52 protein-coding genes and 1 pseudogene (1 of these 53 running past the window's edge) are annotated in these 56,177 nt (G+C 72.5%); 21 read left to right on the top strand and 32 right to left on the bottom strand.

Annotated features, from left to right (window positions below; all coding sequences use genetic code 11):
• Positions 1-11, top strand: partial view of a hypothetical protein gene (locus AB0E77_RS24160; protein ID WP_361573870.1) — the final stretch only. The gene continues 1,039 nt to the left of window position 1, outside the view; the window shows 11 of its 1,050 coding nt (coding positions 1,040-1,050); its start codon lies off the left edge, out of view; it ends in the stop codon at positions 9-11.
• 260 nt (positions 12-271) lie between these two features.
• Here AB0E77_RS24160 and AB0E77_RS24155 read toward each other — a convergent pair whose 3' ends face one another.
• From AB0E77_RS24155 to AB0E77_RS24145, 3 genes are all read right to left on the bottom strand, one after another.
• Entirely contained in the window at positions 272-1,183 is a 912-nt protein-coding gene (locus AB0E77_RS24155; protein WP_361573868.1) for an SDR family oxidoreductase, read from the bottom strand.
• A 146-nt stretch (positions 1,184-1,329) separates the two neighbouring features.
• Positions 1,330-1,551 (bottom strand): helix-turn-helix transcriptional regulator, encoded by a 222-nt coding sequence (locus tag AB0E77_RS24150; protein ID WP_361573866.1) that lies wholly within the window; start codon positions 1,549-1,551, stop codon positions 1,330-1,332.
• Entirely contained in the window at positions 1,551-2,042 is a 492-nt protein-coding gene (locus AB0E77_RS24145) for a DUF2975 domain-containing protein (protein ID WP_361573864.1), read from the bottom strand. The genes AB0E77_RS24150 and AB0E77_RS24145 overlap by 1 nt, the downstream gene beginning before the upstream one ends.
• 109 nt (positions 2,043-2,151) lie before the next feature.
• On the opposite strand from AB0E77_RS24145, the gene AB0E77_RS24140 reads away from it, so the two are divergent.
• From AB0E77_RS24140 to AB0E77_RS24125, 4 genes are all read left to right on the top strand, one after another.
• Entirely contained in the window at positions 2,152-2,553 is a 402-nt protein-coding gene (locus AB0E77_RS24140) for a DUF6153 family protein (RefSeq protein ID WP_361573862.1), read from the top strand.
• A 120-nt stretch (positions 2,554-2,673) separates the two neighbouring features.
• Positions 2,674-3,309, top strand: coding sequence for a DUF305 domain-containing protein (locus AB0E77_RS24135; RefSeq protein ID WP_361573861.1), 636 nt, complete (start codon positions 2,674-2,676; stop codon positions 3,307-3,309).
• A 184-nt stretch (positions 3,310-3,493) separates the two neighbouring features.
• A complete protein-coding gene (locus AB0E77_RS24130; protein ID WP_361573859.1) occupies positions 3,494-4,006 on the top strand; it encodes a DUF4396 domain-containing protein in 513 nt (170 codons plus the stop codon).
• Between the two features lie 140 nt (positions 4,007-4,146).
• Entirely contained in the window at positions 4,147-5,370 is a 1,224-nt protein-coding gene (locus AB0E77_RS24125) for a cation:proton antiporter (protein ID WP_361573857.1), read from the top strand.
• Positions 5,371-5,391: 21 nt separating this feature from the next.
• Here the strand turns inward: AB0E77_RS24125 and AB0E77_RS24120 are convergent, their stop codons facing one another.
• The 3 genes from AB0E77_RS24120 to AB0E77_RS24110 all read right to left on the bottom strand — a co-directional run bounded on the left by AB0E77_RS24120 (position 5,392) and on the right by AB0E77_RS24110 (position 12,908).
• A complete protein-coding gene (locus tag AB0E77_RS24120) occupies positions 5,392-10,308 on the bottom strand; it encodes a DNA repair ATPase (RefSeq protein WP_361573981.1) in 4,917 nt (1,638 codons plus the stop codon).
• A 210-nt stretch (positions 10,309-10,518) separates the two neighbouring features.
• Positions 10,519-12,552, bottom strand: a complete 2,034-nt coding sequence (locus AB0E77_RS24115; RefSeq protein ID WP_361573855.1) for a flotillin family protein — start codon at positions 12,550-12,552, stop codon at positions 10,519-10,521.
• A gap of 104 nt (positions 12,553-12,656) precedes the next feature.
• Positions 12,657-12,908, bottom strand: coding sequence for a hypothetical protein (locus AB0E77_RS24110; protein WP_361573853.1), 252 nt, complete (start codon positions 12,906-12,908; stop codon positions 12,657-12,659).
• 298 nt (positions 12,909-13,206) lie between these two features.
• Here AB0E77_RS24110 and AB0E77_RS24105 point away from each other — a divergent pair, with 298 nt between their 5' ends.
• Together AB0E77_RS24105 and AB0E77_RS24100 are read left to right on the top strand one after the other, a co-directional pair.
• Positions 13,207-13,635 (top strand): hypothetical protein, encoded by a 429-nt coding sequence (locus tag AB0E77_RS24105; RefSeq protein ID WP_361573851.1) that lies wholly within the window; start codon positions 13,207-13,209, stop codon positions 13,633-13,635.
• A gap of 112 nt (positions 13,636-13,747) precedes the next feature.
• Positions 13,748-14,035, top strand: coding sequence for a heavy-metal-associated domain-containing protein (locus AB0E77_RS24100; protein ID WP_361573849.1), 288 nt, complete (start codon positions 13,748-13,750; stop codon positions 14,033-14,035).
• A 292-nt stretch (positions 14,036-14,327) separates the two neighbouring features.
• Here AB0E77_RS24100 and AB0E77_RS24095 read toward each other — a convergent pair whose 3' ends face one another.
• The 4 genes from AB0E77_RS24095 to AB0E77_RS24080 form a co-directional block, all read right to left on the bottom strand.
• Positions 14,328-15,773: a HAMP domain-containing sensor histidine kinase gene (locus AB0E77_RS24095; protein WP_361573847.1), complete on the bottom strand. Its 1,446-nt coding sequence runs from the start codon at positions 15,771-15,773 to the stop codon at positions 14,328-14,330.
• Positions 15,774-16,541, bottom strand: coding sequence for a response regulator transcription factor (locus AB0E77_RS24090; RefSeq protein WP_361573845.1), 768 nt, complete (start codon positions 16,539-16,541; stop codon positions 15,774-15,776).
• A 61-nt stretch (positions 16,542-16,602) separates the two neighbouring features.
• Complete coding sequence (locus AB0E77_RS24085; RefSeq protein WP_361573843.1) at positions 16,603-17,253, bottom strand: CE1759 family FMN reductase; 651 nt, start codon at positions 17,251-17,253, stop codon at positions 16,603-16,605.
• Positions 17,250-18,350 (bottom strand): LLM class flavin-dependent oxidoreductase, encoded by a 1,101-nt coding sequence (locus AB0E77_RS24080; RefSeq protein WP_361573841.1) that lies wholly within the window; start codon positions 18,348-18,350, stop codon positions 17,250-17,252. Before AB0E77_RS24080 ends, AB0E77_RS24085 begins: the two co-directional genes overlap by 4 nt.
• 132 nt (positions 18,351-18,482) lie before the next feature.
• Here AB0E77_RS24080 and AB0E77_RS24075 point away from each other — a divergent pair, with 132 nt between their 5' ends.
• Together AB0E77_RS24075 and AB0E77_RS24070 are read left to right on the top strand one after the other, a co-directional pair.
• Positions 18,483-18,818 carry a YnfA family protein gene (locus AB0E77_RS24075; protein WP_361573840.1) on the top strand — a complete coding sequence of 112 codons (336 nt, stop codon included), beginning with the start codon at positions 18,483-18,485 and terminating at the stop codon, positions 18,816-18,818.
• 81 nt (positions 18,819-18,899) lie between these two features.
• Complete coding sequence (locus AB0E77_RS24070) at positions 18,900-19,679, top strand: SDR family NAD(P)-dependent oxidoreductase (RefSeq protein ID WP_361573838.1); 780 nt, start codon at positions 18,900-18,902, stop codon at positions 19,677-19,679.
• A gap of 11 nt (positions 19,680-19,690) precedes the next feature.
• On the opposite strand, the gene AB0E77_RS24065 is transcribed toward AB0E77_RS24070, so the two are convergent.
• Entirely contained in the window at positions 19,691-20,884 is a 1,194-nt protein-coding gene (locus AB0E77_RS24065; RefSeq protein ID WP_361573836.1) for an RtcB family protein, read from the bottom strand.
• Between the two features lie 204 nt (positions 20,885-21,088).
• Here AB0E77_RS24065 and AB0E77_RS24060 point away from each other — a divergent pair, with 204 nt between their 5' ends.
• The 3 genes from AB0E77_RS24060 to AB0E77_RS24050 all read left to right on the top strand — a co-directional run bounded on the left by AB0E77_RS24060 (position 21,089) and on the right by AB0E77_RS24050 (position 24,335).
• Positions 21,089-21,982: a DUF3558 domain-containing protein gene (locus AB0E77_RS24060; RefSeq protein ID WP_361573834.1), complete on the top strand. Its 894-nt coding sequence runs from the start codon at positions 21,089-21,091 to the stop codon at positions 21,980-21,982.
• A gap of 117 nt (positions 21,983-22,099) precedes the next feature.
• Positions 22,100-22,957, top strand: coding sequence for a DUF3558 family protein (locus AB0E77_RS24055; RefSeq protein WP_361573832.1), 858 nt, complete (start codon positions 22,100-22,102; stop codon positions 22,955-22,957).
• Positions 22,958-23,057: 100 nt separating this feature from the next.
• Positions 23,058-24,335, top strand: coding sequence for a DUF2637 domain-containing protein (locus tag AB0E77_RS24050; RefSeq protein WP_361573830.1), 1,278 nt, complete (start codon positions 23,058-23,060; stop codon positions 24,333-24,335).
• A gap of 89 nt (positions 24,336-24,424) precedes the next feature.
• On the opposite strand, the gene lysS is transcribed toward AB0E77_RS24050, so the two are convergent.
• Complete coding sequence (lysS, locus tag AB0E77_RS24045) at positions 24,425-26,167, bottom strand: lysine--tRNA ligase (protein ID WP_361573829.1); 1,743 nt, start codon at positions 26,165-26,167, stop codon at positions 24,425-24,427.
• 163 nt (positions 26,168-26,330) lie between these two features.
• Here lysS and argS point away from each other — a divergent pair, with 163 nt between their 5' ends.
• Complete coding sequence (gene argS / locus AB0E77_RS24040; protein ID WP_361573827.1) at positions 26,331-28,088, top strand: arginine--tRNA ligase; 1,758 nt, start codon at positions 26,331-26,333, stop codon at positions 28,086-28,088.
• A 39-nt stretch (positions 28,089-28,127) separates the two neighbouring features.
• Here the strand turns inward: argS and AB0E77_RS24035 are convergent, their stop codons facing one another.
• The 5 genes and pseudogenes from AB0E77_RS24035 to AB0E77_RS24015 all read right to left on the bottom strand — a co-directional run.
• Positions 28,128-29,075, bottom strand: a complete 948-nt coding sequence (locus AB0E77_RS24035; protein WP_361573825.1) for a hypothetical protein — start codon at positions 29,073-29,075, stop codon at positions 28,128-28,130.
• A gap of 142 nt (positions 29,076-29,217) precedes the next feature.
• Positions 29,218-30,063, bottom strand: a complete 846-nt coding sequence (locus tag AB0E77_RS24030) for an arylamine N-acetyltransferase (RefSeq protein WP_361573823.1) — start codon at positions 30,061-30,063, stop codon at positions 29,218-29,220.
• A 71-nt stretch (positions 30,064-30,134) separates the two neighbouring features.
• The gene (locus tag AB0E77_RS24025; RefSeq protein WP_361573821.1) at positions 30,135-31,364 is read right to left on the bottom strand and encodes a PLP-dependent aminotransferase family protein; all 1,230 of its coding nucleotides are present in this window, start codon (positions 31,362-31,364) and stop codon (positions 30,135-30,137) included.
• A gap of 65 nt (positions 31,365-31,429) precedes the next feature.
• The gene (locus AB0E77_RS24020; protein ID WP_361573992.1) at positions 31,430-32,329 is read right to left on the bottom strand and encodes a hypothetical protein; all 900 of its coding nucleotides are present in this window, start codon (positions 32,327-32,329) and stop codon (positions 31,430-31,432) included.
• A 741-nt stretch (positions 32,330-33,070) separates the two neighbouring features.
• Positions 33,071-33,283 (bottom strand): annotated as a pseudogene (locus AB0E77_RS24015) (helix-turn-helix transcriptional regulator); the annotation flags it as partial.
• 189 nt (positions 33,284-33,472) lie between these two features.
• Here AB0E77_RS24015 and AB0E77_RS24010 point away from each other — a divergent pair.
• Complete coding sequence (locus AB0E77_RS24010) at positions 33,473-34,216, top strand: DUF4232 domain-containing protein (protein WP_361573819.1); 744 nt, start codon at positions 33,473-33,475, stop codon at positions 34,214-34,216.
• A gap of 34 nt (positions 34,217-34,250) precedes the next feature.
• Here the strand turns inward: AB0E77_RS24010 and hemB are convergent, their stop codons facing one another.
• Entirely contained in the window at positions 34,251-35,243 is a 993-nt protein-coding gene (gene hemB / locus AB0E77_RS24005) for a porphobilinogen synthase (RefSeq protein WP_361573817.1), read from the bottom strand.
• Positions 35,244-35,343: 100 nt separating this feature from the next.
• On the opposite strand from hemB, the gene AB0E77_RS24000 reads away from it, so the two are divergent.
• From AB0E77_RS24000 to AB0E77_RS23985, 4 genes are all read left to right on the top strand, one after another.
• A complete protein-coding gene (locus tag AB0E77_RS24000) occupies positions 35,344-35,802 on the top strand; it encodes a MarR family winged helix-turn-helix transcriptional regulator (RefSeq protein WP_361573815.1) in 459 nt (152 codons plus the stop codon).
• 77 nt (positions 35,803-35,879) lie between these two features.
• Positions 35,880-36,332: a hypothetical protein gene (locus tag AB0E77_RS23995; protein ID WP_361573813.1), complete on the top strand. Its 453-nt coding sequence runs from the start codon at positions 35,880-35,882 to the stop codon at positions 36,330-36,332.
• 58 nt (positions 36,333-36,390) lie between these two features.
• The gene (locus AB0E77_RS23990) at positions 36,391-37,350 is read left to right on the top strand and encodes a D-2-hydroxyacid dehydrogenase family protein (RefSeq protein WP_361573811.1); all 960 of its coding nucleotides are present in this window, start codon (positions 36,391-36,393) and stop codon (positions 37,348-37,350) included.
• A 250-nt stretch (positions 37,351-37,600) separates the two neighbouring features.
• On the top strand, positions 37,601-38,230 hold the full coding sequence (locus AB0E77_RS23985) for a DUF4232 domain-containing protein (RefSeq protein WP_361573809.1): 630 nt from the start codon (positions 37,601-37,603) through the stop codon (positions 38,228-38,230).
• A gap of 175 nt (positions 38,231-38,405) precedes the next feature.
• On the opposite strand, the gene AB0E77_RS23980 is transcribed toward AB0E77_RS23985, so the two are convergent.
• From AB0E77_RS23980 to AB0E77_RS23960, 5 genes are all read right to left on the bottom strand, one after another.
• On the bottom strand, positions 38,406-40,103 hold the full coding sequence (locus AB0E77_RS23980) for a bifunctional uroporphyrinogen-III C-methyltransferase/uroporphyrinogen-III synthase (protein ID WP_361573807.1): 1,698 nt from the start codon (positions 40,101-40,103) through the stop codon (positions 38,406-38,408).
• Positions 40,100-41,059, bottom strand: a complete 960-nt coding sequence (hemC, locus tag AB0E77_RS23975) for a hydroxymethylbilane synthase (RefSeq protein ID WP_361573805.1) — start codon at positions 41,057-41,059, stop codon at positions 40,100-40,102. Before hemC ends, AB0E77_RS23980 begins: the two co-directional genes overlap by 4 nt.
• A complete protein-coding gene (locus tag AB0E77_RS23970; RefSeq protein WP_361573803.1) occupies positions 41,056-42,780 on the bottom strand; it encodes a glutamyl-tRNA reductase in 1,725 nt (574 codons plus the stop codon). Before AB0E77_RS23970 ends, hemC begins: the two co-directional genes overlap by 4 nt.
• Positions 42,777-43,544 carry a redox-sensing transcriptional repressor Rex gene (locus AB0E77_RS23965; RefSeq protein ID WP_361573801.1) on the bottom strand — a complete coding sequence of 256 codons (768 nt, stop codon included), beginning with the start codon at positions 43,542-43,544 and terminating at the stop codon, positions 42,777-42,779. The genes AB0E77_RS23970 and AB0E77_RS23965 overlap by 4 nt, the downstream gene beginning before the upstream one ends.
• Before the next feature lie 274 nt (positions 43,545-43,818).
• Complete coding sequence (locus tag AB0E77_RS23960; RefSeq protein WP_361573799.1) at positions 43,819-44,160, bottom strand: glutaredoxin family protein; 342 nt, start codon at positions 44,158-44,160, stop codon at positions 43,819-43,821.
• A 174-nt stretch (positions 44,161-44,334) separates the two neighbouring features.
• Here AB0E77_RS23960 and AB0E77_RS23955 point away from each other — a divergent pair, with 174 nt between their 5' ends.
• The 3 genes from AB0E77_RS23955 (at position 44,335) to AB0E77_RS23945 (ending at position 47,847) form a co-directional block, all read left to right on the top strand.
• Positions 44,335-45,258, top strand: coding sequence for an HAD-IB family hydrolase (locus AB0E77_RS23955; RefSeq protein WP_361573797.1), 924 nt, complete (start codon positions 44,335-44,337; stop codon positions 45,256-45,258).
• Between the two features lie 298 nt (positions 45,259-45,556).
• Entirely contained in the window at positions 45,557-46,348 is a 792-nt protein-coding gene (locus AB0E77_RS23950; protein WP_361573795.1) for an ECF subfamily RNA polymerase sigma factor, BldN family, read from the top strand.
• A 254-nt stretch (positions 46,349-46,602) separates the two neighbouring features.
• The gene (locus AB0E77_RS23945; RefSeq protein WP_361573793.1) at positions 46,603-47,847 is read left to right on the top strand and encodes a DUF5667 domain-containing protein; all 1,245 of its coding nucleotides are present in this window, start codon (positions 46,603-46,605) and stop codon (positions 47,845-47,847) included.
• Positions 47,848-48,068: 221 nt separating this feature from the next.
• On the opposite strand, the gene AB0E77_RS23940 is transcribed toward AB0E77_RS23945, so the two are convergent.
• From AB0E77_RS23940 to AB0E77_RS23900, 9 genes are all read right to left on the bottom strand, one after another.
• On the bottom strand, positions 48,069-49,154 hold the full coding sequence (locus tag AB0E77_RS23940) for a lysophospholipid acyltransferase family protein (protein WP_361573791.1): 1,086 nt from the start codon (positions 49,152-49,154) through the stop codon (positions 48,069-48,071).
• A 14-nt stretch (positions 49,155-49,168) separates the two neighbouring features.
• Positions 49,169-50,230, bottom strand: coding sequence for an NAD-dependent epimerase/dehydratase family protein (locus AB0E77_RS23935; protein ID WP_361573789.1), 1,062 nt, complete (start codon positions 50,228-50,230; stop codon positions 49,169-49,171).
• Between the two features lie 239 nt (positions 50,231-50,469).
• A complete protein-coding gene (locus AB0E77_RS23930; RefSeq protein WP_003948845.1) occupies positions 50,470-50,568 on the bottom strand; it encodes an AURKAIP1/COX24 domain-containing protein in 99 nt (32 codons plus the stop codon).
• A gap of 109 nt (positions 50,569-50,677) precedes the next feature.
• Entirely contained in the window at positions 50,678-50,890 is a 213-nt protein-coding gene (locus AB0E77_RS23925; RefSeq protein WP_004984898.1) for a helix-turn-helix domain-containing protein, read from the bottom strand.
• 129 nt (positions 50,891-51,019) lie between these two features.
• Positions 51,020-51,835: a phosphatase gene (locus AB0E77_RS23920; protein WP_361573979.1), complete on the bottom strand. Its 816-nt coding sequence runs from the start codon at positions 51,833-51,835 to the stop codon at positions 51,020-51,022.
• 335 nt (positions 51,836-52,170) lie between these two features.
• Positions 52,171-53,343: an acetoin utilization protein AcuC gene (locus AB0E77_RS23915; RefSeq protein ID WP_361573787.1), complete on the bottom strand. Its 1,173-nt coding sequence runs from the start codon at positions 53,341-53,343 to the stop codon at positions 52,171-52,173.
• Positions 53,294-54,529 carry an MFS transporter gene (locus AB0E77_RS23910; protein ID WP_361573785.1) on the bottom strand — a complete coding sequence of 412 codons (1,236 nt, stop codon included), beginning with the start codon at positions 54,527-54,529 and terminating at the stop codon, positions 53,294-53,296. The genes AB0E77_RS23915 and AB0E77_RS23910 overlap by 50 nt, the downstream gene beginning before the upstream one ends.
• 23 nt (positions 54,530-54,552) lie before the next feature.
• Positions 54,553-55,332, bottom strand: a complete 780-nt coding sequence (locus tag AB0E77_RS23905) for a VC0807 family protein (protein ID WP_361573783.1) — start codon at positions 55,330-55,332, stop codon at positions 54,553-54,555.
• A gap of 93 nt (positions 55,333-55,425) precedes the next feature.
• Positions 55,426-56,070, bottom strand: a complete 645-nt coding sequence (locus tag AB0E77_RS23900) for an HAD family hydrolase (protein ID WP_361573781.1) — start codon at positions 56,068-56,070, stop codon at positions 55,426-55,428.
• Positions 56,071-56,177: the final 107 nt, after the last annotated feature.

Raw genomic sequence — 56,177 nt, 5'->3', positions numbered from 1 at the left:
TGGCTCTGTGAGCCGCGAGGGCACATCCAGGGCACATGAGCCCGGGAAACGGCGTTGACCCATGAGAACTACCGGAAGCAGTTTCCGCAGGTCACCGCACACTTCGCCGAGAAGTACCAGGTCAGCGCCCCGCCTCCTCCAATCGCTGCACGAGTGGCAGGACTTCTCGCACCGGCTGCATGAGGCGGGGCACCAGCCGTACTGCCTGGTGTGGCCCTGACCGGCCGCGTGCCGCGGTCCGTGCCTTCGGCTCGCGGGAGCCGAGGGCCGGTCAGTCGGTGGTGGTGATGCCGCCGGTGACGGCGATGACCTCGCCGACGGTGAAGCTGGAATCGGCGTCCGAGGCCAGGTACACGTACACCGGCGCGATCTCCTCCGGCTGTGCGACACGCGCCAGCGGTCCCTCGCTGCCCAGATGCGCGAGGCCCTCCTGGGGCATGTTCGGATCGGCGACGTTCAGCACCGTCCAGGTGGGGCCCGGGGCGACCACGTTCGCTCGGATGCCGTCCTTGGCGAGGTGCTCGGCGATGGACTTGGTGAAGTTCACCAACGCCGCCTTGGACGCCCCGTAGTCGATCATGGTGTCGCTGCCCCTGAGGGCTTCCTCCGAGGCCGTGGCGATGATCGCGTCCCCCTCCCCGAGGTGCGGACGCGCGGCCTGCACCAGGTGGAAGTAGGCGTACACGTTGACCTTGAAGGACCTGTCCCAGTCCTCGAAGGAGAGCTGCGAGAGGTCGGTCTGGCTGTTCAGGTGCGCCGCGTTGTTCACCAGGATGTTCAGGCCGCCCAGTTCCCGGACCGTCCGGTCGACCGTCTCCCGGCAGAAGGAGGCGTCGGCGAGATCACCGGGCAGGAGCAGGCACTTCTGCCCGGCGGCCTCCACCGCGTCGCGGGTCTCCTCGGCGTCCGGCTGTTCCTCGGGCAGGTACACGATGGCCACGTCCGCACCCTCGCGCGCGTACAGCAGCGCGACGGCGCGGCCGATGCCCGAGTCACCGCCGGTGATGAGCGCGACCTTGCCGCGGAGCTTGTCCGCCGGACGGTAGCGCTCGGCCTCGTAGCGGGGCCGGGGGCGCATGTCCCGCTCCAGCCCCGGGGCCTGCTGCCGCTGCTTGGGGTAGGGCGGTTCCGGCTGGGCGCCGATCTGCGGGCCGGTGCTCTCGCTTCCGCCGTTGTCCTGCATGTTCGTGAGCCTCCTGAGGACGCGCGGGCAACTCCCGGGGGCAGGTATCCCACGGAAGCCCTCTGCACACCCCGACGGGGCCACCGACCGCTCGGGGCGGGTCGTCAGGGCGGCGCCGGCGTCGAGCACAGGAGCCGGCGAGGCCGTCAGCCGCTCGCGGCGTCCTCGGCCTCCCAGCGCAGCAGGTCGCCCGGCTGGCACTTGAGCACCTCGCAGAGCGCGGCGAGCGTCGCGAAGCGCACCGCCTTCGCGCGGCCGTTCTTGAGGACCGCCAGGTTGGCCGGCGTGATCCCGACGCGGTCGGCGAGCTCGCCCACGGACATCTTCCGCCGGGCCAGCATCACGTCGATGTCCACGACGATCGCCATCAGATCACCTGGTCCAGCTCGGCCTGCATCCGCGCCGCCTCGACGTCGCGGGCGACGGCCTGGGCGAGCAGCATCCGCAGCAGCAGCACGACGAGCGCCACCCCGAGCATGGCCACGCCGATCCCGGCCATGATGACGGTGACACCCGGGTCCTCCCGCTGGCCCGGGGCATTGACGGCCGTGACCGCGAACCACACCAGGGCGGCCGCCACGATCGCGCCGATCACCCCGTCCACGTACCGGAAGGCGGCGTGGGAGAACACGGTCCCGCGACGCACCATCGTCACCAGACGCCATACGCAGAACAGGGCGCCCTGGACGGCCACCATGCCCAGGACCGTGATCACGCGCATCGAGGTCAACGGGAGCGATCCGTCCTCCGGGTCGTTCCCGCTGGCCAGCGCCCACACCATCAACGCCTGCACGAACACGGTGCCGACGAGCACCACCACGAGCACGGCGCGCAGCGCCCGCACTGCCAGATTTCCCATGACCGACCCCAGCCCTTCCATCGAGTTACGATGGGAATCTATCGAAACTCGATAGGTGAGGCAAGGGCGTCCGGCCTGCCGCCGGGTGGCGCGTCCGTACGATGGGCGCGTGATCAAGAGCAGCCGGTCCAGCGACCGCCCGGCCGGGCGGCTGTTCGTGCTGCTCGTGATGGCCGTGCTGGCCGGAGTGCTCGGCATGCACGGCCTGGCCCCCGGCGTGACGCCGACGGTCCACTCGGTCTCCGGTCACGCGATGGTGACGACCACGGCGGACGCCATGCCGCACGCGGACGGAGCCTGTGCGCACACGGACGGCGGAGCGAGTCACCTCGCCCACGCCGACGGGACGTGCGCGGCCGCCGGTGTCGGTTCGGCGTACACGCCGCCCGCGCCGGCCGGCGCCCTGTCGGACGCGCGCCCGGCGCCCTCCCCGGCCGCGGCGTCGTCGCGGTCGCCCCACGACGGGCGGTCGCCGCCCGACCTCTCCGAGCTCCAGCTCCTGCGGATATAGAGCGGCCCGCCCGGCACCCCACGCCCGGGAGTCCCCGGTGACGGGTGCCGTGCCCTCGCACGCCCTCCATCCGTTCCACCCGCGCGCCGCGAACGGCGCGCGTGAAGGAGTCGCACCACCATGCAGCACAAGCGTTCCCTCGTCCGTCGCGGTGCCGCCGCCGTCATCGCCGGCGCCGCCGTGCTCGTCCTCGCCGCCTGCGGCGGTGACGGCGACGGCGACGGCCCGGCGACCGGGCACGGCGGCCACGACGCCGGCTCCCCCTCCGCGTCCGCGTCCGTCCCGCAGGGGCGGCACAACGCCGCCGACGTGGCGTTCGCGACGGGGATGATCCCCCACCACCGCCAGGCCGTCGAGATGGCCGACCTCGCGCCCGGCCGGGCACGGTCGGCCGAGGTGAAGAAGCTCGCCGCCGAGATCAAGAAGGCCCAGGACCCGGAGATCAGGACCCTGTCCGGCTGGCTCAGCTCCTGGGGCGAGCAGGTGCCCGCCGAGGGCGCCATGGACCACTCCCGGCACGGCACGGGCGGCATGATGACCGCCGAGGAGACGGCCGAGCTCGAGAACGCCTCGGGCGCGGCCTTCGACACGGCGTTCATGGAAATGATGATCAAGCACCACGAGGGCGCGGTCGAGATGGCCCGGACGGAGCGGGCCGACGGCGCCCACCCGCCCGCCAAGAAGATGGCCGCGGAGATCATCACCTCGCAGAGCGCGGAGATCGAGCAGATGAACAAGCTGCTCGGCAGGGACTGACACGCCTCGCTCCGCGCAGGGGGCGGGCGGGCGCCACGAGCGGCGCCCGCCCGCCCCTCCTCGCCTCCCCCCCGTCGGCCACTCGAGCAGGCCGTTCGCTTTATACCCCCCAGGGGTATATGGTTCCGGGTCGTGGGGGGCGGGCCGGTCAGTGGCCCGCGGGACATCGAATGGGGACGAAGTCATGGACCACAGCACTCACCGGCACGCAGAACACACCGGACACGCCGGAGACGGCCACGGCCACCACCCCGGCCACGGCCCCGCCTCGTGGGCCATGGCCGCGAAGGCCACGCTGCACTGCCTCACCGGGTGCGCCATCGGCGAGATCCTCGGGATGGTCGTCGGCACCGCCCTGGCGTGGGGCAACGTCCCGACGATGATCCTCGCCATCGCGCTCGCGTTCGTCTTCGGCTACTCGTTCACCCTCTTCGCGGTGCGCCGCGCCGGACTGGGCCTCAAGGCCGCGATCAAGGTCGCGCTCGCCGCCGACACCGTCTCCATCGCCGTGATGGAACTGGTCGACAACGGGATCATCGCCCTCGTGCCGGGCGCGATGGACGCCCAGCTCTCGGAGGGCCTGTTCTGGTACGCCCTGCTCGGCGGGCTCGCCGTCGCCTTCGTGCTCACCACGCCCGTCAACAAGTGGATGATCGGCCGCGGCAAGGGACACGCCGTCGTCCACGCCCACCACTGACCGGCGCCGCCCCGTCGGGCCGGTCCTTCCGACGGCGTACGTCCGGTGGTGCGGGCCCGTCGGGCGGGTGAGGGTGGCCACCGGGCGGTGCGCCGTCGCGCCCGGTGGCCGCCTGCCGTCCAGGGAGGGAGACGCCCGCCATGACCCATCCGGGCACCCTCGTCCTGATCATGGCCGCCGCCGTCCTGGCACCGCTGCTCGTCCACGCCACGGGGCACCGGGTGCGGATCCCGCTGGTCATCTTCGAGATCGCCCTCGGGATCCTCATCGGCCCGGACGTGCTCGGCTGGGCCCACCCGGACGAGGTCGTGGACACGCTCGCCGATCTCGGGCTGTCCATGCTGATCTTCCTGGCCGGCTACGAGATCGAGTTCGCGGCGGTGCGCGGCGACACGCTGCGCCGCTCGCTGTGGGCCTGGCTGGTCTCCCTCGTCGCCGGCATCGGGCTCGCCTTCCTGATCAGCGGCGGCGACGTCTTCGAGGCGTTCGTCATCGGCACCGCGCTGACCAGCACGGCGCTCGGCACGGTGCTGCCGATGCTGCGCGACAGCGGAGAGCTGCGGGGGCGGTTCGGGACGGTGATGTCGGCGTTCGGGGCGGTCGGCGAGTTCGGCCCCGTGGTCGCCGTCGCACTGCTGCTCAGCGGACGCAGGCCGGCCGAGTCGGCGGCGCTGCTGGCGGCGTTCGGCGCGGTCACGGCCGGCGCCGTGTTCTGGGCACTGCGTCCGCGTCCGCCGTGGTTCGGGCGGCTGACCGAGCGGACCCTGCACAGCAGCGGCCAGTTCGCCGTCCGGTTCGTGATGCTGCTGCTCGCCTGCATGCTGGGCCTTGCCGAGGTCTTCGGCCTCGACGTGCTGCTGGGCGCTTTCGCGGCCGGTGTGCTCACCCGCCTCGTACTGCACCGGGCCGCGCCCGCGAGCAGCGAGGAGGTCCTCGGAAAGGTCGAGGCGATGGGCTTCGGTTTCCTCGTGCCGCTGTTCTACGTGGTCACCGGGATCGAGTTCGATCTGGACGCGCTGCTCCACGACGCGGGCTCGCTGCTGCTCGTACCGGCCTTCCTGCTGCTGTTCCTGCTGGTGCGCGGGGTGCCGGTGTATCTGCTGGCGCCGCGCGATCTCGGCCCGCCCGACCGCCGGGCCCTCGCTCTCTTCGCCTCGACGTGTCTGCCGCTGGTCGTCGCGATCACGACCATCGGCGTGGACCAGGAGGTCCTCGGCTCGGACGAGGCGACGTCGCTGGTCGGCGCCGCGATGGTCTCCGTACTCGTCCTGCCGCTGGTGGCGACGCGCCTGCGGGCGGGGACCGGGCGTACGGGCGGGCCCACGACCTCCGCCGGCACGGCGGAGGACACCGAGGCGTGGTGAGCGGGGCCGCCCGTACGGCCCTCACTCCTCCGGCGTCTTCGGGCGCCGGGCGTGGGCCCCGGAGGGGTGGGGGCCCGCAAGCGCGGCGCGGTCGATCGCCGACTCGACGGCGCCGATCCGGTCGGCGAGGAGACCGAGGGCGGCCACGGCCCGGTCGAGCGCAGCGAGATGGGGCTCCCCCCGGCCGAAGGCCGGGGGAGGGTCGTCGTCCGCGCCGCCGAGGGCCCGGCCGCGCACGTGGGCGGCCTTCACCTCGGTCCAGCGGGCCGCCTGCCCGGGAGTCAGGGTGCCGCGCAGCTCGGCCAGCTTCAGCAGGTTCGCCTCGGCTCCCGTGGTGAGGGTCTGGGCCTCGGCCCGGTAGTGGTCCTCGATCAGCGCCGACAGTTCCGCGTCGTTCATGACCGGCTGGATCCGCTGGGCGATCTTGCGCATGTTGCGGTACGACCCCTGGAGCCGGAAGGGCGGCTCCGTGCGGGCGTCGTCCTGCTGGGCGGCGGAGGCGATGTACGCGGCGTTGACCGCGAGGACCGTGGCGCGGGCCGTGAGCAGGTGGCGCAGCACCGCCAGGACACGTTCCAGTTCGGCCGGCGCGTACGGGTGGACGAGCCGGTCCACACGGGCCGCGGTGTCGCCCTCGGCGAGGCGGAGCAGCAGGTCGAGGTCGGCGCGGTCGCGGCCGGCGAGCGGGGCGAGGACCGGGTTGGCCGTCAGGGCGTTCTCGACGAAGCTCAGCGCGAAGGCGGTCTCCTTGCCGGTGAGGACGTCGCCGAGGTTCCAGACGTCGGCGCGGTTGGCGAGCATGTCGGGGATCCGGAAGCGGCTGCCGGACTCGGTGTACGGGTTGCCGGCCATGCACACGGCGAAGCGCTTGCCCCGCAGGTCGTAGGTGTGGGGTGCGCCGTTCCGTACGCCGTCGACGCGGCGGGTGGCGTCGCACAGCGGGATGAACCTCTGGAGCAGCTCGGGCGAGGCGTGCTGGATGTCGTCCAGGTAGAGGAGGGTGTTGTTGCCCGCCTCCAGCGCGAAGTTGATCTTCTCGACCTCCTGGCGGGCGGTGGCGTTCGGCGCCTCGGCGGGGTCGAGGGAGGTCACTCCGTGTCCGAGCGCCGGGCCGCTGATCTTCACCAGCATCAGGCCGAGGCGGTCGGCGACGTACTCCACGAGGGTGGTCTTGCCGTAGCCCGGTGGGGAGACGAGCAGGAGGAGCCCGCCGCCGGCGGTGCGGTGGGCGGCGTCCGCGGTGCCGAGCTGCTTGGCGAGGCTGTCGCCGATCAGCGGTAGGTACACCTCGTCGATGAGCCGGCTGCGGACGAAGGCCGGCAGCACGCGCGGGCGGTACTCGTCCAGGCGCAGCCGGGCCCGCTCGGCGGCCAGCAGGGTGGTGCGGCGGTGCTGGTAGGCGCGGTGGCCGGGCACGTCGTGGGCGCGGAACGCGCGCGTGCGGGCGAGGAGTTCGTCGATGCGGAGCGTGAGGGTGCCGTCGGTGACGCGCGGGTGGGCGCCGAGCAGGCCGCGCACGGTCCGGGTGAGCGGGGCGTCGTGCGGATAGCGCGGCAGGTCCGGGCAGAGCTCGGCGGCCACCGCCTCGGCCAGGTCGCCCGGCGTGGCCTCGGTGCCCGTGGAGGCCGTGTACGCGGTGAGCCACGCCTCGACCAGCTGGCGCCGCGCGGCCGGGTCGCCGAGGGCGGCGACGTCCTCGTCGTAGGCCGGGCCGCCCACCGTGCGGCGGAACTTGTCGAGCAGCGTGCGGGTGCCGGCGGCGAGGACGAAGCCGTCGGGGCCGCACGTCAGCTCCTCGAAGAGGTACGCCGCTGCCGCCTCCGCCGTCTCGCCCGTCTCGCCCGTCCCGCCCGCGATGGCGTCCGCCATTTCCCGTCGCAGGTCGGCGATGGCGGGGGCGAGGCCGAAGGTGTCCCGGGCCCGGGCCAGGGACACCGCGCGCCGCCGCCAGTCCCGCCGGGCCTCCTCGGTCGTGCCGTGCGCCCAGAAGAGCTGGGCGGCTGCGCGGGCGGCGGGCTCGTGGCGCAGCGGGCCGGCGTCGTCGTGCAGGCGCAGCAGCGCGGTGAGGATGAGGGTGGCGTCGTGGTCGTGGACGCCCCGCTCGTACCCCTCGTCGTACGCCGCCTGCGCCGCGTCCCGCACGAGGGCGGCCAGGTCGTCGCACTGGGCGAGGACGGCCGGGCCGTGGTCGTCGAGGAGGCGGGCGGCGAGGTGTTCGGCGCGGTAGACGCCGGGCGACTCGGACGGCAGCAGCCGGTCCCAGTAGGGGCGGGTGGCCGCGAAGTCCGGGTCGGTGACCGGGGCGCGGTAGTCGGTGCCGGTCAGGGCGAGGGCGAGGCCGTCGCCGTGCGGGACCAGGGTGAGGTCGAGGGACTGGGTGCCGACGGCGAAGCGGTGGCCGCCCAGGCGCAGGGTGCGGCCGTCGTCGGCGTACAGGTCGGTACGGTCGCGCAGGGCGCGGGACGCCTCCTGGCGGGCGGCCTCGAGGCGGCCGTCGAGTTCCTCCGCGCGGACCGGGTCGCCCAGTGCGCGCAGCTCGGCGGCGGTGCGGCGGACCTTGACGGGCATCGGGTCGGAGGCGAAGTAGGTGGTGACGGCGTCCGCGTCGGGGAGCGTGGCGGCGCGGCGCGCGACCGTGTTCAGGACGCGGGCGGCCGAGTCGGCGAGGCGTTCGGCGCGGCGGGCCCGGGCGTCGGCGAGGGACTGCTTGCGCGCGGAGAGCGCCTCGTGGATCTCGTCGCGCTTGTCGGCCAGCTCGCCGAGGAAGTCGTCGAACTCGGCGAACCGGGACTCCAGGTTCTCCACCTGGACCAGCAGCCGGGCGAGTTGCTCGTCGCACGCCTCGGGGGTGTCGGCGACCGCGAGGGCGCCGGCGACCGTCTGGCCGAGCAGCGCGAACTCGGCGGCGAACCCGGCGCGGCCCTCCTGGTCGAGCAGGGCGCGGCGGCGGGCGCCGAGGACGGCGCGGGCGCGGTTGACCCCGGCGAGGGCCTCGGCGACGCGTTGCAGGACGGCGGTGCGGACGGTGGTGTCGCCGATGTCGAGGCCGGCGACGACCTCGGTCACCGTGCCCAGTTGCTCGGCGAGCTCGTCGAGGCGGGCGTCGAGGGGCGCGGCCTCTGCGGCCGTGCCGATCGCCTCGGCGTCCGCGACGAGCCGCTCGACGTCCGCGTGGTGCTCGGCGAAGGCGTCCTCGCGGGCCAGGTGGGCGACGGCCCGCTGTCCGAAGGCGGCGAGGTCGTCCTCGGCGCCGGCCGCGAGTTCGTCGATGCGGGCCGTGTCGGCGTACCGCATCTCCTTCAGGGTCAGCAGATGCCCCTGTGCGCGGCGCAGTGCGGCCAGTCCGGTCACCCAGGCGGTGGCCCCGCGCGGTGCCTCGCCGCGCAGCCGGCGCACGACGGCGGCGAGCCGGGACGCGGCCTCCTCCAGCGCGTCGGCCGCCTGCCGGGTCAGGGCCTGTACGTTCTCGAACTCGGCGAGCACCTGCTCCGCGGTGGCCCGGACCTGCCCCAACGGGTCGGCCAGATCGCCGGCTTCGGGGTCGCCGAGCCAGTGGTGGGCGTCGGCCGCCCGGACGCATGCGGCGGCGAGTTCCGCGTACACCCCGCCGGTCGGGGTGGTCTCCGTGGCGGCGCGGGACACGGACAGGCAGTCGGAGATGCCGCGGACGAGGTCGGCGTTGCCGATGCGGGCCAGCGGGCCGCTGCCGGCCGGGCGGGCCGCCGCGTACGTGTCGGACGCGTACGGGGACGTCCACCGCTGCACCGGGTGCACCCGGGCCGGTTCGCCGCCGTCCTCGGTGCGCAGCAGGGTGAGCGTGCCGTCGTCGAACAGCGCCCAGCCCCGGCAGGGCAGCGGCGCCGCGACCTCCTTGCGGATCAGGTTGTACGGCAGCAGCAGGCTGCGGCCCCGGGCGGGGGCGTGGAACGCGTACAGCACGTCCTCGCCGTTCGGCGAGCGCACCTCCCGCTCGAACTCCAGTCCCGTCACGTCGAGTTCGTACGTGCGGTGGGCGCCGGTGGCCAGGCAGTGGCCGCCGGGGAAGATGATGCCCTGGTCGTCGGGGAGGCGTCGGCAGGCCTGCCCGATGCCGTCGAGCCGGACCACCGTCCTGGTGAGGGTGTTGAACACCAGGTAGCGGTCGGTCTCCTCCTTGTACGGACGCACGCGCAGCAGGATCAGCGCGCCCACCCGGGCGTGGGCGATGTCCGCGTCGGCGAGCGCCTGGAGCGGTTCGGAGACCGGCTCGCTGTGGATGCCCTCCCCCGTCTCGGTGTCGTCGACGACCTTGACGGTGAGCGACCCGCCGACGGCGGCGACGAAGACCTCGCCCCCGACGGACACGTGCGGGTGCCGGCCCAGGACGTGGTCCTCGCGGGTGGCGGTGGTCCAGGTGAAGTCGTGGGCGGGCGGCAGTACATGGTCGCGGTCGCCGCGCGCGTCGAGGAACGACGCCCGCCCGTCGTCGGCGAGGGCCCAGCGCAGTACGCGGATGTCGTCGGCCTTCTCGCCGGTGCGGAAGACGGCGAGCAGCCTGCCGTCCACGCGGCGCAGCCGCAGCAGGGTGGCCTCGCGGTAGTAGCGGTACAGGGCCGCGAACTCCCGGACGAAGGCCGGGTCGTCGAGCAGACCCGGCACGGCGTCGTCGGGCAGCCGGTTCAGGTCCCGGTCGTGCAGCGCGAGGACGTCGCCCACCGCGACCTCCGTGCGGGTCGCGAAGGCCGTGTTGTAGCCGAGGAGCAGCGCGCCGCCGACGGCCACGACGTCCTGGGGGACGCAGGCCCGCTCGGTCCGCAGCCGCTCGGTGCCGGCCAGTTCGAGTCCGGCCGAGCCGAACTCCTCGACCCGGCGGGCGTTCAGCTCCTCGGTGCGCCGGGCCAGTTCGGCGGCCTGTGCGGTGAGCCGGTCACGGAGCACCTCGTAGGTGCCGGTGTCCATCGCTCCCCCGGGGCCGTCGTACGGGCCCGTGCCGGTGACCGGCGTCTCGATCGTGCCGGTGACCGGTGCCGCGTGCGTACTGGTGTCCGGTGCCGCGTGCGTGCCGGTGTCCGTGTCCGCCCCGGTTGCCATGGGGTTCCTTTCCGCGAGTGGGCTCCGGAGCCGCCCCTCCCCGTACGGCGGCTCCGGAGGACAGAGGGGGCCGCAGGGTCAGGCCCGGGCGCTGCCGTTGAGGGCGGTCAGCGGGGCGTCCGCGAGCCCCAGCTCGCCCGCCTTGTCGAGCAGCTTCTGCACCTGGCCGGCGTGCACGTCACCGGTCTTCATCAGCTTCATCAGCAGCGCGGAGACGGTCAGGTTCTGCACGTCGGCCGTGGAGACGGAGCCCAGTACGCGGGTCAGGTCCTCGGTGAAGCTCGAGGAACCGTCCAGCCAGGGCCCGGCGAGGGCCTGCGCCGTCTCGGAGTGCTTGACGAAGCCGTCGACGCCCTTGCCGAGCGCGACCGAGGACATCAGACGGTCGAAGAAGACCGAGTCCCCGCCGACGATGTCGATGTCGGCGTTCTCCAGTCCGGTGGCCAGCACCGTGGCCTGCGCCTCGGCGACCTGCCGCTGCACGTCCAGACCGGCCAGCCGGATGTCCTTCTCCGCCTCCAGACGCAGCCGGTACTCCTCGTGACCGCGCGAGGCGTCGTCCAGGGCGGCCATCGCCGCGGCCTTCTCGGTGAGTCCGGCGGCCTCGGCCTTCAGCTTGCCGCCGATGGCCTCCGCCTCGGCGAGCGCCTTGGCCCGCGCGCCCTCGGCCTCGGCACGCATCCGGGCCTCGGTGGCCTCCGCCTCGGCACGGCCGGCCTTCTCGATGACGTCGGCCTCCTTGTCGCGGACCTGGACGGCGGCCAGCCCCTCCGCGGCGGCCTCGGCCTGGATGCCCTCGGCCATCCGCAGCTTGGCCTGCGCCTCCAGGTCGGCGCTCTTCAACCGGGCCTCGGCCATGGTGAGTTCCTCGGCGGCACGGTGGGTGGCCGCCGCCTCCGCCGCCTCGGCGGCCTTGATGTCCTTGACCAGCCGCTCCTGCGCCTCCGCCTCGGCGGCGATGATCACGGTCTGCCGCTGCCGCTCCGCCTCCTCCACCGCGCGGAGCTTCTTGATGGACTCCTCCTGCTCGGCGACCGTACGGTCCACGGCGACCCGCTCGCGGATGACCTCGGCGATGTCCCGCTTCTCCGCCTCGACCTCCTTCTCGGCCGCGATCCGGGTCAGCTCGGTCTCCCGCTCCCGCGCGATGACCTCCAGCAGCCGGTCCTTCTCGATGCGCTCGTTCTCGATGGCGATGACCCGTTCCCGGTTCTTCGCGGCGACGGCGACCTCACGGGCCTGGTTCTCGCGCTGGACGCCGAGCTGCTCCTCGGTGCGCAGGAAGGCGGCCTGTGCGCGCAGCCGCTCCTCCTCGACGACCCGCGCGGTCTCGGCCTCCTCGCGGGCCCGCACGGTCTCGATCTCCCGCCGCTGCTTGATCTCGGCGTCCGTCTGACGGCGCTCCAGCTCCAGGATGGCCTCCCGGGCGTCGACGTTCTGCCGGGTGATCTCCTTCTCCTCGGTGCGCTGGGCCTCGTTGGTCCGCACGTGCTCCAGGGCCGTCAGCTCCGTGATCTTGCGGATGCCCTGCGCGTCGAGGACGTTGGCCGGGTCGAGCTGGGTCAGCGGCGTCTGCTCCAGGTAGTCGATCGCCGCGTCCTCGAGGTGGTAGCCGTTGAGGTCGACACCGATGACCTCGATGATCCGGTACCGCAGCTCCTCGCGCTTGGTGTACAGGTCGGTGAAGTCCAGCTGCTTGCCGACGGTCTTCAGCGCCTCGGAGAACTTCGCGTGGAACAGCTCCTGGAGGGTGTCGCGGTCGCTCGCCCGCGCCGTACCGACCGCCTGGGCGACCTTGACGACGTCCTCGACGGTCTTGTTGACCTTGACGAAGAACGAGATGCGGATGTCCGCGCGGATGTTGTCCCGGCAGATCAGGCCCTCCTTGCCGGCCCGGGTGATCTCGATCGTCTTCACCGAGATGTCCATCACCTCGGCCCGGTGCAGCACCGGCAGGACGACCTGTCCGGTGAAGGTCACGTCGACCTTGCGCATCTTGGAGACGATGAGCGCCTTGCCCTGCTCCACCTTGCGGAACAGCCGGGAGACGACGAGCAGGGCGAGCAGGAAGAGGACGACGAGCGCGCACGCGCCCACGGTCATGGCATTCATCAGCACGTCCTTGGCGGCTAGGAAGATCGAGCCCGCTCAGGGCCCGGAGGCGTCACAGCGGCGGCCGGTGCGGGCCGGTAACGGCAGGGCAGGCGCCGCGGGGTTCAGGCAGTGGCCGTGCGGGACGGCACGGGTTCGTCGGGGGCGAGGCGACGCCACGGCAGCCCGACGGACCGGGGCGCGCGGCGCGCCGTGACGGGTGCGGTGGCCGTCGGCAGCGGGACGGTGACGTCACCGGCGCCCACGGGGCCGGCGCCCGGGGCGCGGCCGGAACGGCGGAGGCCGGCGGCGGCTCGCGGGACGGCGGTACGGGGCACGACGGCCGTGTCGGCGGCGGCTTCGGCCAAAGCCCGCATGACGTACCCCCTGATCCTGCCCCGTGACCGCCGCGACGGCGACGGCACGCGTGGGCTCCGACGGTTCACCTGCCGGTGCCCGGCATCGGAGCCGTCCCACGCGCTCCCCTTGTGCTCATCCTGCCGAACGGCGCGTCTCGCCGCATTGCCGACTTCCGGCAGTGTTCACCCCTGCCTCGATGCCGGGCCCGCCCTCGGAACGTTCACTCGAACGGCCCACACCCGCTCGCCCTCGCCCGGTCGCGGACGAAGACTCGAAGCCCCCGCGCACGTGGATTCCGAGGGACGGAGAACGACCATGGCCAACGCCACCCACAGCACCGGAGGCCGGTCCGGAGACAGCCGGAGTGCCTGGGCCTCCGGCGGCGTCGTCTTCGCCGGTGTGCTGATGCTGATCGAGGGCATCTTCGGCATCTTCAACGGCATCGCCGCCATCGCGAAGGACGACGTCTACGCGTCCGTCGGCGACTACGTCTTCAAGTTCAACCTCACCTCGTGGGGGTGGATCCATCTGATCCTCGGCATCCTCCTCGTCGTCACCGGCGCGGGCGTGCTCACGGGCGCCGCGTGGGCGCGGGGCCTCGGCGTCGGACTGACGGCGCTCTTCGTGATCCTGCAGTTCATGTGGCTGCCCTACACACCGCTCTGGGCGATCATCTCGATCGGCGTCGGCGTCTTCGTCATCTGGGCGCTGTGCACCGATCACGGCTCCAGGTCGTCGGCCTGACCGACTTCCCCGGTACCCCCAGGGGGTATACAGTGGTCGGTGTCGGGAGGCGCTGCGACAGAGCGCGCCTCCCGTGCTGCCCACCCGCCTGTCGACCACCCGAGGGGACACCATGACCGCCGACCAGAAGAACTCCGGCTCCTGCTGCACCACCGACGGCTCCTGCCACTCCGGCGCCGCCGTGGAGGGCGTGACCACGGTCTACACGGTGACCGGCATGACGTGCGGCCACTGCGAGGGCGCGGTCTCCGAGGAACTCTCCGCCCTGCCGGGCGTCACCGCGGTCAAGGCCGTCGCCGCCACGGGCGAGGTGACGGTCACCTCCACGGCGCCGCTCGACGAGGAAGCGGTCCGCGCGGCGATCGACGAGGCAGGCTACGAACTCACCGGCAGGGCCTGACCCACCCACGCCACCTGGCGGCCCTGGCCGCCCAGCTGCCCCAGCCGCCCTGGCCGCCCCAGCCGCCGTAGCTGCCCGAAGCCGCCGTAGCCGCCCGTAGCTGCGGGCAGTCGTGCCTCCCCCAGCGCCTGAACGGCCTGGGAGGTACCCCCAGGGCGGCACGGGTGGGCGCCGGGGGTCTCCCCTCTGAGGGGAGGCACCCCGCCAGCGCCGGGCCACGCGCCCCCTGACCGGCAACCACGGCCGGGCCACCGGCAATCATGTACCACCACCCCCCGACGGCAACGCCGCTTCACACACCACCGTCCGCCATCGGGCCCGGCACCTCCCCCACCGTGAACCCGATCACCGACCCACCCCCCTCCCGCCGGCGGGCGAACGGCGTCCCCCCGTGCGCCAGCGCCACCTCCCGCACGATGGACAGCCCGAGCCCCGACCCGGGCTGGGACCGCGCGTCCGCGGCCCGGTAGAACCGGTCGAAGACCCGCACCAGATCCGCATCGGCGATACCTGGCCCCCGGTCACGCACCTCCACACGGATCGCCCCGGGCCGCGCCGGCCCGGCGACGGACACCTCGATCGGCCCCGCCCCCGCCCGGTCGAACTTCGCCGCGTTCTCCACCAGGTTGGACACCGCCCGCGTCAGCATCACCGGCCGCCCCTCCACCGTGGTCTCCCCACAGGCCCGCACACTGATCTCACGCCCCGTACGCCGCCGCGCATGCGTCGCCACCTCGTGCGCGATCTCGCCGAGGTCGACCGTCCGCACCGGCTCCGTCCCGGACTGGCCGGCCGCCAGCTCGACCAGCTCGTTGACCAGGTCGGTCAGCTCACGGGCCTCCTGCCCCAGGTCGGCGACCAGTTCCTCGCGCGCCGCGGGCGGCAGTTCGTCGATCCGGCGCAGCAGCGAGATGTTGGTGCGCAGCGAGGTCAGCGGCGTACGCAGCTCGTGCCCCGCGTCCTGGACCAGCCGCCGCTGGTCCTCCTCCGACTGGGCGAGCCGCCCCAGCATGCGGTCGAAGGCGCGGCCCAGCCGGCCCACCTCGTCGTGCCCGGTGACCGGCACCTGGATGCCGAGCCGCCGGGTACGGGCCACGTCCTCGGCGGCGGAGGTGAGGGCGATCAGGCGCCGGGTGATGCGCCGGGCCAGCCACCAGCCGCACAGGCCCGCGGCCGTCACCACCGCCGCCATCAGCACCAGCGTCCGCCGTTGCAGCGCCCGCAGGAGATCCTCGGTGTCGCTGAACTCCTGCGCCACCTGCACCGCGCCCCGGCCCCCGCCGAGGGCCACGGTCGCGACCCGGTAGACGTCGTGGCCGACGTCCACGTCCTCGTGCTGCACCATCCGCCCGGCCACCGCGGCCCCGGCCGTCCGCCGGTCCTCGCCGGTCACCGGCAGCCGGCGGCCGGCCGGGTCGGAGACCTCGCCGTCCGGTCCGAGCACCTGCACGTCCGTACGGGCGGGACGCACGATGTCGTGGCCGGGCGCGGACGAGGAGAAGTCGCCGGGCGACATCGGCCGCTGGCGCACCTCTGCGCGCAGATCCTGCACGACCTGGTCGAAGACGGACTCCTGGTCCACCCGCACCAGCCGCGCGGCGGCGCTGTAGGACAGCACGCCGACGAGGACCGTGACCACGGCGGTGACCGTCGCGAACGACACGGCGAACGTGGTCCGCAACGACAGCAGCCGCGGCCGCCGCCCACCCGGTCCGCCGCGGCCGGGCCAGGCGCCCACTCAGCCCTCCCGCAGCACGTAACCCACCCCGCGCACGGTCTGGATCAGCTGCGGCGCGTCCGGCTGGTCGAGCTTGCGGCGCAGATAGCCGACGTAGACGGCGAGGTTCTTCGAGCCGGGGCCGAAGTCGTAGCCCCAGATGCGGTCGTAGATCGTGGAGTGGTCGAGCACGATGCCCGCGTTGCGGACCAGCAGCTCCAGCAGCTCGAACTCGGTGCGGGTCAGCTCCAGCTCCCGCTCGCCCCGCCAGGCGCGGCGGGCGCTCGGATCCATGCGCAGCCCGGCCGCCTCCAGATACCGGCCGTCGGCCTCCCCGCGCTCGGGGCCCGGCCCGGACGGATCCTCCCCGCCGGCCGGAACCTCCCCGGCCGTCACCGTCCCGGCGCCCTCCGCCTCCGTCCGGTCCGTGCGGCGCAGCAGCGCGCGCAGCCGGGCGAAGACCTCCTCGACGTCGAACGGCTTGACCACGTAGTCGTCGGCGCCCGCGTCCAGCCCCGCGATGCGGTCCGCGGTCTCCACGAGCGCCGTCAGCATCAGGATCGGCGTGCCGTCGCCCTCGGCGCGCAACGCCCGGCAGACCTGGAGGCCGTCGAGGCCCGGCATCATCACGTCGAGGACCAGCACGTCCGGGCGGCCGCGGTGGGCCTGCGCCAGTGCCTCGACGCCGTCGGCGACCGCGGTGACCCGGTAGCCCTCCAGGGTGAGGGCACGCTCCAGGGCATGCCGGATGGCGCGGTCGTCTTCGGCGAGCAGAACGGTCCGGGGCACCCGTCCAGTCTGCCAAGGGCGGCGGCCCCGCGACGGGGCGCCCGGGCTTCTTACCGCAATCTCACCCGGCGGGGCGCAGCGCGGCGAGCCGCTCCTCGAAGGGCACGACCTCGAAGGCGTCCCCGGCCGGCTCCCCGTCCGGCTCACCGGCCGCCGTCACGCCCGGCTCTCCGCCCGGCCTCCCGGCCGCCGACAGCCCGGTCATCAGCGCGGCCAGCTCCCCCGCCGCCCGCTCGATCCGCCCGTCCAGCCCCTCCGCGCCCCAGTCCTCGGAGGCGGCGTAGACGCCGGTCGGGACGACGACGGCCTTGAGGTGGGCGAAGAGCGGACGCAGCGCGTGCTCCAGCACCAGCGAGTGCCGGGCCGTGCCACCGGTGGCCGCGATCAGCACCGGCTTCCCGGCGAGGGCGTCCGGTTCCGTGGCGCCCAACGCGTCGAAGAACGACTTGAACAGCCCGCTGTACGACGCCGAGAACACCGGCGTGACGACGATCAGCCCGTCGGCCGCCCGTACGGCGTCGAAGGCGGCGGACAGCTCCCGCCCCGGGAACCCGTTGGTGAAGACGTGGGCGATCTCCACCGCGAGGTCGCGCAGCTCCACGACCCGCACCTCGGCCGAGGCCCGCCCGGCGGTGGCGGCGGCCAGCCGGTCGGCCAGCAGCCGGGTGGAGGACGGGACGCTCAGTCCCGCGGAGACGACGACGAGCTTCATGCCCGCGCTCCTTCCTTCTCGGCGGTCTTCGCGCTCGCCAGCAGCGAGGCGTGGGTCGGGGCGTCCGGCACGTTCGCCGGGCGGTTCTTCGCGAACTCCTTGCGCAGCACCGGCACGACCTCCTCGCCGAGCAGGTCGAGCTGCTCCAGCACGGTCTTCAGCGGCAGCCCCGCGTGGTCCATCAGGAAGAGCTGGCGCTGGTAGTCACCGGCGTAGTCGCGGAAGGCGAGCGTCTTCTCGATCACCTGCTGCGGCGAGCCGACGGTCAGCGGCGTCTGCTCGGTGAACTCCTCCAGCGACGGCCCGTGCCCGTAGACCGGCGCGACGTCGAAGTACGGCCGGAACTCGCGCACCGCGTCCTGGCTGTTCTTCCGCATGAACACCTGGCCGCCGAGGCCGACGATCGCCTGCTCGGGCGTGCCGTGCCCGTAGTGGGCGTAGCGGGCCCGGTACAGCTCGATCATGCGCTTGGTGTGGTCGGCGGGCCAGAAGATGTTGTTGTGGAAGAAGCCGTCGCCGTAGTACGCGGCCTGCTCGGCGATCTCCGGCGAGCGGATGGAGCCGTGCCAGACGAAGGGCGCGACGCCGTCCAGCGGACGCGGGGTGGACGTGAACCCCTGGAGCGGCGTGCGGAACTTGCCCTCCCAGTTCACGACGTCCTCGCGCCACAGCCGGTGGAGCAGGGCGTAGTTCTCGATCGCCAGGTTGATGCCCTCGCGGATGTCCTTGCCGAACCAGGGGTAGACCGGGCCGGTGTTGCCGCGCCCCATCATCAGGTCCGTCCGGCCGTCGGCCAGGTGCTGGAGCATCGCGAAGTCCTCGGCGATCTTCACCGGGTCGTTCGTGGTGATCAGGGTGGTGGAGGTGGACAGGATCAGCCGCTCGGTGCGCGCCGCGATGTAGCCGAGCATGGTGGTCGGCGACGAGGGCACGAAGGGCGGGTTGTGGTGCTCGCCGGTCGCGAAGACGTCGAGCCCGACCTCCTCGGCCTTGAGCGCGATGGCGACCATGGCCTTGATGCGCTCACGCTCGGTCGGCGTACGCCCCGTGGTCGGGTCCAAAGTGACGTCACCGACGGTGAAGATGCCGAACTGCATGGTCGCTCAACCTCCAGGTTGTTGACGGTTCAACTATACCCGTCGAACGACCCGGCCCCGGCCGTTATTCCGCCCCTCCACCGCCCCGCCCCACTGCCCCGCCCCACGCCCCCTGCGTGCGAAGCTGCCCGCATGTTCGTCCTGCGCTCCGCCGCCCTCTTCGTCGTCGCCGCCCTCTTCGAGATCGGCGGCGCCTGGCTGGTCTGGCAGGGCGTGCGCGAACACCGCGGCTGGCTCTGGGCGGCCGGCGGCGTCCTCGCCCTGGGCGCCTACGGCTTCGTCGCCACCTTCCAGCCCGACGCCCACTTCGGCCGCATCCTCGCCGCGTACGGCGGGATCTTCGTCGCCGGCTCGATCCTGTGGGGCGTGGTCGCCGACGGCTACCGGCCCGACCGCTGGGACATCGCCGGGGCCCTGGTCTGCCTCGCCGGCATGGCGCTGATCATGTGGGCCCCGCGCAACGGCTGACCAGGGCGGGACCACGACACCCGGACCGGCCGGCGCCTGACTACGCTGGGCCGGACCGTCGTCCCGACCGAGGAGCAGCCCATGGCCACCGCAGCCGCCCCGTCCGCCGCCTCCCGCATCGCCGTCGTCACCGGTGCGAGCAGCGGCATCGGCGCCGCCACGGCCCGGCAGCTCGCCGCCGCCGGCTACCGCGTCGTCCTCACCGCCCGCCGCAAGGACCGCGTCGAGGCCCTGGCGGAGGAGATCCAGGCCGCCGGCCACCAGGCCACGGCCTACCCCCTGGACGTCACCGACCGCGCGGCCGTCGACGAGTTCGCGACCGCGTTCAGGACCGTCGGCGTCCTCGTCAACAACGCCGGCGGCGCGCTCGGCGCCGACCCGGTGGCCACCGGCGACCCCGACGACTGGCGCCGCATGTACGAGACGAACGTCATCGGCACCCTCAACCTCACCCAGGCCCTGCTCCCCAAGCTGGAGGCGAGCGGCGACGGCACGGTCGTCGTCGTCTCCTCGACCGCGGGCTTCGCCACCTACGAGGGCGGCGCGGGCTACGTCGCCGCCAAGCACGGCGAGCACGTTCTCGCCGAGACCCTCCGCCTGGAGATCGTCGGCCGCCCGGTACGCGTCATCGAGATCGCGCCCGGCATGGTCAAGACCGACGAGTTCGCCCTGACGCGCTTCGCCGGCGACACGGAGAAGGCGGCCAGGGTCTATCAGGGTGTCGCCGCCCCCCTGACCGCCGACGACGTCGCCGACACCATCACCTGGGCGGTCACCCGCCCCGCCCACGTCAACATCGACCTCCTGGTCGTCCGCCCCCGCGCCCAGGCGTCGAACACGAAGGTCCACCGCGAGGCGTAGGGGCGCACGCGTCAGCCCTTCACGCAGACGACCTGCTTCAGCTTCGCCACGACCTCCACGAGGTCGCGCTGCTGGTCGATGACCTGCTCGATGGGCTTGTAGGCGCCCGGGATCTCGTCCACGACCCCGGAGTCCTTGCGGCACTCCACGCCCCGCGTCTGCTCCTCCAGGTCCTTGGTGGAGAAGCGCCGCTTGGCCGCGTTCCGGCTCATGCGCCGGCCGGCCCCGTGGGAGGCGGAGTTGAAGGACTTGTCGTTGCCGAGTCCCTTGACGATGTACGAACCCGTGCCCATGGAGCCCGGGATGATCCCGTAGTCGCCGGAGCCCGCGCGGATCGCGCCCTTGCGGGTGACCAGCAGGTCCATGCCGTCGTACCGCTCCTCCGCCACGTAGTTGTGGTGGCAGGAGATCTCCTGCTCGAAGACCGGCTTCGCCTTCTTGAACTCCTTGCGGACCACGTCCTTCAGGAGCGCCATCATCAGGGTGCGGTTGTACTTCGCGTACTCCTGCGCCCAGAACAGGTCGTTGCGGTACGCCGCCATCTGCGGGGTGTCAGCGACGAACACCGCGAGGTCGCGGTCGACCAGGCCCTGGTTGTGCGGAAGCTTCTGCGCCACGCCGATGTGGTGCTCGGCCAGCTCCTTGCCGATGTTGCGGGAACCGGAGTGGAGCATGAGCCATACAGATCCGGTCGTATCCGTGCACACCTCGACGAAATGATTTCCGGAACCGAGCGTTCCCATCTGCTTCCCAGCGCGTTCGTGACGGAACTTGACCGCATCCGCCACCCCGTCGAACCGCCCCCAGAAGTCGTCCCACCCGGCCGTCGCCAGCCCGTGGAAGCGCGCCGGGTCCACGGGGTCGTCGTGCATCCCGCGGCCCACCGGGATCGCCTGCTCGATCTTCGACCGCAGCCGCGACAGGTCGCCCGGGAGGTCGTTCGCCGTCAGGGACGTCTTCACCGCCGACATCCCGCAGCCGATGTCGACCCCGACCGCCGCCGGGCACACCGCGCCGCGCATCGCGATCACGGAGCCGACCGTCGCGCCCTTGCCGTAGTGCACGTCCGGCATGACCGCGAGGCCCTTGATCCACGGCAGCGTCGCGACGTTGCGGAGCTGCTGGAGCGCGCCCTCCTCGACCGTCGCGGGGTCGGTCCACATCCGGATCGGCACCTTCGCGCCCGGCATTTCCACATACGACATGTCGTCCCCATTCCCCCGGAATCACTACAGAAGTCTCAAAGCGCAGAACCGGCGCCAAGGGCAGCCAAAGAGACAGCTGACCGGCGTTCACGGCGGCGCGTGCGATACACATTGTCTGCAGGGGGCGCCCCCGCGCGGCAAGCGATTAACCCGCGGGGACACTGGAGTACCGACCACAGCCACACCGGCGAGAGGAGCCGCACCGTGCAGCGGAAGGCCTACGTACCCGGCGTCGCCGCCCTGCTGGCGGCGCTGCTGGCCGGCTGCACCGGCGGCTCGGACGACGACGTCACGACGGACCACTCCAACCCGGGGCAGCCGGGCGTGGCCAGCGAGGTGGCGCAGCCCGGCAGGTACCGCACGCTCCCGGAGCCGTGCCGCGCGGTCGGCCACAAGACGCTCGACGCGCTGCTGCCCGGCATCCAGGAGATCGCGGACGAGCTGCAGCGCGAGAAGGCGTACGCGGGCGAGCCGACGCTCGCGTACGACACGGACCGCAAGGTCGGCTGCCGCTGGAAGGTCGAGTCGGCGGAGGCCACCGACCATCTCTTCGTCGACTTCGAGCGGGTCGTGTCGTACGACAACTCCGTGAGCGACGACAGCCAGGCCGAGCAGTTGTTCGCCCAGCAGGTGGAGGCGGCCGACCTGCCCGAGCCGGTCGCGTCGGAGACGGCCTCGGAGTCGGCGTCGGCGTCCGGATCGGAGTCGGCCGCCGGGTCCCCGTCCGGCACCCCGTCGTCCGGCGCGTCACCGGCCGGGCCGAGCGCCCCGCCCTCGGCGTCGGCCTCGTCCTCGGGTTCCCCGTCGGCCGGCGCGCCCTCGTCGAGCCCGTCGGCGTCCGACGGCACCCCCACCGACCTCCAGCCGCGGCTCCTGGACGACCTCGGCGACGAGGCGTTCCTGGACGACGAGCTGAGCAGCTCCGGTTCGACGGCGAAACGGCGCACGGTGACTGTGGCGTTCCGCACGTCGAACGTGATGGTGACCATCGAGTACGCGGAGCAGCCGGCGACGGTGGGAGTCGTGCCCGACAGCAAGGAACTGCAGGACAGGGCGCGGAAACTCGCCTCGCAGCTGGCGGATTCGCTGGGCGGCTGAGCCCGTCCCCGGCTCCGCGCCGGACGTCCGTGAAGCCCGGGAAGCCGGACCGCGCGCGGTGCCGGGCGCGTACCGTGACCCCTCGGACCAGATCCGAACGCAGGAACCACGAGTGCCATGAGTGAAGGAACCATGCAGCGACGAGCCCAGCGTGACCAGCGTGTTCAGCGAGCGAAGGGACTTACCCGCGTCCTTGTCTGCGCGGCCGCCGTACCCGTGATGCTGGTGGCAGCCGGCTGCTCCTCGGACTCCGGTTCGGGCGACGGCAAGGACAAGGCTGCGGAGAGCACCGCGGCGTCGAAGTCCGCGAGCCCGTCCCCGACGGTGCAGGCGGCGGCGTACGGGAAGCTTCCTGAGCCTTGCAGGACGCTGTCGAAGAAGACGCTGGAAGAGCTGGTGCCCAAGGCCGATTCCGGCAAGGAGGGCGCGTCGAACGACACCGCGACGCGCGGCAGTTGCTCCTGGGACAGCCTCGACGACAACGGTGTGAAGGGCTCGCAGTTCCGCTGGCTGAGCGTGTCGATGCTGCGGTTCGAGTCGGACGTGACGCGTGGCGCGGGCGACAAGCTGGCCCGTGACCACTACATGAAGCAGCTCCAGGACGCGCAGACCGCCGAGGGCGCGCAGGGCGTGAAGACGACGCCGGTGAGCGGCACGGGCGACGAGGCCGCGGTGGTGCGGTACGACCTGAAGAAGAAGGAAGGCACCTTCAAGCAGCAGACGGTCGTGGCGCGCGTCGAGAACGTCGTCGTCACCGTCGACTACAACGGCGCCGGCCTGGCGGGCGACAAGACGCCGGACGCCGACGACCTGACGAAGGCGGCCCAGAAGGCGGCCAAGGAGGCGGTGGCCTCGGTGGCGGCCGCCAACGGCAGCGCGGCGGGCGGCTCTTCGAGTGGCGCCTCGTCGCCGTCCGCGTCGGCCTCCGGGGCGCCCTCGGCGTCGGCTTCGGCGTCGGCTTCGGGCAAGAGCTGACGGCCGCCGGGAGGCCGTCGAGGACCCACCGGCCACCCGGCACCCGCACAGATGTGCCACTCTGTTGCGCGCAACGACAGGCACTGGGAGGGGAGTACGGGTGGCCGCGCCACTTCAGCTGACACGGACGCATCGCGTGCTGATCGGCATGGTCGTCTTCGGCGCCGTCATCATCGCCGGGATCGGCTTCGCGGGTTCGTACGCGGCGGTCCGTGAGCTGGCCCTCAAGAAGGGCTTCGGGAACTTCAGTTACGTCTTCCCGATCGGTATCGACGCGGGCATCTGTGTGCTGCTCGCCCTCGACCTGCTGCTCACCTGGATCCGCATCCCGTTCCCGCTGCTGCGTCAGACGGCGTGGCTGCTGACGGCGGCGACGATCGCGTTCAACGGTGCGGCGGCCTGGCCGGACCCGCTGGGCGTGGGCATGCACGCCGTCATCCCGATCCTGTTCGTGGTGGCGGTCGAGGCGGCGCGGCACGCGGTCGGCCGGATCGCCGACATCACGGCCGACAAGCACATGGAGGGCGTCCGGCTCACCCGCTGGCTGCTCTCGCCGCTGCCCACGTTCCTGCTGTGGCGCCGGATGAAGCTGTGGGAGCTGCGCTCCTACGACCAGGTGATCAAGCTGGAGCAGGAGCGTCTGGTGTACCAGGCGCGGCTGCGTTCCCGCTTCGGCCGCGCGTGGCGCCGCAAGGCTCCGGTGGAGTCCCTGATGCCGCTGCGTCTGGCGCGCTACGGCGTCCCCCTCGCCCAGACGGCCCCGGCCGGCCTGGCGGCGGCGGGCATCGAACCGGCCCTGCTGCCGCCGGCTCCGCAGCCGCAGGCCGAGGCTCCCGTCCCGTCGGCGGCCCCCGCAGCGGCTCCCGCCGGGGAGAGGCGTCCCGAGCTGGTCCGTGCCGACGAGGCGCCCCAGCCGCCGCAGGAGCCGGAGCCGGAGGAGAGCCCCTGGTTCAACACTCCCCGCCAGGTCGCCTACCAGGGCGGCTACGACCCGACGTACGACCCGGCCGAGCAGTACGCCCAGTGGTACGAGGAGCAGCGGCAGGCCGACGAGTACCGGGACCAGTACGAGGAGGAGCCGCCGCTCCACGAGCCCTCGCCGGAGGAGACCGGGAGTTTCCCGATACCGGTCGTCCCGGGCCGCACCCGCGAACTGGGCGACGGCGGCGGCCAGCCGGTCGCGGAGCCGGCCGAGGAGGAGTACTACCAGGTGTTCAAGAAGTCGATCACCGGCAGCGGTTACCCGACGCCGCGGGAGTTCGGCGAGAACGTCGAGGCCGAGTTCGGCATCGTGCTCCCTCCGAAGGAGGCGAAGCGCATGGTCGCCCGTTTCACGGACCTCTACAACGCGGAGCTGGAGGAGACCCACTCCGCCTGACCCGCGTGCGGTACGACGACGCGTGCGGTACGACGAAGGGGGCGCCCGGCGAACACCGGGCGCCCCCTTCGTCATCAGGTCGGGACCGTCTACTCCCCGAGCAGCGTCCGCACCCGGTCCTGGCCGACCGCCAGCAGCAGCGTGGGCAGGCGCGGGCCGGTGTCGCGGCCGACGAGCAGGTGGTACAGCAGCGCGAAGAAGGTCCGCTGGGCGGTCTTGATCTCCGGCGGCAGTTCCTTCGGCGTGGCGTCGGCGGAGAACCCGGCCTGGACCTTGGGCACGCCGTAGACCAGGTGGGTCAGGCCGTCCAGCGACCAGTGCTCGGCGAGCCCGTCGAGCAGCAGCCGCAGCGACTGCCGGGACGGCTCGTCGAGGGACTTCAGCAGTTCGGCGTCGGGCTCGTCGCGGACGATGGTGCGCTGGTCGGCGGGGACGTGGGTGTTGATCCACGCCTCGGCCTTGTCGTAGCGCGGCCGGGCCTCGTCGAGGGAGCCCAGCGGGTTCGCCGGGTCCAGCTCGCTGAGGATGCGCAGCGCCTGGTCCTCGTGGCCGGCGGTGATGTCGGCCACGGACGCGAGCGTCCGGTACGGCATCGGCCTGGGCGTCCGCGGCAGCTCACCGGAGGCCGTGCGCACGGCACGCGAGTGCGCGGCGGCGTCGGCGGGCAGCGCGCTGCCGTCGGCGACCTTGGCGTCCAGGCGGTCCCACTCGTCGTAGAGCCGCTGGATCTCCTGGTCGAAGGCGATCTTGAAGGACTGGTTGGGCCTGCGGCGGGCGTACAGCCAGCGCAGCAGCTGCGGCTCCATGATCTGGAGGGCGTCGCCCGGGGTGGGCACGCCGCCCTTGGACGAGGACATCTTCGCCATGCCGCTGATGCCGACGAAGGCGTACATCGGTCCGATCGGCTGCTCGCCGCCGAAGATGCCGACGATCTGCCCGCCGACCTGGAAGGACGATCCGGGCGAGGAGTGGTCGACACCGCTGGGCTCGAAGACGACGCCCTCGTAGGCCCAGCGCATCGGCCAGTCGACCTTCCAGACCAGCTTGCCGCGGTTGAACTCGCTCAGCCGCACGGTCTCCGAGAAGCCGCACGCCGTGCAGGCGTACGTCAGCTCGGTCGAGTCGTCGTCGTAGCCGGTGACGGTCGTCAGGTCCTTCTCGCAGTTGCCGCAGTACGGCTTGTACGGGAAGTACCCGGCGGACCCGGAGCTGCCGTCGTCCTCGGCGGCGGCGCCGGAGCCCTCGGCGGCCTCCAGCTCGGCCTCGTCGACCGGCTTCTGCTGCTGCTTCTTCGCCGGGGCCTTCTTGGTCCGGTACTGGGCGAGGATCGCGTCGATGTCCTGCCGGTGCTTCATGGCGTGCAGGATCTGCTCGCGGTAGACGCCGGAGGTGTACTGCGCGGTCTGGCTGATGCCGTCGAACTCGACGCCGAGGCCTGCCAGCGCCTCGACCATGGCGGCCTTGAAGTGCTCGGCCCAGTTGGCGTGGGCAGAGCCCTTGGGCGCCGGGACGGAGGTCAGCGGCTTGCCGATGTGCTCGGCCCAGGTCTCGTCGACACCGGGGACACCGGCCGGCACCTTGCGGTAGCGGTCGTAGTCGTCCCAGGAGATCAGGTGCCGGACCTGGTGGCCGCGGCGGCGCACCTCGTCGGCGACGAGGTGCGGGGTCATGACCTCACGCAGGTTGCCCAGGTGGATCGGGCCGGAGGGGGAGAGTCCGGACGCGACGACGACCGGTTTGCCCGGGGCACGACGCTCCGACTCGGCGATGACCTCGTCCGCGAAACGGGAGACCCAGTCGGTGGTCTCTGTGCTCTGAGCCACGATCGGCACGTCCTCTTTCCTGAAACTTCTCCGGGAGCAGCCGGTACGGGTCGCACGGCTGACCGCTCCATTCTCCCAGCCCGGCCCTCATCCGCGAAAACCGCTTTTCACCGCATGGGATACTCGGTTTCTGTACCACTTCCAGGAACCCGAGCAGAACGGCAGCCACTCCATGGCCTCGGTCACGTCCCTCAGCGACTCCGTCCAGCAGCACCTCGCGTCCGCCCTCACGGCCACCCGCCCCGAGGCCGCCGGCGCGGACCCGCTGCTGCGACGTAGCGACCGGGCGGACTTCCAGGCCAACGGCATCCTCGCGCTGGCCAAGAAGACCAAGGCGAACCCGCGGGAGCTGGCGGCCGAGGTCGTCTCGCACATCACCACCGGCGATCTGGTCAAGGACGTCGAGGTCTCCGGGCCCGGCTTCCTGAACATCACGATCGGCGACCGGGCGATCATCGGGAACCTCGCCGCGCGCCTCGCGGACGGCGATCGCCTCGGCGTGCCGCTGAAGGAGGACGCGGGCGTCACGGTCGTCGACTACGCCCAGCCGAACGTGGCGAAGGAGATGCACGTCGGCCACCTGCGGTCGGCGGTCATCGGCGACGCCCTGCGCGGCATGCTCGACTTCACCGGCGAGAAGACGATCGGCCGGCACCACATCGGCGACTGGGGCACCCAGTTCGGCATGCTCATCCAGTACCTCTTCGAGCACCCGGGCGAGCTGGCCCCGGCCGAGGAGGTCGACGGCGAGCAGGCCATGTCGAACCTGAACCGGGTGTACAAGGCGTCGCGCGCGCTGTTCGACGCGGACGAGGAGTTCAAGGAGCGGGCCCGCAAGCGGGTCGTCGCCCTCCAGTCCGGCGACAAGGAGACGCTCGAGCTGTGGCAGCAGTTCGTGGACGAGTCGAAGGTCTACTTCTACTCCGTCTTCGAGAAGCTCGACATGGAGATCCGCGACGAGGAGATCGTCGGCGAGTCCGCGTACAACGATGGCATGCCCGAGACCGCCCGCATCCTGGAGGAGACGGGCGTCGCGGTGCGCTCCGAGGGCGCGCTCGTCGTGTTCTTCGACGAGATCCGCGGCAAGGACGACCAGCCGGTCCCGCTGATCGTGCAGAAGGCCGACGGCGGCTTCGGCTACGCGGCCTCCGACCTGACCGCGATCCGCAACCGGGTCCAGGACCTGCACGCCACCACGCTGCTGTATGTCGTCGACGTGCGCCAGTCGCTGCACTTCAAGATGGTCTTCGAGACGGCCCGCCGGGCCGGCTGGCTCGGCGACGAGGTCACCGCGCACAACATGGGCTACGGCACGGTGCTGGGCGCGGACGGCAAGCCCTTCAAGACGCGTGCGGGCGAGACCGTGCGTCTGGAGGACCTGCTGGACGAGGCCGTGCAGCGGGCCGCGCAGGTCGTGCGGGAGAAGGCGCGGGACCTCACCGAGGACGAGATCCAGGAGCGGGCCGCGCAGGTCGGCATCGGTGCCGTGAAGTACGCGGACCTGTCGACGTCGCCGAACCGCGACTACAAGTTCGACCTTGACCAGATGGTCTCGCTCAACGGCGACACCAGCGTGTACCTCCAGTACGCCTACGCCCGTATCCAGTCCATCCTCCGCAAGGCCGGCGAGGTCCGCCCCGCCGCCCACCCGGAGCTGGAGCTGCACGAGGCGGAGCGCGCGCTGGGCCTGCACCTGGACGCGTTCGGGAACACGGTCTTCGAGGCGGCCGCGGAGTACGCCCCGCACAAGCTGGCGGCGTACCTGTACCAGCTGGCGTCGCTGTACACGTCGTTCTACGACAAGTGCCCGGTGCTGAAGGCCGAGACGCCCGAGCAGGTGGAGAACCGCCTGTTCCTGTGCGACGTCACGGCCCGCACCCTGCACCGGGGCATGGCGCTGCTGGGCATCAGGACGCCCGAGCGTCTCTGAGCGGGTGGGCCGGGACGCCCCCGGCCCGCCCGTCGGGCGTCAGGCGTAGTAGTGGATCGTCCCGCGCAGCGCCGGCTCGGCGCCTTCGCAGTGCTGGACGAACGTGGCGGCGAAGGCGGTGACCGCGCCGTCCTCGCCGCGGGCCAACTTGGTGATGGTCAGGGTCCCGTTGCTGGCGTTGCAGCCGCCGAAGCCCGAGACGTCGAGGCCGGCCACACCCGGTCCGCTGCCGCGTTCCGTCCGGTAGACGCCTCCGGCCTCGAAGCTCTCGCCGGCCGGCGGGACGAGCAGGGCCGACCAGGTCTCGCGCTTGCCGGACACGTCGTACTGGAGTCCGCCGATGCCCCACTCCTGGAGCGAGAAGAGGCTGGTGGCGCCGGTGTGGGTACCGCTCCTGCCCTGGCCGGGGTAGTCACCGGGCTCGCTGACGTAGGTGAAGGAGAGCGGGTAGGCGCGGTATTTGACGGCGCCCTTGAGGACCGGGGCGTCGGCCGCCTCGCAGCGCTGCGTGTAGGTCGCGTCCAGCACCGTGATCGCACCGGTCGCGTCCGCCTCGATCTGGTTGACCGAGAACTGCCCGTAGACCCGGTTGCAACCGCGTGAGTCACCGCTGACGTCGAGGCCCGGGGCCCGTCCGGTGCGCGAGGACGCCCGTTCCGCGCCGCGGTAGACCCCGGGGTGGAGCTTCTCACCCGCCGGGGCGGCGAGTTCGACGGTCCACCAGTCGGTCTCGTTCTCGATCCGGACGGTCAGCGCCTCCCTCTCCCCGGACACGGTGATGTCCGCCGTCCTGGGCGTGTAGGCGACGCTCCCGCCCTGACCGACCCAGTCGCCGGGTGCGCTGGTGTGGCTGTACTTGGTGACGGCCACCGGTGTCCCGGTCGCCGCCGCGGCGGGCATGGACAGTCCGGCCGCCAGGCCGATCGTCGCCGTCAGGCTCGCCAGCGTGCCGAGCAGGGCACGCCGCCATCCGGTGCGAGTACGCACGGATGCCTCCCCTTTGTGTGGCGGGCACCACCCGGGCGCCCGAACTGGTGTTGCACAACGCCCAGTTGACTCTCCCGGAATGCTTCACATAAACCCCCGAAACCTCACGCGTTCCGCCAGAACCGGTCGCCGACGCGTCGTGTCAGCCAAGCAGCCGCAGCCCCTCGGGCACATCGATGCCGAACTCCGCCGCCAGCACCCGGCGGACCTCCGCGTCGTCCTCCAGCTTCCGCTCGGTGACCGTGCCGTCGGTCCCGGTCCTGGTGAGGAACCGCCCGTCGAGGAGCAGGTGACCGTCCGGCAGCAGCCGCTGCGCGTAGGGCCGCCGGGAGAACGGCGAGCGCGGGTTCGTGGCGATGTGCCAGTTGACGGCCTCGTAGTCGAGCTGCTCGAACGGCTCCACGGTGAAGGCGTACTGCGCCTGCCAGCCGGCCCCGGCGGACGCCCCGTGCGCCTGGAGCACCCACATCTCCAGCGGCCCCCGGTGCGGCACGTGCACCAGCCGGTGGCGGCGCCCGGCGTCGTGGAACTCGGTGTCCGCGACCAGCGGCACCGGCTCCAGCAGCGATCCGACGGCCCCGAAGCCGACGTCGGCCAGGTACGGCCGTGGCTCGCCGGGGACCTCGGCCAGCAGGGCCATGTGGGTGCGCGGCCGGTCCTCGACCCGGTCGGCGCCGACGACGACCCGCGCGGTCAGCCGGGTCAACCGGAAGCCGAGCGCCTCCAGGGCGAGCGCGAGCAGCGTGTTGTGCTCGTAGCAGTACCCGCCGCGCCGCCGCCCGTGGACCAGCTTGGCCATCAGGCGGGCCGGGTCGAGGGAGGGCGCGGCCCCGCCCAGGGCGTCGAGGTTCTCGAACGGGACGGCCCTCATGTGGGCGAGGTGGACGCCCCGCAGCGTGGCCGCGTCGGGCTCCCGGTGCCCCTCCCAGCCGATCCGCCCGAGGTACGCGTCGAGGTCGAACGGTGCGGTCCCTGCGCTGTCAGCCATACCGCCAGCCTAGGGACGCACCGCCGGCCCCGTCCGCCGTCCCCGGCCGGACCCGCACCCGGTCTTTCGTCCTAGGCCGGCAGCCCCGGTGCGGACAGCGCCGCGCCCAGCCGCCGCAGGCCCTCCGCGATCTCGTCCGGCGTCTGCGTGACGAAGCACAGCCGCAGCGTGGCGCGGTCGGGCTCACCGGCGTAGAAGGGGGCGCCGGGCACGTACGCCACGTCGTGCCGGACCACCTCGGAGAGCAGGGCGGTGGTGTCGTGGCCGTCCGGCAGCCGCGCCCACAGGAACATGCCGCCCTCGGGGCGGTTCCACACCGACCCCGCCGGGAGCGCGTCCGCCAGGCCCGCCAGCATGGCGTCCCGGCGTTCCCGGTAGGCGGCGGCGACGCGGGCGACGTGGGCGTCCAGGTCGCGGTCGGCCAGGTACCGGGCGGCGGCGAGCTGGTTGACGGTCGGGGTATGCAGGTCGGCGGCCTGCTTGGCGACCCCGCAGGCCCGGCGCAGCTCGGCGGGGGCCCGCAGCCAGCCCAGGCGCAGGCCCGGCGCCATCACCTTGGAGAAGGAGCCGAGCAGCACGGTGCGGTCCCGGGCGCCGTCCAGGGAGGCGATCCACGGCACACGGTCGCCCTCGAACCGCAGCTCCCCGTACGGGTCGTCCTCGACGATCCACAGCCCGCACCGGCCGGCGACCTCGGCGACGGCGGCACGGCGGGCGGCGGGCATGGTACGGCCCGTCGGGTTGGAGAAGGTGGGCACGGTGTAGAGCAGCTTGGGCCGCTCGCGCACCACCAGCTCCTCCAGCGCCACGGGGTCCGGCCCGTCCTCGTCCCCCGGCACGGCGATCACGCGGGCGCCCGCGAAGCCGAAGGCCTGGAGGGCGGCCAGGTAGCAGGGGCTCTCGACGAGGACCGTGTCGCCCGGCCCGATCAGGGCGGTCGCGAGCAGGGACAGTGCCTGCTGCGAGCCGGTGGTGACGAGGATGTCGTCGGCGCCGGTGTCCAGTCCGCGCGCCGAGGTCCGGGCGGCGAGCGCGGCCCGCAGGGTGGGTTCGCCCTCGGTGGTGGAGTACTGGAGCGCCTGCGCCGGAGCCTCGGCGAGGACGGCCCGGTACGCAGCGGCGATGCCCTCCGCGTCGAACAGCGAGGGCGCCGGCAGCCCGCCCGCGAAGTTGATCACCTCGGGGCGGGCGGTGACGGCGAGGATGTCCCGTACCGGCGAACCGCCGATCGACCGGGCCCGCACGGCGAGCGGCGGCAGGGGTGCGGTGGCGGTGGGGGCGGCGTCCTGAGTCACTGTCATGCCCGCAGCCTAGGGAAGTACGTGCCGTCTACAAGGACGTTTCCGTGATGCGGACACCCTGCCGGTCAGGTCCCCTCGACGAACTCCCAGGCGTGGCTGCCGAGGGGGTACGCGTAGTAGGACGCGTCCTTGGAGGCGCTGGTGCGGAACGGCCTGCCGTGGTCGTCTACGCGCAGGGTGCCCTCCCGGTCGCCGCTCGACCACTCCAGCTCCAGGTACCAGCTCACGTCGTGGCCGCTGGTGTGCGCCTTGACGTGGAAGACCTCGGGGTCGGACTCGGTGACGCTGTACGGGAAGTCCCGCTGTCCGGCGACCGGCATCGCCAGCGGGGTGCCCAGGTCGAGCGAGACGTCGAACGACGCGGTGTCCACGCCGCCGCCGCAGCCGTTGCCCATCACGTACTGGTTCCAGTCCAGCGCCGGCCCGCTGTCCACCACGCGGACGTGCAGGTCCTTGAGTACCACTGTCTCCTCGCCGGTGCCCTGCACGGTGAGGACGACCGTCTGCCGGTTCGCGGAGACCGCGCCGTAGGCGGTGGCCCAGCCGACCGAGTCCTGCTGCGGGGGCGGGGGCAGCACGTTCTGCGGGCTGCGGTCGACGAGGAAGGCGTGGTCGCAGGGGGAGTCCCAGAAGTACGGGGTGGTCGACACGGTGAGCGCCGGGCCCGAGGCGGGGGCGCGGCGGCTCGGTGCGGCCGTGCCGGGGCGCGTCGCCGGCGCCTCGGCGGACACGGAAGCGGACGGCGACGGAGTGGCGGACGCCGGGGCGGAGGCGCTCGCACGCGGGGACGCCGGGCGGGTGGCGGTCCCGGACACCGGCGCGGAGGGCGACACGGCGGCCCCGGCGGCCCCGGCCGGACCGCGCCGCCCGGCGTCGCCGTCGCCCTGTACGAGATTCGCCACGAGCGCCACGGCACCGGCGATGGCGACGACGCCGGTCGCGGCGTACAGGGCGGCACGCGGCACCCGACGACGCGGCCCGCCCGCCCGCTCCTCCACCGGCCGACCGGCCGGCCGGAACGCCGCGGCCGACGGGGAGGCGATGGAGCCACCGCGTCCCCCCGCAGGCCCCCGACCGCCGGCCTGCCCGCCCCCGACCTCTCCGACCGCCCCGACGACTCCGGATGCCTCCGCGGCTCCGGATGGCTCCGCGGCTCCGGCCGGCCCGGTCCGGGCGGGCCCGACAGCCCCGGCCGACCCGGCGCCTTCGGATGCCTCCGCCTCTTCGGCCGGCCCGGTCGGAGCGGCTCCGGCGGACCCAGCACCCCGCCCGGCCCCGGCGGCACCGACGGTCCCCGTCCGGGCGGCTTCATCCACCCCCGCAGTGCCGGCGACCCCACCGGCCCCGGCAGCCCCGATCGGCCCGCCTGACTCGGCGGTTCCGACCGGCCCGGTCCGGCCGACCCCGCTAGCATCGGCTGCCCCAGCAGCCCCGGCTCGGGCGGCTCCGTCCACCCCGGCCGGGTCAGCAACGCCGCTGGTCTCGACAACCTCAGTTGTCCCGGCGGCCCAGGACGCCCCGGCAGCCCTGGCCGCGTCCCGTGCCCCGGGCTCCGGCTGCTGCGGGCGGGCCTCCCCGGCCGTCCCTCCGGGCGCCCCGGTGTCCGCCTCTCCCGGCGTCTCCGGCTCCTCCCCGGTCCTCTCCTCCGCCTTCTTCACGCCGCGCAGCGCATCCGCCCGAATCCAGCGGCGGTGGAGTTCGAGCAGTTCCCCGGGGGACGCCCGGCACGCCCGGGCCAGCCGCTCGACGGGCGCGAACTCGACGGGCACGACCTCCCCGCTGACGTACCGGTGCACCGTGGACGCGCTCATGTGCAGCCGCTTGCCCAACGCCCCGTAACTGAGCCCGGACCGCTCCTTGAGCTCCCGCAGCAGTTCCGCGAAGTCGTCCCCCGCCACCGTTCCTCCCTCTCCCAGCATCCCCGCACCGCATCCCAGAGGGACACCGTTTCTACAGGTCAGAGCCCCTTTCGGTGTCCCAGCGTCCCGCATGCGGCGGCGTTGCTGGCGCGCGGGACGACTCGGACCCCAAGCTGTGGTCATCCAAGCAGCCGCTCCCGGCGAACGGTCGAGCGGCTCACCTGACTTCCACCGAAACGGGGCACCTTCATGTCCGCACGCACCACCCGCACCCGCCTCTTCGCCGCCACCAGCGTCGCACTGGCCGCGCTCGCCCTGACGGCCTGTGAGGGCGATTCGGACACGGGCGCGGAGAGCGTCCCGTCCTCCTCCGCGGCGGCCACGGGCCCGAGGACCCCGTCCGCCGGCGCCTCCGCCTCCACGGGCGGGGACAAGGCGCCGTCCGGCTCGGCCGGCTCGGGCACGGACTCCCACGGCTCGGCGGGCTCCTCCGGCGAGGCCGACACCTCGGGCTCCGGCCAGAAGGGCAAGGGCTCCTCCGCCGGTTCGGCGAACGGCGGCGGCGACACCGAGAGCCAGGACGACATGCCCGGCAAGTGCTCCGCGTCCGATGTGAAGATCACCGCGCAGAAGCTGTCCCGCCCGCTCAACCACCTGCTGCTGACCGCCACCAACACCGGCTCGAAGACCTGCATGCTGCCGCCGTACCCGGCGGCCCGCTTCGGCGAGGCCCAGGCGGTGCCGCCGGTCGCGGAGGCGACCAAGCCGCAGTCGCTGACCGGGGTCGGCCCCGGCGAGTCCGGCTACGCCGGGGTGGTGCTGTCCTCCGGCGACGGCAGCGGTGAGAACGGCTACGAGACGAGCACCCTCACCATCCCCTTCGAGGACGGCTCCATCGCCACCGTCGCCCTGCCCGCCGGCGGGGTGTACGTCGACACCGCGCTCACGGTCACCTACTGGCAGTCCGACGTGGACGGCGCCCTCGGCTACTGAAGGGGTACCTGCGGGAGGCACCGGGCAAAGCCGCTCAGCGCAGCGTGCGAGCGACCTCGGTGGCCCAGTAGGTCAGGATGTTGCGCGCACCGGCCCGCTTGATGCCGGTGAGCGTCTCCAGGATGGCCCGGTCGCGGTCGATCCAGCCCTTCTCGGCGGCGGCCTCGATCATCGAGTACTCGCCGGAGATCTGGTAGGCGGCGACGGGCACGTCCACGGCCTCGGCGACCTTGGCCAGGATGTCGAGGTAGGGGCCGGCCGGCTTGACCATCACCATGTCGGCGCCCTCCTCCAGGTCGAGCGCCAGCTCGCGCATCGACTCGCGCGCGTTGGCGCCGTCCTGCTGGTAGGTCTTGCGGTCACCCTTGAGCGAGGAGCCGACGGCCTCGCGGAAGGGCCCGTAGAAGGCGGAGGCGTACTTCGCGGTGTAGGCGAGGATCGCGACGTCGTCCCGCCCGATCTGGTCGAGGGCGTCGCGGACGACACCGATCTGGCCGTCCATCATCCCGCTGGGCGCGACCACGTGGGCGCCGGCGTCGGCCTGGACCTGGGCCATCTCGGCGTACCGCTCGAGCGTGGCGTCGTTGTCGACGCGCCCCTGCTCGTCGAGGACGCCGCAGTGCCCGTGGTCGGTGAACTCGTCGAGGCACAGGTCGGACATGACGAGCAGTTCGTCGCCGACCTCGGCCCGCACGTCCCGCAGGGCGACCTGGAGGATGCCGTCGGGGTCCGTGCCGACCGTCCCGGCGCCGTCCTTCTTGTCCTCTTCCGGCACGCCGAACAGCATGATCCCGGAGATCCCGGCCTCGACCGCCTCCGCGGCGGCCTTCTTCAGGCTGTCCCGGGTGTGCTGCACGACCCCGGGCATGGCCGCGATCGGCACCGGCTCGCTCACGCCCTCCCGTACGAAGGCGGGCAGGATCAGGTCGGCGGGATGCAGCCGCGTCTCGGCGACCATCCGACGCATGACGGGAGTGGTCCGCAGCCGCCGGGGCCGGGTGCCGGGAAAGGATCCGTACGTCGTCATACCACCTACGCTACGCCCGCCCCCGCCGTGCCTTTGCCGACGCGGAGTCGGCCACGGAACCCTTGACCTCGACCAAACTTGAGCTTCTACGGTCGGCGCCATGGACTACTCCCACAGCGACACCGAACTGATCAGGCAGCCCGTCGGCTACTGGACCTGGGCGGCCTACAAGGCCGTCGTCACCCGCACCCGGGCGGCCCTCGCCGAGATCGGCACGACCCAGCCCCAGTGGTGGGTCCTCGCCCAGGTCGCCCGCGCCGACGCCCCGAAGACACGCACCGAGGTCTCCCGCATCCTGAGCGGCTACCTCGAGACGGGCCCGGAGGCGATGGAGGCGGAGATCGACGCGACCGTCACCGCCGGCTGGATCACCGAGCACCCCGGAGGCCGGCTGACCCTCACCCCCGAGGGCGAGGCGTTCTACGAGAAGGCGGCCGCCCTCCAGACCGACCTGTGGACGGAACGCCACGCCGGGATCTCCGACGAGGAGTACCTGACCACGATGAAGGTCCTCCAGCGACTCATCCACAACACGGGCGGCCGGGCCTGGCACCACTGACCCGCCCGTCGTCGCGCCGCTGCGGTCCGGGACGCGGACGGTGGAACCGATCACCGGCGCGGGATGTCCGAACAGGCGTGGCGGCCTTCCTCTTCCTGACCCTGGCCCTCGCGCCGTTGCTGACACCGTTCGTCGTCCTGGGCACCGCGGGGGCCCTCGCCGTGCGGCTGTGGCGCTGGGAGCCGGAGAGCGGTCTGCGCATGCCCGGCCCCGCGTCGTGCGGCCTGCTGGCCGTACTCGCCGGTGCGGCGGCCCTGGGCGCCTACGCGTACGGCGTGAACCAGGGGTTCTACATCCTGGACCCCGACCAGATGTGCGCCGCCGCCGGTGCGCCGGGCGATCACGTGGTGACCCGGATGTCGCTGCCGGTCAGCGCGCAGTGCGTCACGCCGGAGGGTGTGGGCACCGAACTGGTGCCGGGCTGGGTGAACCCGGTGGTCTTCACCGGCCTGGCGGTTCTCGTACTGGCGCCCGCGACCGCCGCCGCCCAGGCACTGCACCGGGCACGGGCGCGCCGCCGTGCCGGATAATCCGAAGATCCCCGCCTGTGCCGCCCTGGCGGCACGGCCCTCACCGGAAAGGGCTGACATGCGCCTGCGCTGCGCCGTACTCGACGACTTCCAGGACGTCGCCACCAGCGTCGCCGACTGGAGCCCCGTCGGCGACCGGGTGGAGGTCACCTCCTTCACGGAGCACTTCGCCACCGAGGACGAACTGGCCGAGGTCCTCGCGGACTTCGACATCGTGGTGACCCTGCGCGAACGCGTCCCGTTCCCCGCGTCCCTCCTCGACCGGCTCCCCCGGCTGAAGCTGCTCGTCGCGTCCGGCATGCGCAACTCCGTCATCGACCACGCGGCCGCCGAGCGGGGCGGCGTCACGGTCTGCGGCACCCAGAGCTCCCCCACCCCGCCGGTGGAACTGACCTGGGCGCTCCTGCTCGGCCTGGCCCGCGGCATCGTCACGGAGAACAACGCCCTGCGGGCGGGCGGCCCGTGGCAGTCGACGGTCGGCGCGGACCTGCACGGCCGCCGCCTCGGCCTGCTCGGACTGGGCAAGATCGGCAGCAGGGTGGCGCAGGTGGGCCTCGCCTTCGGCATGGAGGTCACCGCCTGGAGCCCGCACCTCACCAAGGAGCGCACGGACGAGGTGGGGGTGGAACTGGCTCCGTCGAAGGACGAGTTGCTCCGCACCAGCGACTACGTCTCGCTCCACCTGGTCCTCGGCGAGACCACCCGGGGCGTCCTGGGCGCCGCCGACCTGGCCCTGATGAAGCCGACCGCCTACCTGGTGAACACCTCGCGCTCGGCACTCGTCGACCAGGACGCCCTGCTCAACGCCCTGCACGAGGCCCGCATCGCGGGCGCGGCGGTCGACGTCTTCGACACCGAACCGCTCCCCGCCGACCACCCGATGCGCACGGCCCCCCGCCTCCTGGCGACGCCGCACCTGGGCTATGTCTCGCAGCGCAACTACCGCACGTACTACACCCAGGCGGTCGAGAACATCGAGGCCTACCTGGCAGGCACCCCGATCCGCCGGCTCGGCTGACACGCCCGAAGCTCGGCTACGCGGCGGGCCCGCCCGGAGTCCTCACCGAGGGCGTGCGGCCCGCGGCCAGGCCCCGCGCGAGCTGAGCCGGCGTTCCTGAGCCCTGTGTCACCGTCCCTCTCCGTCTGTAACAGGCACGTAGTAGCGGGTGACCGGGCGAAACTCGGGACCGGACCGGCCGCTCTTGGTGTGTGGAAGCGCCGCCCGTGCCGACGGGCCCGGCCCACCTACCGACACCGAGGAAGACACCATGCGCGTCAACAAGCTCACCCTCGCAGCTCTGGCCGTCGTCGCGGGTCTCTCGCTCACCGCCTGCCAGAACGACGACGCCACGGGCCAGAGCGACTCGCCCGCCGCGTCCTCCTCTTCCTCGTCGACGGACGGTCCGGGCTCGGACGGCTCGGCCCAGGAAGCCGCGGAGGACGACGCCGGGAAGAGCCCGGAACAGGAGCAGAGCGCGACCGGCAAGTGCCGCACCGACGAACTGGACGTCAAGGCGCAGGACAACACCATCGACGGCGACGAGGCCGGCACCGTCGCGGTGACGTTCACCAACGGCGGCGGCCGGGACTGCGCGATCGCGGGCTTCGCCGGTGTGGACCTGAAGACCGACGCGGGGACGGTGTCCGCGGAGCGCACGGGTGAGCCGGCCCCCGCGACCGTCCTGAAGGACGGCGAGTCGGTCTCCTTCTTCATCTCCTACCCGGCCAACGACACGGGCGGCTCGGGCGTCCGCATCACCGGGCTCGTGGTGACCCCGCCGAACGAGACGAAGTCGATCACCCTCGACTGGCCGGGCGCCGCGTCGCTGCCCGTCACGGACGGCTCCGGCACCCCGGTGAAGGTCGGCCCCATCGGCAGCGCGGGCCAGGGCGGCTGACCCGCACGGGCCGTCGCGGCAGCGGCCGGGTCCCGGAACGGACCGGATACGCCCTCGGGCAACGACCGGCTGTGCGTCGCCCTTCTGCGCTCCGCCGCACAACAAGTGACCCCGCCGCCTGCAGAGGCGGCGGGGTCACTGCGATCCCCCGCTCAGGCCCGGGCCCCGACGACCGTCACGTCGACGTCCGACGCCTGCGCGCCCCCGGCCGGCGCTCGCTCGGCCGCGTCACCGGGTCCCCGGCGTCCAGGGCCGCCGCGCGGCGGCGCAGGCCGAAGTCGGCCAGGGCCTCCGCCAGCTTGTGGACGGACGGCTCGGGAGCCATGACGTCCACGCGCAGCCCGTGCTCCTCCGCGGTCTTGGCCGTCGCCGGGCCGATGCAGGCGATCACCGTCACGTTGTGCGGCTTGCCCGCGATACCGACCAGGTTCCGGACCGTGGACGACGAGGTGAACAGCACCGCGTCGAAGCCGCCGCCCTTGATCGCCTCGCGGGTCGTGGCCGGCGGCGGCGAGGCGCGCACCGTGCGGTAGGCGGTGACGTCGTCGACCTCCCAGCCCAGCTCGATCAGCCCGGCCACCAGCGTCTCGGTGGCGATGTCGGCGCGGGGCAGGAAGACCCGGTCGATCGGGTCGAAGACCGGGTCGTAGGGCGGCCAGTCCTCCAGCAGACCGGCGGCCGACTGCTCGCCGCTGGGAACCAGGTCCGGCTTCACGCCGAAGGCGATCAGCGCCTTGGCGGTCTGCTCGCCCACCGCGGCGACCTTGATGCCCGCGAAGGCACGCGCGTCGAGCCCGTACTCCTCGAACTTCTCCCGGACCGCCTTCACCGCGTTGACCGAGGTGAACGCGATCCACTCGTAGCGGCCCGTCACCAGGCCCTTGACCGCCCGCTCCATCTGCTGCGGGGTGCGCGGGGGCTCCACCGCGATGGTCGGCACCTCGTGCGGCACGGCCCCGTACGACCTCAGCTGGTCGGAGAGCGAAGCCGCCTGCTCCTTCGTGCGCGGCACGAGGACCTTCCAGCCGAACAGCGGCTTGGACTCGAACCACGACAACTGGTCGCGCCGGGCGGTGGCACTGCGCTCGCCGACCACGGCTATCACCGGGCGGCCACCGTCCGGGGACGGCAGCACCTTGGCCTGCTTCAGCGTCTGCGCGACCGTGCCGAGCGTCGCCGTCCAGGTCCGCTGCCGCGTCGTCGTACCGGCGACGGTCACCGTCAGCGGGGTGTCCGGCTTGCGGCCGGCCGACACCAGTTCACCGGCGGCCGCGGCCACCGAGTCCAGCGTCGTCGACACCACGACGGTCCCGTCGGAGGCGCCCACCTCGGTCCAGCAGCGGTCCGACGCCGTACGGGCGTCCACGAACCGGACGTCCGCGCCCTCGGCGTCCCGCAGCGGCACACCGGCGTACGCGGGCACGCCGACGGCGTTCGCGATACCCGGGACGACCTCGAAGGGCACCCCGGCCGCGGCGCACGCGAGCATCTCCTCGGCGGCGTACGTGTCGAGCCCGGGGTCCCCGGTCACCGCACGCACGACCCGCCTGCCGCCGCGCGCGGCCTCCATGACAAGATGTGCGGCATCCCGCACGGCGGGGACCCCGACGGCCGTTGACGCCCCGTCAACAACCGTCAGCTGGGGCGTGCCTGCGCCCGGATCCGACGGATCGGCATCCGTGTGCACCTCGGCGACGCCCTGCCTCGCGTGCGTCCGTACGACGTCGAGCACCTCGTGCTCGGCGACGAGGACGTCCGCGTTCGCCAGCGCCTCCACGGCGCGCAGAGTCAGCAGTCCCGGATCTCCGGGTCCGGCACCGAGGAAGGTGACGTGCCCGTGTTCCGGACAGGCGGGAAAGGCGGTGGGGCTCAATGTGCTCGCTCCCCCATCAGACCGGCCGCGCCCTGGGCGAGCATCTCGGTGGCGAGTTCGCGACCGAGTGCCAGCGCCGCCTCGTGCGTCTGGGGCACGGGACCGGTGGTGGACAGCTGCACCAGCGTCGAGCCGTCGGTCGTCCCGACGACGCCGCGCAGGCGCATTTCCTTGACAGTCTGCCCGTCGGCCAGGAGGTCGGCCAAGGCACCCACAGGGGCGCTGCAACCGGCCTCCAGGGCGGCGAGCAGTGACCGCTCGGCCGTCACGGCGGCCCGCGTGAGCGGGTCGTCGAGCTCGGCGAGCGCGGCGATCAGGGCAGCGTTGTCCGCGGCGCACTCGATCGCCAGGGCCCCCTGGCCGGGGGCGGGCAGAACCGTGTCGACCGACAGGAAGTCGGTCACCTCGTCGATGCGGCCGACCCGGTTGAGTCCGGCGGCGGCCAGTACGACGGCGTCCAGTTCCCCGCTGCGGACGTATCCGATGCGGGTGTCGACGTTGCCCCGGATCGGGACCGTCTCGATCTCCAGCCCGTGCGTGCGGGCGTACGCGTTCAGCTGGGCCATGCGGCGCGGTGCCCCGGTGCCTATGCGCGCCCCGCTGGGCAGGTCCGTGAACTTCCGCGCGTCCCGGGCGACGATGACGTCCCTCGGGTCCTCACGCACGGGCGTGGCCGCCAGGACCAGGCCCTCGTGCTGTGCGGTGGGGAGGTCCTTGAGCGAATGAACCGCGAAGTCCACGTCACCCCGCAGCAGGGCCTCGCGCAGCGCGGCGACGAACACGCCGGTGCCGCCGATCTGGGCCAGGTGCTCGCGGGACGTGTCGCCGTACGTGGTGATCTCGACGAGCTCCACAGGCCGTCCGGTCACCTGGCTCACGGCATCCGCCACCTGCCCGGACTGGGCCATGGCGAGCTTGCTTCGCCTCGTCCCCAGTCTCAGTGCCTTCTCAGTCATGCCGGCCCTCGGTTCTTCTCAGTGCTGTTCTCGGTCCGCGAGACGGAGGCCACCGTCTCCTGGTCGAGGTCGAACAGGGTGCGCAGCGCGTCCGCGTACCCGGCGCCGCCCGGCTCGGCGGCGAGCTGCTTGACCCGCACCGTCGGCGCGTGGAGCAGCTTGTCGACCACACGCTTGACGGTCTGGGTGATCTCGGCGCGGTGCTTGTCGTCCAGCCCGGGCAGCCGCCCCTCCAGCCGGGCGATCTCCCCGGCGACGACGTCGGCGGCCATGCTGCGCAGCGCCACGACGGTGGGCGTGATGTGTGCGGCCCGCTGGGCGGCGCCGAACGCGGCGACCTCGTCGCCGACGATCCGGCGGACCATGTCGACGTCGGCGGCCATCGGTGCGTCGGCCGAGGCCTCGGCGAGCGACTCGATGTCCACCAGGCGTACCCCGGCCAGCCGGTGCACGGCGGCGTCGATGTCGCGCGGCATGGCGAGGTCGAGCAGGAAGAGCACGGGCTGCGGGCGCGGCACCCCGGCGACCGGCTCGGGCCGGCGGCGCTCGGGGATCCGGCCGACGCTCGCGGCCGTCGCGGCCAGCGCGGTGATCAGCTCGGCGTCGGCCTCGGCACCGGCCCGCCCCGCCTCGCGCGGCCGGTCCACGGCCGTACCGCCGGCGGCCCAGGCACCGTGCTGCTCCAGCGTCGCCGCGTCCATGCCGGCCACGGCGGCCTCGCCCATGACGGAGAAGCCGGTCGGCACGGAGGACAGGTCCAGCGGGCAGTTCTCGTCGGAGGCGCCCCCCGCACCCGGGAGATGCGTTTCGGCGCTCTCCGGGACGGCGGCCGGACGGGCCTCGTCGGACGCGGGCACGCTCACGGCCGCGGACGTGCCGGTGCGGCCCTCCACGGTCGCCGCCACGTCGTCGGCGGTGAGGACCAGCCCGGTCGCCCCGGTGCAGGAGACGGCCACGTCGGCACGTGTCAGCTCGGCCGGCACCGCGTCCATCGGTACCGCGCGGGCCAGCACGTCCGTGTCGTCGCCCTCGGTCAGGATCTGCGCGAGCCGCTCGGCCCGCTCGAAGGTGCGGTTGGCGACGACTATCTCGGCGACGCCGGCCCGGGCCAGCGTGGCCGCGGCCAGCGACGACATCGAGCCCGCGCCGATGACCAGCGCCTTCTTGCCCCGCGCCCAGGTCTGGACGTCGGCTCCCGCGGCGAGCTGCTCCAGGCCGAAGGTGACCAGGGACTGCCCGGCCCGGTCGATGCCGGTCTCGGAGTGGGCGCGCTTGCCGACCCTCAGCGCCTGCTGGAACAGGTCGTTCAGCAGCCGTCCGGCGGTGTGCAGGTCCTGGGCGCGGGCCAGGGAGTCCTTTATCTGACCGAGGATCTGGCCCTCGCCGACCACCATCGAGTCCAGCCCGCAGGCCACCGAGAACAGGTGGTGGACGGCACGGTCCTCGTAGTGCACATAAAGATAAGGAGTGAGCTCGTCCAGGCCGACCCCGCTGTGCTGGGCGAGCAGCGTGGACAGCTCGGCGACACCGGCGTGGAACTTGTCCACGTCGGCGTAGAGCTCGATGCGGTTGCAGGTGGCCAGCAGCGCGGCCTCGGCGGCCGGTTCGGCGGCGACCGTGTCCTGGAGGAGCTTGAGCTGCGCGTCCGCGTTCAGCGAGGCCCGCTCGAGCACGCTGACGGGGGCGCTGCGGTGGCTCAGTCCGACGACGAGGAGGCTCATGCCGGCATCACGGCGGGCACGTCCCCGTCGGGTCCCTGGTCGGCGGCGGGCTGCTTGCGGGCGGCCACGGGCGGCACGGCACCGGCGTCGGCCGCGGCCTCCTCACCGGCCTTGCGCTGCTCGTGGAAGGCGAGGATCTGCAGCTCGATGGAGAGGTCGACCTTGCGCACGTCGACGCCGTCGGGGACGTTCAGCACGGTCGGCGCGAAGTTCAGGATGGACGTGACACCGGCGGCCACGAGCCGGTCGCAGACCTGCTGGGCGGCACCGGCGGGGGTCGCGATCACACCGATCGAGACACCGTCGTCCTGGATGATCTTCTCCAGCTCGTCGGTGTGCTGCACGGGGATGCCCGCGACGGGCTTCCCGGCCATCTGCGGGTCGGCGTCGATGAGCGCGGCGACACGGAAGCCACGGGAAGCGAACCCGCCGTAGTTGGCGAGCGCGGCGCCGAGGTTACCGATACCGACGATCACGACCGGCCAGTCCTGGGTCAGCCCGAGTTCGCGCGAGATCTGGTAGACGAGATACTCGACGTCGTAGCCGACGCCCCGGGTCCCGTAGGAGCCGAGGTAGGAGAAGTCCTTGCGCAGCTTCGCGGAGTTGACTCCCGCCGCGGCCGCGAGCTCCTCGGAGGAGACCGTGGGCACCGAGCGCTCCGACAGTGCGGTGAGGGCTCGGAGGTACAGCGGAAGCCTGGCGACGGTGGCCTCGGGAATCCCTCGGCTGCGGGTCGCCGGTCGGTGTGTTCGGCCAGTTGCCACGGTGCTCCTGCGGGTAGAGCGGGGCTGTAGGCGGTCATACGTCCCTACATGACCGCCCCGTCGAATGCAGGCTATGTCTTTGTGAACGCGTGCACAAAGATGGTGTCCGATTTGCCCGGCCAACGTGACCGGGGTCACGCGCCCCCGGCGCACGAAACGGGAACCGGCGCATACGCACCCGCGTTCCTCTCCCATCGGGGGCAAAGCCGCTCACGCTCCTCACGATCAACGCCCCCGAGACCATGTCGCCATCGATCCTAAGCGACCATCCGGACTACTTGTACTGCTCGGTCAGTGCCCTGCGCAGGCGCTCCTCGTTCACACGCCAGAAGGTGTGCTGCCTGCCGTCGACCAGGACGACCGGGATCTGCTCCCAGTACTGGTCATGGAGCCGGCGGTCCTCGGTGATGTCCTTCTCCTCCCAGGGGACACCGAGTTCGGCGCACACCTTCTCGACGACGAGCTGTGCGTCATCACACAGATGACAACCGGGTTTGCGGATGAGGGTGACGAGATGGTTCTCGGAGTGCGGAGAGGATGGCGGGTTCTCGGCGGCCTCGGCGGCCCCGGGCGCCTGCGGGGCCCTGCGGCGGAAGAGGGGACTCATGTCCGCCATTCTCCCGCGGACCCGGCCCGGCGCGGCCCCTCCGGCGGCGAGCGGACCGCCTGCGGGACCGGCAGTCCGGCGCGCCCGGCCGCCCGGCGCTTTAACGGCGCCGTCGCGCAGAGTTCACGGCCCTCCAACCTCTCGGGTCCGAAGCCCCCGAACAAACTGGCTATGCTCACGGACATGGCCGCTCTCGGATGGCTCACCCCCCGTAGGCGCTCCGCCACGGCGCGGAGCGTGTTGGCAGGCGAGGCCTCGGCGGAGGCCGCCCGCAAATCCACCCAGGATCTTCCCGAAGCCGCCCGGGGCGAGGAACCGGAGTTCCCCGTCCACGGCGACGACCGCGCCGCCGCCTTCTTCGACCTCGACAACACCGTGATGCAGGGCGCCGCGCTCTTCCACTTCGGCCGGGGCCTGTACAAGCGGAAGTTCTTCGAGACCCGCGACCTGGCCCGGTTCGCCTGGCAGCAGGCGTGGTTCCGCCTCGCCGGCATCGAGGACCCGGAACACATGCAGGACGCCCGCGACTCGGCCCTGTCGATCGTCAAGGGCCACCGCGTCTCCGAGTTGAAGTCGATCGGCGAGGAGATCTACGACGAGTACATGGCCGAGCGGATCTGGCCCGGCACCCGCGCCCTCGCCCAGGCCCACCTCGACGCCGGACAGAAGGTCTGGCTGGTCACGGCCGCCCCGGTGGAGATCGCCCAGGTGATCGCCCGCCGGCTGGGCCTGACCGGCGCGCTCGGCACGGTGGCCGAGTCGATCGGCGGCGTCTACACGGGCAAGCTGGTCGGCGAGCCGCTGCACGGCCCCGCCAAGGCAGAGGCGGTACGCGCGCTCGCGGCGGCCGAGGGCCTGGACCTGTCCCGCTGCGCCGCCTACAGCGACTCCCACAACGACATCCCGATGCTGTCGCTGGTCGGCCATCCCTACGCGATCAATCCCGACTCCAAACTGCGCAAACACGCTCGCGAGCTCGAGTGGCGGCTGCGCGACTACCGCACGGGGCGCAAGGCGGCCAAGGTCGGCATCCCCGCCGCCGCGGGCGTCGGCGCCGTGGCGGGCGGCACGGCCGCGGCCATCGCCCTGCACCGTCGCCGCCGCTGATCCGGGGCGACCTACCCCCCAGGGACGCGCTTCAGTCCTCTTCTTTCACTTCGAGCACAACACGCACTGTAGCCACCAGGAACCCGAACCGTTTCGGTCGTCAAGCGATCAATCTCCAGCACCTGACCGGGCGTCAATCGGCTACGGAAGCGACGTAATCGATGATTTGAGCAACTGGGCGTAGCAGCACCTGTACGAAGCGTTATTCTCCTCAGACGCAATCCGGTGCCCCACCTTCGCTACGACGGGTGAACGGTTCCGTACTGCACGTGATGGAAGCTCTGCCTCTGGGAGTCCCGTGTACCCACACGTCGGGGTTGACGCCTCGGGCCTGGCTACGCTGCGCGCAACGGTCAAATCAGCCCAGGACCTGTTGCGCGTCTTCGTCCCCACCGCGTACGCCGTCCCCGCCCTCGCCACGGCCACCGCCCCCGCCGGCCCGTGCTATGCACTGGCCGAGGGCAGCGCCGCCGTCGGCAGACGAGCGCGGTCGTCCTCGTCCGGGGCCGCCGCCACCCACCGCCGCCCCGCCGCGGACAGCGACAGCGCCCGCATGATGGACCTGGTCGAACGGGCCCAGGCCGGCGAGGCCGACGCGTTCGGGCGGCTCTACGACCAGTACAGCGACACCGTCTACCGCTACATCTACTACCGCGTCGGCGGCAAGGCGACCGCCGAGGACCTGACCAGCGAGACCTTCCTGCGGGCCCTGCGCCGCATCGGCACCTTCACCTGGCAGGGGCGCGACTTCGGCGCCTGGCTCGTGACCATCGCCCGCAACCTCGTCGCCGACCACTTCAAGTCCAGCCGCTTCCGCCTCGAGGTCACCACCGGCGAGATGCTCGACGCCAACGAGGTCGAGCGCTCCCCCGAGGACTCCGTCCTCGAGTCCCTCTCCAACGCCGCCCTGCTCGACGCCGTACGGCGGCTCAACCCGCAGCAGCAGGAGTGCGTCACCCTCCGCTTCCTCCAGGGCCTCTCGGTCGCCGAGACCGCCCGCGTGATGGGCAAGAACGAGGGCGCCATCAAGACCCTCCAGTACCGGGCCGTCCGCACCCTCGCCCGACTGCTGCCGGACGACGCCCGCTGAGTCCCCGGCGCCCCCCGAGGCGCCACCACCCTCTGCATTCCTCAAGTCACCTTCGGTCACGGTGTGTTGAGAGCGCGGTCCGGTCCTCCGTCGTCCGTAACCCAAGTGCCGCGCCGCTCGTTGTGCGGGATGCAGGCTCCCTGTGGTCGCTCCCCGACCGGCTCCCGCCACACGTTCGTGTGGTTCCGTCCGGGGTGTGCAACCCTCAGGACCCCCTGGGGAGTCGACCGTCATGACGAGAGGAGGTGCCGCCAGTGATCGCGAACGTATCGGCGCACCGGCGGGCGAACGCCTTCGCCCAGGCTCTGGAGGAGCAGTCCGATACCGGGGCGGCGGCCGAGCAGTCCGAAGGACCGGCACCCGCCGGGGCCGTCGCGGACCAGACCGGGCAGGGACGTCTGCTGTCCCTCGCCTCTGGCCTGGAGACGCTGCCCCGGCCGGAGCTGGATCCCGAGGTCAAGGTCGTCCAGCGGGCCCAGCTGGTGGCCGCGTTCGAGGCCATGATGCAGGAGGGCACCGCGGGCGGCGGGGCGACGGACCCTTCGGTGCCCGAGCAGCGCCGGGCCCGTGGCGCCCATCGGGCGACCCCGCTGGGAAAGTTCCGGCCGCGCTCCCGGCTGGCCAAGGGCCTCACCGCGGGCGGCCTGAGCGTGAGTGTCGCCGCCGGAGCCCTCGGCGGAGTCGCCGCTGCCAGCTCGGACGCGCTGCCCGGTGACTCGCTCTACGGCCTCAAGCGCGGCATAGAGGACTTCAAGCTCGGCCTCGCCGACAACGACGACGAACGCGGCCGTGCCTACCTCGACCTGGCCTCCACCCGGCTGAACGAGGCCCGCCGCCTCATGGAGCGCGGTCGCAGCGGCCCCCTCGACCACGAGGCCCTCGGCGAGGTCCGCCGCGCCCTGTCCGGCATGCGGCACGACGCGGCCGAAGGCCACCGCCTGCTCAGCGCGGTCTACGCCCGAGACCCCGACTCCCTCGGCCCCATGCAGGCGCTGTCCGCCTTCTCCCGCTCGCACCGGGAGACCTGGGGCACCCTGCGCGAGCGGCTGCCCGTGCAACTCGGGGACGTCAGCGAAGAGGTGACGTCGGTGTTCGACGCCATAGAGAGCGACGTCGCCCCGCTGGAGTCGCTGCTCCCCCGGCCCTCGGCCGAGGGCGACACCCCCGACGACGGGCGCCCGTCCGGCTCCGGCACGGCGACGTCCGATGCCCCCGGCACCGGACGCTCCGCGGCCCCCGGCACCGGCAGCGGCGTCCCGTCCGACGGCGCGCACACCGGCAGCGGCGGCCCCAGCGAGTCCGCGGCCGCCGGTGGCACCGACGACGGGCTGCTCGGCGGCGGCACCGGCGGCCTGCTCGACCCGCCGAAGCCCAGCGGCAGCGCCGCCTCCCCGTCCCCCGGCGACGAGGCGCCGGTCCCCGAGCCGGACGTCACCCTCCCGCCCCTGCTCCCCGGTCTGCTGCCGGGCCTGGGCATCCACGGCGAGGACGCGGACTGACACGGTGGGGTGCCCCGGCACCAAGGGGCACCCCACCTCCGAACGCCACCGCGGACGGAAGGCGTCAGAAGAACACCGACCTACGCTGCACCAGCAGCTTGTACAGCGTGTGCTGGAGCCCATCCACACCGCCGACCTCGCACCGCTTCGCGGGCTTCGCCCGGCTGCGCCGGACTCCGTCCGCCGACTCACCGCACCCTGCCGTCACACCCGGCCCTACCTCAGAAGAACACCGACCTACGCTGCACCAGCAGCTTGTACAGCGTGTGCTGGATCTGCTCCCTGACCTGGTCCGTCAGGTTGAACATCAGCATCGGGTCCTCGGCGGCCTCAGGCGGATAGCCGTCCGTCGGAATCGGCTCTCCGAACTGGATCGTCCACTTCGTCGGCAGCGGCACCGCGCCCAGCGGACCGAGCCACGGGAAGGTCGGCGTCAGCGGGAAGTACGGGAAACCCAGCAGCCGTGCCAGCGTCTTCGAGTTCCCGATCATCGGGTAGATCTCCTCCGCCCCGACGATCGAGCAGGGAACGATCGGCGCCCCCTGCCGCAGCGCCGTCGACACGAAGCCGCCCCGCCCGAAGCGCTGCAGCTTGTAGCGCTCGCCGAACGGCTTGCCGATGCCCTTGAAGCCCTCCGGCATCACCCCGACCAGCTCGCCCTGGGCCAGCAGCCGTTCCGCGTCCTCCGCACACGCCAGCGTGTGACCGAGCTTGCGGGCCAGCTCGTTCACCACCGGCAGCACGAAGACCAGGTCCGCCGCCAGCAGCCGCAGATGCCGGTCGGCCGGATGGTGGTCGTGCACGGCGACCTGCATCATCAGGCCGTCCAGGGGCAGCGTCCCGGAGTGGTTGGCGACGATCAGCGCACCGCCCTCCGCCGGGATGTTCTCCACGCCCTTCACCTCGACCCGGAAGTACTTCTCGTACATCGGCCGCAGCAGCGACATCAGCACCTGGTCGGTGAGTTCGGCGTCGTAGCCGAAGTCGTCGACCTCGTAGTCCCCGGTGAGACGGCGCCGCAGAAAGGCCAGACCGGCCGCCACCCGACGCTCCAGGCCGCCCTCCGTGTCCTGGGCCGGCACCTCGCCGCCGTCCTCGCGAGCCGTCGGCGACCCGTCGGTCCCGGGGTCGTCGTCCGCCGCCCCGCGGACGGGCAACGGCTGCACCTCGCGCACCGGTACGGACTCCCCCGCACCGCCCTTGGACCGGTTCCCCCCGCCGCGGCGCCGCGCCGGGCGCTGTCCCGCACTCCCGCCGCTCCCCCGGGACCGGTCGTCGTCGAACGGAATGACCTTGGCGTCCGCCATCGTTGTTGCGCTCCTCAGTTGGCGCTCTGCGTCGGAAGGTGGCCGCTGCCCCGCAGGGACAGCTCCGCGATCCGGTCGACGGCCCCCGCGAGGGCCTCCGGCGGCAGCAGCCCCGGGCCGCGGCCGCGCACGAAGTCCGCGAACGTCCCGGCCGTCGTGTACTTCGGCCTGAAGCCCAGGGTCTCGCGCATCTGCGTGGTGTCCACGACCCGTCCGTGGGTGAGCAGCCGGATCTGCTCCGGCGAGAAGTCCGTCATCCCCAGCGTACGCACGAGGGAGCCCGCCCAGGTGACCGCCGGAAGCAGCAGCGGCACCGTGGGGCGCCCCAGCCGGCGCGAGCACTGGGAGAGCAGCAGGACACCGTCGCCGGCGATGTTGAACGTGCCGCTGTTCAGCGTGCCCCGCCGCGGCTCGTGCGAGGAGAGCCGCAGCACCTCGATCACGTCGTCCTCATGCACGAACTGCAGCCGCGGGTCGTAGCCGAACACCGTCGGCAGCACCGGCAGCCCGAAGTACGACGCGAGCGGCGTCTCCGCGCTCCGGCCCAGGATGTTGGCGAACCGCAGCACGCACACCGCGACGTCCGGCCGACGGCGAGCGAAGCCCCGCACATACCCCTCGACCTCCACGGCGTCCTTGGCGAATCCGCCGCTGGGCAGCGACTTGGGCGCGGTGGTCTCGGTGCAGACGGCCGGGTCGCGAGGTGCGGAACCGTAGACGTTCGTACTGGACTTGACCACGAGCCGCTTCACGGTCGGGGACTTCTGACAGGCGCCGAGCAGCTGCATCGTGCCGATGACGTTGGTCTCCTTGACCGAGGTGCGGCTGCCGCCGCCCAGCGGCATGCCGGTCACGTCCATGTGGACGACCGTGTCGGCGCCCGTCTCGGCCAGCACCCGCCCGATCGCCGACTGCCGGATGTCGGCCTGGACGAATTCGGCGCCGCCCAGATGGTGCTCCGGCGCGACGGCGTCCACGGCGACGACCCGGTCCACGTCGGGATCACGCTGGATGCGCCGGACGAACCGGCCGCCCAGCTGACGGGCCACCCCGGTCACGAGCACGACCTTGCCCAAGATCCGCGCCTTCCTCTCGCCCCTACCCCGTACCCTGCCGCGTTCCCGTCCGCGGGCCAACTTAGCCGGTCGGTGTTGCGCCGTGATGACCGCCGGATGCAGCACGTGACGAGATTTCGCACCCGCCCGAAGACACCGTGACGAGCCCACCACGGCGCCGCGCCGACCCCTCGAGACGACTGTGGCCCCCCACCGGATGCGGTGGGGGGCCACAGGACACGCTGACGGCGCAGCGTCGCTTACTTCTTGTTGCGACGCTGAACGCGCGTGCGCTTGAGCAGCTTGCGGTGCTTCTTCTTGGCCATCCGCTTGCGCCGCTTCTTGATAACAGAGCCCACGACTACCCTCGCTCACTTCTCATCACTCGGTTGTTTGGGCGCCATGGGCCCACACGACCTACGAGGGGCTAGCCTACCCGCCCGAGCGCTGAGGTCGTAATCGAGGTCGTCAGGCCGTTTCCACCCCCACATAGCTCTCGCGAAGGTACTCGTGAACCGCTTGCTCCGGGACACGGAACGACCGTCCCACCCGGATCGCGGGCAGATGACCGCTGTGCACCAGCCGGTACACGGTCATCTTGGAGACGCGCATCACCGAGGCGACCTCCGCCACGGTAAGGAACTGAACCTCGTTCAGAGGCCTTTCGCCAGCTGCAGCCATGACACACCTGCACCTTCCGCACTCGACGGCCACCGGCTTCCCCTTCCGGTGACTCTTCGTCGCTGCGTGCTCACTCCCCAATGTAGGTGCGGGTGATGCGAATGGGGAAGAGGTGCACCCATCGGCGTCCTACTGGGACAGACACGCCCGATTGAGTACGTAGCGGATGAGGGGCCGGTAGTACTCGGGCCGCACACCGTCATCAAGCGGAACGGCGACGGACACCGACCCCTCGGCCTCACCCACGAAGAGCGCGGGATCGTTCACATCGCCCGGCCCGATGGCCTCGAACCCCAGCTGACCTGCCCCGCAGACCCAGCCGTGGTCCCCGATCACCAACTCCGGAAGCGGCCCGCCGGCCTCGGCCGCCCCAGCCAGCGCGGTCCGAACCGGGAGCGGCGAGTGCGTGTGTGCGCCGGGCTCACAACCGGCGCGCCGCACGCCGGCCTCCCGCACCAACGCGACTCCGCGGACGTACTCGAGGTGATGGGTGCGTAGACCGAACCGGGTCGTTATGTCGACACGGCGACCCTGCGCCGGGGTGAGGACAGCACATCCCGCCGCCGACAGGGCGTCGGCCAGGGCGACGTAGAAACCGAGCAGCCGATGCGGGTGTCCGGTGCCCAGGAGGACCGGAGCGCGACGCCCGGCCACCGCCCCGAGACGGCCGGCGAAGGCGTCCAGCGCCGCCAGCGTCCGCTCGGGGTCGATCACATCCTGGCCCGAAGTATGCCGTGGATCGGCCGAAACACCACACCTGCGCGCCATCAGTCCGAGCAGCTCCCGCTGCCCCCAGTCGCCCTCCGGATCGATCCCGAGCAGCACCCGTGGATCCCGGGCGGCGAACAACCGGTAACTCCGCAGACTCACCTCCCGAGGAGTGGCCACGGCCCCCGCAAGACGGACATCCAGAAGATGAGCCCGAAGAGCTCCACGGCTCAACACCCCACCAATCCTGCCGCACCACCACCCCCGGCCCCGCAGAATCCCGAACACGCCCCACGGACGGCCTAACTCCCCCCCACTCAGCTGCGGGCAGAGTGGTGCCTCCCCCAGTGCCTGAATGGCCTGAGAGGTGCCCCCAGGGGCGGTGGGGCCCCCGCTCATGGGGGTCCCCCCGCGCGAGCGAAGCCGAGCGTGGGGGGAGAAGCCAGCCTGGGGGAGAAGCCGAGCGCGGGGTAGCGCACCCCGTCACGCCGGGCTGCGCTACCCGCCCGCCCAGCATCAGCGCCGGGCACCCCACCCACACCGAGCCACAAACACCCCGCCCAACCCCACCGTCACGCCAGCAACCCCCGCAACGGAAACACCGCCCGCCGCGCCGCCACCACCGCCTGATCCAACCGGTCCGCAGGGTCGTACCCCGCCTCCCACGCCGCCCACGACACCGGCCACCGCCCATCAGTCATCCGCATCGGTCCCAACTGCCGCGTCCGCGCGAACACCTCCTGCCGCCACCCCTCCGGAATCACCGTCTCCGGCTCCACCGGCCGCCCCGCCGCGATCCCCACCAGATGCGTCCACGACCGCGGCACGACCTCCACCACCGCGTAGCCGCCTCCGCCCAGCGCCACCCACCGCCCCCCGGCGTACTCGTGCGCCAGCTCGTGACACGCCACCTGCACGGCCCGCTGCGCGTCCAGCGACACCGCCAGATGCGCCAGCGGATCCTCGAAGTGCGTATCGGCCCCGTGCTGCGTCACCAGCACCTGCGGCCGGAAGTCCGCGATCAGCTCCGGCACCACCGCGTGGAACGCCCGCACCCACCCGGCGTCACCAGTACCCGCCGGCAGCGCCACGTTCACGGCCGACCCCTCCGCGCAGTCGGCCCCGGTCTCCTCCGGCCACCCCGTCTGCGGGAACAACGACCGCGGATGCTCGTGCAGCGAGATCGTCAGTACCCGCGGGTCCTCCCAGAACGCCGCCTGCACCCCGTCCCCGTGATGCACGTCCACGTCCACGTACGCGACCCGCTCGGCCCCCAGCTCCAGCAGCCGCGCGATCGCCAGCGCAGCGTCGTTGTAGACGCAGAACCCCGACGCCGCCCCCGGCATCGCGTGGTGCAGCCCGCCCGCGAAGTTCACCGCGTGCAGCGCGTCCCCCCGCCACACCGCCTCCGCCGCACCCACCGACTGCCCGGCGATCAGCGCGGACACCTCGTGCATCCCCGCGAACGCCGGATCGTCGATCGTCCCGAGCCCGTACGACGCGTCCGCCGCGCCCGGGTCCGCCGACGCCGCCTTCACCGCGTCGATGTAGTCCTCACGGTGGACGAGGCGCAGCGTCGACTCCCCGGCCGCCTTCGCCGCGACGACCTCCACCTCCCGGTCGAGCCCCAGGGCACCGACCAGTCCTCGCGTCAGGGCGAGCCGGACCGGATCCATCGGATGGTCCGGACCGAAGTCATAGCCCGTTACTGCCTCGTCCCACATCAGCTGTGCGCGGCCGCTCATGCCCGCCACCGTATCGGCCCGGTTGAGCCTCGAAGGACCTGGCGTACCCCAGTGTCACCAGCACCAACACCATCGGCACCAGCATGGCCCCCCGATAGCTCCAGGCATCGCCGAGCGCGCCCACCAACGGCGAACCGACGAGGAAGCCGACGTAGTTGAAGACGTTGAGCCGCGCCACCGCCGCGTCGGACGCCCCCGGGAACAGGCGCCCCGCCGCAGCGAACGTCTGCGGCACCAGCACGCACAGCCCCAGCCCCAGCAGCGTGAAGCCGAGCATCCCGACCCACGCCCCCGGCGCCACGGCCACCACCGCGAACCCGCCCGCGGCGACGACGGCCCCGCCCCGCACCACCGCGACGGCCCCCAGCCGCCGCACCCCGAAGTCCCCGACGGCCCGCCCCACCAGCGTCGTCACCATGTACACGTTGTACGGAACGGTCGCCAGCTGCTCCGAGCTCCCCAGCACGTCCTGGAGGTACTTCGCGCTCCAGTTGGAGACCGTCGAGTCCCCGATGTACGCGAACGTCATCACCAGACACAGCGGCAGCAGCATCTTGAAACCGACGCCCGCACCACCGCCGCCGCCCGCGCCCTCACTCGCCGATGCCTCCACCCCGGCGTCCGTCCGCTCCCCGTCGACGTACCACCGGCTCCCCACCAGCGCGGCCGGCAACAGCACCGCCACCGCCGGGAGATACGACACCCACAGCGCCAGCTCCCAGTGCGCCCCCACCCACGCCAGCGAGGCCCCCAGGATCCCGCCCAGGCTGTACGCCGCGTGGAACCCGAGCATGATGCTCCGCCCGTACGCCCGCTGGAGGCTCACCCCGAGCATGTTCATCGAGGCGTCCAGCGCCCCCACCGCCAGCCCGAACACCGCCAGCGCCGCGGCCAGCGCCGCCATCCGGTCCCCCGCGCCGACGCCGAGCAGCGCCAGCAGCACCACGGGCTGGGACCAGCGCAGCACCCGACTGGGCCGTACCCGCCGCACCAGCCGCTCCGTCGCGACGCTCCCCGCACCGGCGAGGACGGGGACGGCGGCCAGGAAGACCGGCAGCAGCGCGTCGGAGACGCCGTACCGGTCCTGGATGGCGGGGATGCGCGTCACGAGCAGAGCGAAGGCGACGCCCTGCGCGAAGAAGCCGAACGCCAAGGAGGCCCTGCCGCGCCGCAGCACATCTGTCATGGCGGCGAGCGTAGGGCCCCGGCCTACCGGTGGGTAGATCCCGCCAAAGATGAATTCTTCTCACCTTCGCCGGGCAGGCCGACGGAGACGGGAGAGGACACGGCACCGGCGAGGGGAGAGGAGACCGGTCCACAGCAGTCAGCGGCGACGGCGGCACCGATCATGTGCGCCATCGGGCCGGCCCCCAGGGCGCCGCTGACCACGAACGCCAGCACCATCGTGGCGACCATGACGACCGTCCCCAGCCAGACCATCGTGTCCACGGGAACCGTGTAGGCGCCCACGGCCCGCACCGCACACTCCCCGACGAACGCCACACCCCACACCGTCGTGAACGCCCGCTCCGCCCGCCGGAACGCCACCGACTCCCGCCGCAGCCGCTCCCAGGCGGCCTCCCGCCGCTCGTCGCCCTTGATCAGCCACGGCTTGAGGTTGGCCGTCATCATCGGCCGCCCCATGGGCACGGACGCCAGCATCACGATGCCCACCACGCTGCTGATCGCACTGTCCTTCAGCAGCATCAGCCGGGCGTCCCCCGTGCCGAAGCTGAGCAGCAGCCCCGCGAGGTTCGCCAGCAGGATCAGCACGGGCAGCCCGTTCACCTCACGGTGCGTGCGCAGCCCCCACCCGGTACGCAGCACCGGCACGACACTGCTCCAGCCGAGCGCCGCGACGGAGCTCATCCCGAACGCACCCTTGAAGAGGTAGTACGACCCGACCGGTACCCCCACGTCCAGGAGGACGGAGCCGAAGGTACGACGCCTGCCCTGCCGCCTGTTGTCCGTGCCCGTGTTCGTCGTCATGCACACAGCTTCGCGGCCGGACACGGTCCCCCAGTAGAAACAACCGTCCGGAGCTACACATGACAAATGTCAGCGCACGCGCGCTGCCTCGGGTCATACGAGCAGGTCAGCCAACTCCCCCATGTCACCGAAGAGTCCGGTGGCCCCGGAGAGCCTGGCGGCGGGCGTCATCCCGGTGAACCCGTACACGTCCATCCCGGCGGCGACGGCCGCCTGCACGCCGAGCGCGCTGTCCTCGATCACCACGCACCGCTCCGGCGCGACGCCCATGCGCTCGGCCGCGTGCAGGAAGAGGTCGGGTGCCGGCTTCCCGCGGCCCACGTCCTCGGCACTGAAGATCCGTGCGTCGTCGAACCACCGGTCCAGTCCGGTCTTCCGATGCCCCACCCGGATCCGCTCGTGGCTCCCCGACGAGGCCACGCAGTACGGCACGTCGTCGGCGGCGAGCTTCTCCAGCACATCGGCGGCCCCGGGAACGGGCTCCAGGTCCTGTGCGAAGGCCGCGAACACCCGCTCGTGGAAGAGCTTGTCGAAATCGTCCGGGAGCCGCCGTCCGGACCGCTCCAGCACCGTGTCGTGGACCCGGTGCATCGCGGCCCCCATGTAGTCGCGCAAGGACTCCTCGTACGTCGTCGGATGCCCCAGCTCGGTCAGATAGGCGGCCAGCAGCCGATTGGAGATCGGCTCACTGTCGACCAGGACCCCGTCATTGTCGAAGACAACCAGTTCGTAGCGCATATGAGCGAGCCTAAACGCAGAAAACCCCGCACCGTAAGGTGCGGGGTTTCCCGGAATAATTGTTCGGCGGCGTCCTACTCTCCCACAGGGTCCCCCCTGCAGTACCA

The sequence above is a fragment of the Streptomyces sp. NPDC032940 genome (assembly GCF_040636935.1).
Lineage (GTDB): Bacteria > Actinomycetota > Actinomycetes > Streptomycetales > Streptomycetaceae > Streptomyces.
Note: the sequence above shows the minus strand (reverse complement) of the source record. Positions and strands in the feature narration are given on the sequence as shown.

Bases quoted from the DNA above. Each gene is read 5' to 3' on its own strand.
- AB0E77_RS24010 (WP_361573819.1), top strand. From the start codon at position 33,473: ATGTCCGCACGCACCACCCGCACCCGCCTCTTCGCCGCCACCAGCGTC.
- AB0E77_RS24070 (WP_361573838.1), top strand. From the start codon at position 18,900: ATGGCCACCGCAGCCGCCCCGTCCGCCGCCTCCCGCATCGCCGTCGTC.
- hemC (WP_361573805.1), bottom strand. From the start codon at position 41,059: ATGACTGAGAAGGCACTGAGACTGGGGACGAGGCGAAGCAAGCTCGCC.
- AB0E77_RS23970 (WP_361573803.1), bottom strand. From the start codon at position 42,780: ATGAGCCTCCTCGTCGTCGGACTGAGCCACCGCAGCGCCCCCGTCAGC.
- AB0E77_RS24135 (WP_361573861.1), top strand. From the start codon at position 2,674: ATGCAGCACAAGCGTTCCCTCGTCCGTCGCGGTGCCGCCGCCGTCATC.
- argS (WP_361573827.1), top strand. From the start codon at position 26,331: ATGGCCTCGGTCACGTCCCTCAGCGACTCCGTCCAGCAGCACCTCGCG.
- AB0E77_RS24130 (WP_361573859.1), top strand. From the start codon at position 3,494: ATGGACCACAGCACTCACCGGCACGCAGAACACACCGGACACGCCGGA.
- AB0E77_RS24000 (WP_361573815.1), top strand. From the start codon at position 35,344: ATGGACTACTCCCACAGCGACACCGAACTGATCAGGCAGCCCGTCGGC.
- AB0E77_RS24115 (WP_361573855.1), bottom strand. From the start codon at position 12,552: ATGAATGCCATGACCGTGGGCGCGTGCGCGCTCGTCGTCCTCTTCCTG.
- AB0E77_RS24100 (WP_361573849.1), top strand. From the start codon at position 13,748: ATGACCGCCGACCAGAAGAACTCCGGCTCCTGCTGCACCACCGACGGC.
- AB0E77_RS23960 (WP_361573799.1), bottom strand. From the start codon at position 44,160: ATGGCGGACATGAGTCCCCTCTTCCGCCGCAGGGCCCCGCAGGCGCCC.
- AB0E77_RS24120 (WP_361573981.1), bottom strand. From the start codon at position 10,308: ATGGACACCGGCACCTACGAGGTGCTCCGTGACCGGCTCACCGCACAG.
- AB0E77_RS24085 (WP_361573843.1), bottom strand. From the start codon at position 17,253: ATGAAGCTCGTCGTCGTCTCCGCGGGACTGAGCGTCCCGTCCTCCACC.
- AB0E77_RS24075 (WP_361573840.1), top strand. From the start codon at position 18,483: ATGTTCGTCCTGCGCTCCGCCGCCCTCTTCGTCGTCGCCGCCCTCTTC.
- AB0E77_RS23925 (WP_004984898.1), bottom strand. From the start codon at position 50,890: ATGGCTGCAGCTGGCGAAAGGCCTCTGAACGAGGTTCAGTTCCTTACC.
- AB0E77_RS23955 (WP_361573797.1), top strand. From the start codon at position 44,335: ATGGCCGCTCTCGGATGGCTCACCCCCCGTAGGCGCTCCGCCACGGCG.
- AB0E77_RS23900 (WP_361573781.1), bottom strand. From the start codon at position 56,070: ATGCGCTACGAACTGGTTGTCTTCGACAATGACGGGGTCCTGGTCGAC.
- AB0E77_RS23940 (WP_361573791.1), bottom strand. From the start codon at position 49,154: ATGGCGGACGCCAAGGTCATTCCGTTCGACGACGACCGGTCCCGGGGG.
- AB0E77_RS24065 (WP_361573836.1), bottom strand. From the start codon at position 20,884: ATGTCGTATGTGGAAATGCCGGGCGCGAAGGTGCCGATCCGGATGTGG.
- AB0E77_RS24030 (WP_361573823.1), bottom strand. From the start codon at position 30,063: ATGGCTGACAGCGCAGGGACCGCACCGTTCGACCTCGACGCGTACCTC.
- AB0E77_RS24110 (WP_361573853.1), bottom strand. From the start codon at position 12,908: ATGCGGGCTTTGGCCGAAGCCGCCGCCGACACGGCCGTCGTGCCCCGT.
- AB0E77_RS23990 (WP_361573811.1), top strand. From the start codon at position 36,391: ATGCGCCTGCGCTGCGCCGTACTCGACGACTTCCAGGACGTCGCCACC.
- AB0E77_RS23905 (WP_361573783.1), bottom strand. From the start codon at position 55,332: ATGACGACGAACACGGGCACGGACAACAGGCGGCAGGGCAGGCGTCGT.
- AB0E77_RS24055 (WP_361573832.1), top strand. From the start codon at position 22,100: ATGAGTGAAGGAACCATGCAGCGACGAGCCCAGCGTGACCAGCGTGTT.
- AB0E77_RS24105 (WP_361573851.1), top strand. From the start codon at position 13,207: ATGGCCAACGCCACCCACAGCACCGGAGGCCGGTCCGGAGACAGCCGG.
- AB0E77_RS24025 (WP_361573821.1), bottom strand. From the start codon at position 31,364: ATGACAGTGACTCAGGACGCCGCCCCCACCGCCACCGCACCCCTGCCG.
- AB0E77_RS24150 (WP_361573866.1), bottom strand. From the start codon at position 1,551: ATGGCGATCGTCGTGGACATCGACGTGATGCTGGCCCGGCGGAAGATG.
- AB0E77_RS24145 (WP_361573864.1), bottom strand. From the start codon at position 2,042: ATGGGAAATCTGGCAGTGCGGGCGCTGCGCGCCGTGCTCGTGGTGGTG.
- hemB (WP_361573817.1), bottom strand. From the start codon at position 35,243: ATGACGACGTACGGATCCTTTCCCGGCACCCGGCCCCGGCGGCTGCGG.
- AB0E77_RS23910 (WP_361573785.1), bottom strand. From the start codon at position 54,529: ATGACAGATGTGCTGCGGCGCGGCAGGGCCTCCTTGGCGTTCGGCTTC.
- AB0E77_RS24155 (WP_361573868.1), bottom strand. From the start codon at position 1,183: ATGCAGGACAACGGCGGAAGCGAGAGCACCGGCCCGCAGATCGGCGCC.
- AB0E77_RS24080 (WP_361573841.1), bottom strand. From the start codon at position 18,350: ATGCAGTTCGGCATCTTCACCGTCGGTGACGTCACTTTGGACCCGACC.
- AB0E77_RS23985 (WP_361573809.1), top strand. From the start codon at position 37,601: ATGCGCGTCAACAAGCTCACCCTCGCAGCTCTGGCCGTCGTCGCGGGT.
- AB0E77_RS23915 (WP_361573787.1), bottom strand. From the start codon at position 53,343: ATGAGCGGCCGCGCACAGCTGATGTGGGACGAGGCAGTAACGGGCTAT.
- AB0E77_RS24125 (WP_361573857.1), top strand. From the start codon at position 4,147: ATGACCCATCCGGGCACCCTCGTCCTGATCATGGCCGCCGCCGTCCTG.